The organism is Microbulbifer halophilus (genome assembly GCF_026183675.1).
GTDB classification, from domain to species: Bacteria; Pseudomonadota; Gammaproteobacteria; order Pseudomonadales; family Cellvibrionaceae; genus Microbulbifer; species Microbulbifer halophilus.
Genome location: NZ_JAPIVK010000017.1, coordinates 1 through 57,671, shown reverse-complemented (window position 1 = coordinate 57,671; position 57,671 = coordinate 1). Strand labels below are relative to the sequence as shown.

50 protein-coding genes are annotated in these 57,671 nt (G+C 60.9%); 26 read left to right on the top strand and 24 right to left on the bottom strand.

Going from position 1 to position 57,671, the window contains the following annotated elements:
• Positions 1-96 precede the first annotated feature (96 nt).
• From OQE62_RS10660 to OQE62_RS10635, 6 genes are all read left to right on the top strand, one after another.
• On the top strand, positions 97-1,278 hold the full coding sequence (locus tag OQE62_RS10660; RefSeq protein WP_265722019.1) for an O-succinylhomoserine sulfhydrylase: 1,182 nt from the start codon (positions 97-99) through the stop codon (positions 1,276-1,278).
• A 211-nt stretch (positions 1,279-1,489) separates the two neighbouring features.
• The gene (locus OQE62_RS10655; RefSeq protein ID WP_377535625.1) at positions 1,490-2,401 is read left to right on the top strand and encodes an AAA family ATPase; all 912 of its coding nucleotides are present in this window, start codon (positions 1,490-1,492) and stop codon (positions 2,399-2,401) included.
• A gap of 3 nt (positions 2,402-2,404) precedes the next feature.
• A complete protein-coding gene (locus OQE62_RS10650; RefSeq protein ID WP_265722018.1) occupies positions 2,405-3,400 on the top strand; it encodes a DUF58 domain-containing protein in 996 nt (331 codons plus the stop codon).
• Positions 3,401-5,392: a transglutaminase TgpA family protein gene (locus OQE62_RS10645; protein ID WP_265722017.1), complete on the top strand. Its 1,992-nt coding sequence runs from the start codon at positions 3,401-3,403 to the stop codon at positions 5,390-5,392.
• Positions 5,393-5,433: 41 nt separating this feature from the next.
• Positions 5,434-6,654, top strand: coding sequence for an MFS transporter (locus OQE62_RS10640; protein ID WP_265722016.1), 1,221 nt, complete (start codon positions 5,434-5,436; stop codon positions 6,652-6,654).
• 107 nt (positions 6,655-6,761) lie between these two features.
• A complete protein-coding gene (locus tag OQE62_RS10635) occupies positions 6,762-7,724 on the top strand; it encodes an HPP family protein (RefSeq protein ID WP_265722015.1) in 963 nt (320 codons plus the stop codon).
• A 98-nt stretch (positions 7,725-7,822) separates the two neighbouring features.
• Here OQE62_RS10635 and OQE62_RS10630 read toward each other — a convergent pair whose 3' ends face one another.
• The 3 genes from OQE62_RS10630 to OQE62_RS10620 are packed head-to-tail and all read right to left on the bottom strand — an operon-like array spanning position 7,823 to position 11,697.
• A complete protein-coding gene (locus tag OQE62_RS10630) occupies positions 7,823-9,574 on the bottom strand; it encodes a sugar phosphorylase (RefSeq protein WP_265722014.1) in 1,752 nt (583 codons plus the stop codon).
• A complete protein-coding gene (locus tag OQE62_RS10625) occupies positions 9,571-10,806 on the bottom strand; it encodes a glycosyltransferase family protein (RefSeq protein ID WP_265722013.1) in 1,236 nt (411 codons plus the stop codon). The genes OQE62_RS10630 and OQE62_RS10625 overlap by 4 nt, the downstream gene beginning before the upstream one ends.
• 27 nt (positions 10,807-10,833) lie before the next feature.
• The gene (locus OQE62_RS10620) at positions 10,834-11,697 is read right to left on the bottom strand and encodes an HAD-IIB family hydrolase (RefSeq protein WP_265722012.1); all 864 of its coding nucleotides are present in this window, start codon (positions 11,695-11,697) and stop codon (positions 10,834-10,836) included.
• Positions 11,698-11,938: 241 nt separating this feature from the next.
• On the opposite strand from OQE62_RS10620, the gene OQE62_RS10615 reads away from it, so the two are divergent.
• A complete protein-coding gene (locus OQE62_RS10615; RefSeq protein ID WP_265722011.1) occupies positions 11,939-12,259 on the top strand; it encodes a DUF3175 domain-containing protein in 321 nt (106 codons plus the stop codon).
• A gap of 17 nt (positions 12,260-12,276) precedes the next feature.
• Here the strand turns inward: OQE62_RS10615 and OQE62_RS10610 are convergent, their stop codons facing one another.
• From OQE62_RS10610 to arsC, 6 genes are all read right to left on the bottom strand, one after another.
• Entirely contained in the window at positions 12,277-12,999 is a 723-nt protein-coding gene (locus OQE62_RS10610; protein ID WP_265722010.1) for a glycine zipper 2TM domain-containing protein, read from the bottom strand.
• Positions 13,000-13,245: 246 nt separating this feature from the next.
• Complete coding sequence (locus OQE62_RS10605; protein WP_265722009.1) at positions 13,246-13,791, bottom strand: hypothetical protein; 546 nt, start codon at positions 13,789-13,791, stop codon at positions 13,246-13,248.
• A gap of 37 nt (positions 13,792-13,828) precedes the next feature.
• Positions 13,829-15,694, bottom strand: coding sequence for a signal peptide peptidase SppA (gene sppA / locus OQE62_RS10600; RefSeq protein ID WP_265722008.1), 1,866 nt, complete (start codon positions 15,692-15,694; stop codon positions 13,829-13,831).
• A 70-nt stretch (positions 15,695-15,764) separates the two neighbouring features.
• Positions 15,765-16,139, bottom strand: coding sequence for a DUF2069 domain-containing protein (locus OQE62_RS10595; protein WP_265722007.1), 375 nt, complete (start codon positions 16,137-16,139; stop codon positions 15,765-15,767).
• A complete protein-coding gene (gene wrbA, locus OQE62_RS10590; RefSeq protein ID WP_265722006.1) occupies positions 16,136-16,768 on the bottom strand; it encodes an NAD(P)H:quinone oxidoreductase in 633 nt (210 codons plus the stop codon). The genes OQE62_RS10595 and wrbA overlap by 4 nt, the downstream gene beginning before the upstream one ends.
• Positions 16,768-17,112: an arsenate reductase (glutaredoxin) gene (gene arsC / locus OQE62_RS10585; protein ID WP_265722005.1), complete on the bottom strand. Its 345-nt coding sequence runs from the start codon at positions 17,110-17,112 to the stop codon at positions 16,768-16,770. Before arsC ends, wrbA begins: the two co-directional genes overlap by 1 nt.
• A gap of 279 nt (positions 17,113-17,391) precedes the next feature.
• Between arsC and OQE62_RS10580 the strand changes: the two genes are divergently transcribed.
• The 14 genes from OQE62_RS10580 to OQE62_RS10515 all read left to right on the top strand — a co-directional run bounded on the left by OQE62_RS10580 (position 17,392) and on the right by OQE62_RS10515 (position 38,718).
• Positions 17,392-18,804 carry a YihY family inner membrane protein gene (locus tag OQE62_RS10580; RefSeq protein ID WP_265722004.1) on the top strand — a complete coding sequence of 471 codons (1,413 nt, stop codon included), beginning with the start codon at positions 17,392-17,394 and terminating at the stop codon, positions 18,802-18,804.
• Positions 18,773-19,210 (top strand): TlpA family protein disulfide reductase, encoded by a 438-nt coding sequence (locus tag OQE62_RS10575; RefSeq protein WP_265722003.1) that lies wholly within the window; start codon positions 18,773-18,775, stop codon positions 19,208-19,210. The genes OQE62_RS10580 and OQE62_RS10575 overlap by 32 nt, the downstream gene beginning before the upstream one ends.
• Positions 19,211-19,436: 226 nt before the next feature.
• The gene (locus tag OQE62_RS10570; RefSeq protein WP_265722002.1) at positions 19,437-20,801 is read left to right on the top strand and encodes an L-cystine transporter; all 1,365 of its coding nucleotides are present in this window, start codon (positions 19,437-19,439) and stop codon (positions 20,799-20,801) included.
• Positions 20,802-20,874: 73 nt separating this feature from the next.
• On the top strand, positions 20,875-21,417 hold the full coding sequence (locus OQE62_RS10565; RefSeq protein ID WP_265722001.1) for a glycine zipper 2TM domain-containing protein: 543 nt from the start codon (positions 20,875-20,877) through the stop codon (positions 21,415-21,417).
• Between the two features lie 50 nt (positions 21,418-21,467).
• A complete protein-coding gene (locus OQE62_RS10560) occupies positions 21,468-21,785 on the top strand; it encodes a PepSY domain-containing protein (protein WP_265722000.1) in 318 nt (105 codons plus the stop codon).
• A 42-nt stretch (positions 21,786-21,827) separates the two neighbouring features.
• Positions 21,828-22,502, top strand: a complete 675-nt coding sequence (locus OQE62_RS10555) for a response regulator transcription factor (protein ID WP_265721999.1) — start codon at positions 21,828-21,830, stop codon at positions 22,500-22,502.
• Positions 22,503-22,514: 12 nt separating this feature from the next.
• Positions 22,515-23,858 carry an ATP-binding protein gene (locus OQE62_RS10550; RefSeq protein ID WP_265721998.1) on the top strand — a complete coding sequence of 448 codons (1,344 nt, stop codon included), beginning with the start codon at positions 22,515-22,517 and terminating at the stop codon, positions 23,856-23,858.
• Positions 23,859-24,346: 488 nt separating this feature from the next.
• Positions 24,347-24,745 (top strand): hypothetical protein, encoded by a 399-nt coding sequence (locus tag OQE62_RS10545; RefSeq protein WP_265721997.1) that lies wholly within the window; start codon positions 24,347-24,349, stop codon positions 24,743-24,745.
• Between the two features lie 97 nt (positions 24,746-24,842).
• Positions 24,843-34,379, top strand: coding sequence for an outer membrane protein assembly factor BamB family protein (locus OQE62_RS10540; RefSeq protein ID WP_265721996.1), 9,537 nt, complete (start codon positions 24,843-24,845; stop codon positions 34,377-34,379).
• Positions 34,380-34,879: 500 nt separating this feature from the next.
• Positions 34,880-35,512 carry a hypothetical protein gene (locus OQE62_RS10535; protein ID WP_265721995.1) on the top strand — a complete coding sequence of 211 codons (633 nt, stop codon included), beginning with the start codon at positions 34,880-34,882 and terminating at the stop codon, positions 35,510-35,512.
• A complete protein-coding gene (locus tag OQE62_RS10530; protein ID WP_265721994.1) occupies positions 35,509-36,498 on the top strand; it encodes a dockerin type I repeat-containing protein in 990 nt (329 codons plus the stop codon). The genes OQE62_RS10535 and OQE62_RS10530 overlap by 4 nt, the downstream gene beginning before the upstream one ends.
• A 4-nt stretch (positions 36,499-36,502) precedes the next feature.
• Positions 36,503-37,399, top strand: coding sequence for a hypothetical protein (locus tag OQE62_RS10525; RefSeq protein WP_265721993.1), 897 nt, complete (start codon positions 36,503-36,505; stop codon positions 37,397-37,399).
• Between the two features lie 34 nt (positions 37,400-37,433).
• Positions 37,434-38,339, top strand: coding sequence for an RHS repeat-associated core domain-containing protein (locus OQE62_RS10520; protein WP_265721992.1), 906 nt, complete (start codon positions 37,434-37,436; stop codon positions 38,337-38,339).
• Positions 38,332-38,718 carry a hypothetical protein gene (locus tag OQE62_RS10515; protein ID WP_265721991.1) on the top strand — a complete coding sequence of 129 codons (387 nt, stop codon included), beginning with the start codon at positions 38,332-38,334 and terminating at the stop codon, positions 38,716-38,718. Before OQE62_RS10520 ends, OQE62_RS10515 begins: the two co-directional genes overlap by 8 nt.
• Before the next feature lie 389 nt (positions 38,719-39,107).
• Here the strand turns inward: OQE62_RS10515 and OQE62_RS10510 are convergent, their stop codons facing one another.
• Positions 39,108-40,013: a DMT family transporter gene (locus tag OQE62_RS10510; protein ID WP_265721990.1), complete on the bottom strand. Its 906-nt coding sequence runs from the start codon at positions 40,011-40,013 to the stop codon at positions 39,108-39,110.
• 166 nt (positions 40,014-40,179) lie between these two features.
• On the opposite strand from OQE62_RS10510, the gene OQE62_RS10505 reads away from it, so the two are divergent.
• Positions 40,180-41,052 carry a helix-turn-helix transcriptional regulator gene (locus OQE62_RS10505; protein ID WP_265721989.1) on the top strand — a complete coding sequence of 291 codons (873 nt, stop codon included), beginning with the start codon at positions 40,180-40,182 and terminating at the stop codon, positions 41,050-41,052.
• A gap of 189 nt (positions 41,053-41,241) precedes the next feature.
• On the opposite strand, the gene OQE62_RS10500 is transcribed toward OQE62_RS10505, so the two are convergent.
• From OQE62_RS10500 to OQE62_RS10475, 6 genes are all read right to left on the bottom strand, one after another.
• Positions 41,242-43,044 carry an acyl-CoA dehydrogenase gene (locus tag OQE62_RS10500; protein ID WP_265721988.1) on the bottom strand — a complete coding sequence of 601 codons (1,803 nt, stop codon included), beginning with the start codon at positions 43,042-43,044 and terminating at the stop codon, positions 41,242-41,244.
• 128 nt (positions 43,045-43,172) lie between these two features.
• Entirely contained in the window at positions 43,173-44,246 is a 1,074-nt protein-coding gene (locus OQE62_RS10495; RefSeq protein ID WP_265721987.1) for an MJ1255/VC2487 family glycosyltransferase, read from the bottom strand.
• Entirely contained in the window at positions 44,243-44,773 is a 531-nt protein-coding gene (locus tag OQE62_RS10490; protein ID WP_265721986.1) for a phosphatase PAP2 family protein, read from the bottom strand. Before OQE62_RS10490 ends, OQE62_RS10495 begins: the two co-directional genes overlap by 4 nt.
• A 389-nt stretch (positions 44,774-45,162) precedes the next feature.
• Positions 45,163-46,230 (bottom strand): saccharopine dehydrogenase family protein, encoded by a 1,068-nt coding sequence (locus OQE62_RS10485; protein ID WP_265721985.1) that lies wholly within the window; start codon positions 46,228-46,230, stop codon positions 45,163-45,165.
• Between the two features lie 63 nt (positions 46,231-46,293).
• A complete protein-coding gene (locus OQE62_RS10480; protein ID WP_265721984.1) occupies positions 46,294-46,506 on the bottom strand; it encodes a DUF1653 domain-containing protein in 213 nt (70 codons plus the stop codon).
• A gap of 28 nt (positions 46,507-46,534) precedes the next feature.
• Positions 46,535-46,861: a DUF3301 domain-containing protein gene (locus OQE62_RS10475; RefSeq protein WP_265721983.1), complete on the bottom strand. Its 327-nt coding sequence runs from the start codon at positions 46,859-46,861 to the stop codon at positions 46,535-46,537.
• A gap of 109 nt (positions 46,862-46,970) precedes the next feature.
• On the opposite strand from OQE62_RS10475, the gene OQE62_RS10470 reads away from it, so the two are divergent.
• The gene (locus OQE62_RS10470) at positions 46,971-47,666 is read left to right on the top strand and encodes an SDR family oxidoreductase (RefSeq protein WP_265721982.1); all 696 of its coding nucleotides are present in this window, start codon (positions 46,971-46,973) and stop codon (positions 47,664-47,666) included.
• Positions 47,667-47,732: 66 nt separating this feature from the next.
• Here the strand turns inward: OQE62_RS10470 and OQE62_RS10465 are convergent, their stop codons facing one another.
• Complete coding sequence (locus OQE62_RS10465; RefSeq protein WP_265721981.1) at positions 47,733-48,491, bottom strand: SDR family oxidoreductase; 759 nt, start codon at positions 48,489-48,491, stop codon at positions 47,733-47,735.
• Between the two features lie 130 nt (positions 48,492-48,621).
• Between OQE62_RS10465 and OQE62_RS10460 the strand changes: the two genes are divergently transcribed.
• Complete coding sequence (locus tag OQE62_RS10460) at positions 48,622-49,536, top strand: LysR family transcriptional regulator (protein ID WP_265721980.1); 915 nt, start codon at positions 48,622-48,624, stop codon at positions 49,534-49,536.
• Here OQE62_RS10460 and OQE62_RS10455 read toward each other — a convergent pair.
• The 3 genes from OQE62_RS10455 to OQE62_RS10445 all read right to left on the bottom strand — a co-directional run bounded on the left by OQE62_RS10455 (position 49,524) and on the right by OQE62_RS10445 (position 52,048).
• Positions 49,524-50,297: a TSUP family transporter gene (locus OQE62_RS10455; protein WP_265721979.1), complete on the bottom strand. Its 774-nt coding sequence runs from the start codon at positions 50,295-50,297 to the stop codon at positions 49,524-49,526. The genes OQE62_RS10460 and OQE62_RS10455 overlap by 13 nt on opposite strands.
• Positions 50,298-50,489: 192 nt before the next feature.
• Positions 50,490-50,798 carry a GIY-YIG nuclease family protein gene (locus tag OQE62_RS10450; protein WP_265721978.1) on the bottom strand — a complete coding sequence of 103 codons (309 nt, stop codon included), beginning with the start codon at positions 50,796-50,798 and terminating at the stop codon, positions 50,490-50,492.
• Between the two features lie 161 nt (positions 50,799-50,959).
• Positions 50,960-52,048, bottom strand: a complete 1,089-nt coding sequence (locus OQE62_RS10445) for a PA0069 family radical SAM protein (protein ID WP_265721977.1) — start codon at positions 52,046-52,048, stop codon at positions 50,960-50,962.
• A gap of 120 nt (positions 52,049-52,168) precedes the next feature.
• Here OQE62_RS10445 and OQE62_RS10440 point away from each other — a divergent pair, with 120 nt between their 5' ends.
• Both OQE62_RS10440 and OQE62_RS10435 read left to right on the top strand, forming a co-directional pair.
• Complete coding sequence (locus OQE62_RS10440) at positions 52,169-53,713, top strand: FMN-binding glutamate synthase family protein (protein WP_265721976.1); 1,545 nt, start codon at positions 52,169-52,171, stop codon at positions 53,711-53,713.
• 19 nt (positions 53,714-53,732) lie between these two features.
• Entirely contained in the window at positions 53,733-54,974 is a 1,242-nt protein-coding gene (locus OQE62_RS10435; protein WP_265721975.1) for a cation:proton antiporter, read from the top strand.
• A gap of 193 nt (positions 54,975-55,167) precedes the next feature.
• Here OQE62_RS10435 and OQE62_RS10430 read toward each other — a convergent pair whose 3' ends face one another.
• From OQE62_RS10430 to OQE62_RS10415, 4 genes are all read right to left on the bottom strand, one after another.
• Positions 55,168-55,722 carry a DUF1439 domain-containing protein gene (locus tag OQE62_RS10430; protein WP_265721974.1) on the bottom strand — a complete coding sequence of 185 codons (555 nt, stop codon included), beginning with the start codon at positions 55,720-55,722 and terminating at the stop codon, positions 55,168-55,170.
• Between the two features lie 9 nt (positions 55,723-55,731).
• Entirely contained in the window at positions 55,732-56,268 is a 537-nt protein-coding gene (sodC, locus tag OQE62_RS10425) for a superoxide dismutase [Cu-Zn] SodC (protein WP_265721973.1), read from the bottom strand.
• Positions 56,269-56,455: 187 nt separating this feature from the next.
• Entirely contained in the window at positions 56,456-57,055 is a 600-nt protein-coding gene (locus OQE62_RS10420) for a zeta toxin family protein (protein WP_265721972.1), read from the bottom strand.
• Positions 57,052-57,273, bottom strand: coding sequence for a hypothetical protein (locus OQE62_RS10415; RefSeq protein ID WP_265721971.1), 222 nt, complete (start codon positions 57,271-57,273; stop codon positions 57,052-57,054). The genes OQE62_RS10420 and OQE62_RS10415 overlap by 4 nt, the downstream gene beginning before the upstream one ends.
• Positions 57,274-57,671: the final 398 nt, after the last annotated feature.

The window sequence follows — 57,671 nt, the reverse complement described above, 5'->3', positions numbered from 1 at the left end:
TCTCCGTTCCGACCATCACTTCCCCACCGACGCTTTATTAATTCCCCCCCATCCTTCATCATTCCCACTCCGAATTCATCATTCCGCATTCCGCTTATGTTCGAAGACGAAGGCTATTCCCTGGAAACCCTGGCCGTGCGCGCCGGGCAGACACGCTCGGAAGAGGGGGAGCACTCCGAGGCGATGTTTCTCACGTCCAGCTACGTATTCCCCTCCGCCGCCGAGGCCGCGGCGCGCTTTTCCGGTGAAAGCCCGGGCAATGTCTACTCCCGCTACACCAATCCCACGGTGCGCATGTTCGAGGAGCGCATTGCGGCGATGGAGGGCGGCGAGGCGGCGGTGGCCACGTCCAGCGGTATGGCCGCGATCCTCAGCCTGTGCATGGCGCTGCTGAAAAGCGGCGACAGGGTGATCTGTTCGCGCAGTGTCTTCGGTACCACCACGGCGCTGTTTACCCGCTATATGGAAAAGTTCGGCGTGCGCGTAACTTTCGTCGACCTGACCGACATGCAGCAGTGGCAGGACGCCCTCGACGGCGACACAAAACTGCTGTTTATGGAGACGCCGTCCAACCCGTTGTGTGAAGTGGCGGATATCCGCGCACTGGCGGACCTGGCCCACAGCGCCGGTGCACAGCTGGTGGTGGACAACTGCTTCTGCACGCCGGCCCTGCAGCGCCCGCTGGCCCTGGGCGCGGATATCGTGGTGCATTCGGCGACCAAGTACCTGGACGGCCAGGGCCGCTGTGTCGGCGGTGTCGCTGTGGGCAGGAAAGAGATCATGGACGAGCTGGTGATTTTCCTGCGCACCGCCGGTCCCAGCATGAGCCCTTTCAACGCCTGGGTGTTCCTGAAAGGGCTTGAGACGCTGCGCCTGCGCATGGAGACCCACTGCCGCAACGCGCTGGCGCTGGCCTGGTGGCTGGATGAGCAGGATGCGGTGGAGAAGGTGAATTACGCCGGCCTGCCCAAACACCCCGGTCACCTGCTGGCGGCCGAACAGCAGCATATGTTCGGCGGCGTGTTCAGCTTCAGTGTGCGCGGCGGTCGCGAGGCGGCCTGGAAGGTGATCGACGCCTGCAGGATCTTTTCGGTCACCGCCAACCTCGGCGATGCCAAGAGCACCATCGTGCACCCGGCCACCACTACCCACGGCCGCCTGAGCGAAGAGGACAAGGCGCGCGCCGGTATCACCGAGAACCTGATTCGCGTATCGGTGGGGCTGGAGAATGCCGACGATCTGCAGAGCGACCTGGCCCGCGGCCTGGATCGCCTGTAACTGGCGCAGTTTGTGACGCCGGGGACAGAGCGCCGGTGTCAAACGCCTATCATTAACTCACGTTTCGGAGTTGCAGCTGCCAGTTGATGGCACAAGCCGGAGCGGAGCCCCGTTAACGATTGGCTTTTTTCGCGCCTCTCTCCCTCCGGGAGAGGGGCGGAGAGTGCCCGGCACCGGGCCGCAAGAAAAACCGAGCAGTAATGGATTTGCCGTGCAAAAAATGATTTCCGCCATCGTCGCCGATATCGGCAGGGTGCTCCTGGGCAAGGAGCACCAGGTCAAACTGGCGCTCGCCTGCCTGCTGTCCCGCGGGCACCTGCTGATCGAGGACCTGCCCGGCATGGGCAAGACCACCCTGGCCCACGCGCTGGCGCAGGTGCTGGGGCTGTCCTACAAGCGGGTGCAGTTCACCAGCGATATGCTGCCGGCGGATATTGTCGGGGTATCCATCTTCGAGCGGGATTCCGGCGAGTTCCGCTTTCACGAGGGGCCGGTATTCAGCCAGCTGCTGCTGGCGGACGAGATCAACCGCTCCTCCCCCAAGACCCAGAGCGCGCTGCTGGAGGCGATGGAGGAGCGCCAGGTGAGTGTCGACGGCGAGACCCGTCGGTTGCCGGAGCCATTCTTCGTGATCGCCACCCAGAACCCGCTGTACCAGTCCGGCACCTTCGCGCTGCCGGAATCGCAGCTGGACCGTTTCCTGATGCGCATCAGTCTCGGCTACCCGACCCGCGAGGCGGAGCGGGCGCTGTTCCAGGGGGTGGATCCCCGCGCCCAGCTGCAACAGCTCAAACCGCGCGTGGACACGGCCACGCTGCAGAAACTGCAGGCGCTGGTGGGGCAGGTAAAGGCCTCGGACAGCCTGCTGGACTACCTCGAGCGGCTGGTGTTGCATACCCGCCAGAGCCCCGAGTGCGCCATAGGCCTGTCCCCGCGCGGCGCCCTGGCGTTGTTGCACGCGGCCCGCGCCTGGGCGCTGATTCACGGTCGCGGTCACCTGCTGCCGGAGGATATCCAGGCGGTGCTGCCGTCGGTGGCGGGCCATCGCCTGCAGAGTGACGGCGGCGACGGCAGCCAGCTGGTGGAGCGCCTGATGCACCAGGTCGACGTTATCGCGGCCTGATCCATGGCGTCTTCTATCCGATCTCTTCCCGATCGCTGGCGCCACCTGACCCGGCGCTGGCTGGATCGCCGCGCCCCGGCGGCGCGCCGTGTCACCCTGAACCACGGTAAACTGTTCGTGTTGCCCACCCGCGCGGGCCTCACCTTCCTGCTGGTGGTCCTGCTGCTGTGGCTGCTGGGCACCAACTACGAGAACAACCTGGTCTTCGCCCTGGCTTTCCTGCTGATCAGCCTGTTCGCGCTGCTGCCGGTACACACCTTCGCCAACCTCTCCCGCCTGCAGTTGCAACTGCTGGAGACGCGCCCGGCATTCGCCGGTGACTACGCCGAGGCCCAGCTCAGCGTCGGGCGCGGCGACGGCCGGGCGAGGGAACGGCTGCGGGTATTCTGGCCGCAGGAGGCGGGCGGCGACGGCGAGCAGGGCGCGGAGCTGGACCTGATCGAGCGGCACAGCGCCGACCTGTGCGTGTCGCTGCCGGTGCTGCGCCGCGGCCGCGTGCGCGCACCGCGCCTGCGGGTGGAGAGCCGCTTCCCGATGGGGCTCTTCTACTGCTGGAGCCTGGTGGACCTGGATATCGAATTCCTCGTCTACCCGCAACCGAAATCCGCCGGCTCCCTGCCGATCGGCGCCGTCACCGGCGATGGGGAATCGGAGCAGCGGATTCGCGGCGGCGACGATTTCGACACCCTCAAACCCTACCGCCCCGGCGATTCCCTGCGCCATGTGGCCTGGAAACAGTACGCCGGCGGTCGCGATCTCTACAGCAAGAGCTACGACAGCGGCGCCGACGCGCGCCTGTGGCTCGACTGGGACCTGCTCGCCGGGCGCGATGTGGAGACGCGCCTCGGCAATCTCTGCCACTGGGCGCTGCAGGCGGAGCGCGAGCAGTGCGCCTACGGCCTGCGGCTGCCCGGTACGACCATCGAGCCGTCGCTGGGTCCGGCGCACCAGAAGCGGGTGCTGACGGCGCTGGCGCTGTTTCCGGTGCAGGGGGGCTGAATGGAATCCTCCGAGCGCCTGCCCCGCGAGAGCCTGTTGTGGATCTTCGCCGCCCAGTTCGCCGCGCTGCTGCCGCAGTTCGCGATGCTGCCGCTGTGGATCGTGGGCGCCTGGGGCTTCGCCGTCTACTGGCGCCTGGAGGTATTCCGCGGCCGCCGCGACTTGCCCGGTCGCACCGTCAAGCTGCTCGCGGTGGTCGTGGCGGTGGGCGGACTGGCGCTGTCCTATCGCCAGTGGTTCGCACTGGAACCCATGGTGGCGTTGCTGGCGGTCTCCTTTACGCTGAAGAACCTGGAGCTGGTCAGCCTCCGCGACGCCTTCCTGAGCCTGCTGCTGTCCTATTTCGTTGCCGCCACCCTGTTCGTGTTCGAGCAGACGATTCCCTACGCCGTCTACGGCGTTATCTGCGTGCTGGTGATCACCGCCGCGCTGGCCGCGCAGACGGGCAGTGCCGGCGCGCGGCCGCGACGCGCCCTGGGGCTGTCGCTGCGGCTGCTGGCGCAGGCGGTGCCGCTGATGGTGGTGCTGTTTATCGCCATGCCGCGCCTGGGGCCCCTGTGGGCAGTGCCGCAGAACAGCGACGCCGCCAGCACCGGCATCAGCGATTCCATGACACCCGGCGATTTCTCCGAACTGTCGCAATCCGACGAGCCGGCGCTGCGGATGTCCTTCGAGGGCCCGGTGCCGCCGCCGGAGCAGCGCTACTGGCGCGGCCTGGTCTACTCCGATTTCGACGGCCGCCGCTGGAGCCAGGGTTTTGGCGTGGATCACCGCGAGGGCGGCCGGGTGCACTGGAAGGAGTCGGAACGGCCGCTGCCGGAAGTGGGTCCGCGCTACCGCTACCGCGTGATCCAGGAGGCCACGAACAGCCAGTGGCTCTTCGCCATGGTGCGCCCGGATTCCCCCACCGAGGGCGTGGGCGAGACCGCCGACGGCCGGTTGCTGAAGCGCAAGCCGGTCTACAGCCGCTTTGCCTACGAGGTGCGCTCCTGGCCGCGGGAGACGCTCGGCGAGCCGATGCCGCTCGGTGACTTCGAGCGCCGCCGCAACCTGCAGTTGCCCGCCGATGGCAACCCGCGCACCCGCGCCTGGGCGGGCGAGTTTCGCGACTCGGGGCTGGATGCCGAAGAGATTTCCGCGCGCATCCTGCAGTTCTACAACCGCAGCTTTGTCTATACGCTGAAGCCGCCGGCGCTGGGCGAGGACTCCGTCGACGAATTCCTGTTCGGCAGCCGGCAGGGTTTCTGCGAGCACTTCGCCGGCAGCTATGTGTTCGCCATGCGCGCCGCCGGTGTGCCGGCGCGGGTGGTGGCCGGCTACCAGGGCGGTGAGTGGGTGGAGCAGGAGCAGTACCTGCTGGTGCGCCAGTACGACGCCCACGCCTGGGCCGAGATCTGGACACCGGCGCGCGGCTGGCAACGGGTCGACCCCACCGCGGCGGTATCGCCGGAGCGTATTCGCGACGGTCTGCAGAGCGCCGCCGAAGAGGAATTCATGGGGGATTCGCTGCTACCGCTGCACCGGATCTCTGTCCTCAATCGCCTTCGGCTGCAATGGGACATGATCAACTACCGCTGGTATCGGGCGGTGGTCAGTTTCGATCGTGAGCAGCAGGAGAGCACGCTGCAGCGACTGCTGGGAGAGATTTCGCCGCTGCGGCTGGCGATCTTCCTGTTGCTGCCGGTGGCCGCGGTGCTGCTCGGTGTACTGGCCTGGATATGGTGGAATGGCCGCGGTACCCGCGCCCCGCTTTCCAGCCGCCTCTACCGCAAATTCTGTCGCCGCCTGGCGCGCGCCGGCCTCGAGCGCCACCCGGGCGAAGCGCCGCGGGACTTCGCCTGCCGCGTGGGCGAACAGAGGCCGGAACTGGCGCCCATGGCGGAACGCATCACCGCCGCCTTCGAGAAGGCCGCCTATGCCGGCGACCCGGCGGCGGAAAAGCAGCTGCGCAGGTTGCTGCGCCGCTGGTCGGTGGTCCGCGGTCGCCAATGACAAACCACCTGCCGACCATCACTGATCACCGACGATTCGCCATGCCATCGAGACTCAGAAAATTCCTCTCCGGCTACAGCGGTACCAGCCTTGCCACCGGCCTGCAGGTGATCCTGTTGCCGTGGATTGCGGTGAGTGTGGTGGACCTGCCGGCGCTGCAGCTGGGGTGGGTACAGGCATCGGTGCTGTTGCCGAACCTGCTGTTCCTGCTGTTCGGCGGCGCCCTGGCGGACCGGCGGGACGCCGCGGCGGTGGCGGCGCTGGCCAGCCTGGGGCTGTTGGCTTGCCACGGTGGCTTGCTGCTGTATTTTTCCTATCGTATTCCGGATCTCCCCCTGCTGATGTTCTACGGCGTCAGCCTCGGTGTCTGCACCGCCTTTCTGCAGCCGGCACGGGACAACCTGGTACAGCGCAGCGCGCGCCGCGACGGCGGCCGCACCACCGAAAGCGGTGTGCAGAGGACAGTGACCTGGATGATGATGGCGCAGTACGGAGGCCAGGCGTTGGGCATGCTGCTGGCGAGCCGCTTCGACCACTGGGGGTTGAGGTCGCTGCTGCTGATACAGATGGCGGCGCTGGCGATGGCCGCGGGATTTTTCTATTCGCTGCGGCAGCCGGGCATCCATCACGCCAGGGAGCGGAAATTGCCGCTGGCACTGATCCGCGAGGGGCTGGCGGAAGCCTGGCGCCGCCCGGCACTGCGCGAACTGGTGGCGCTGATGGCTTTCAACGGCTTTGTGCATATCGGTGTTTTCCTGGTGGTACTGCCGTTGCTGGCGGAACAATACGGTCGCGGCGCCGGCTACTACGCGACACTGCAGTTGGGGTTTGTCGGCGGTACCGTGGCGGCCACGGCGGTGATGCTGCACCGCGGCCAGGGGGACAGGCCGGGACGCGGTATCCTGATGTGCCTGCTCTACAGCGCTGCGCTGCTGATCGCCATCAGCTTCGGCCCCACCCCGTTCGGCCTGATCCTGCTCTGCGTCTGCTGGGGCGCCGTGGCGGCGGCCTCGGCGGCGCTGGGGCGGGCGGTGGTGCAACTGTTGGCACCGGACGAATACCGCAGCCGCCTGATCTCCATCTACCAGTTGGCACTGTTCGGCTCTGCCGCCCTGGGGGCCCTGGCCGCCGGCGCCATCAGCGAGTACGCAGCGCCGCTGGCCACGCTGTTGTGGGCGGGGATCGCGAGCCTGGTGAGCTTTGCGCTGCTCGCCTTCTCCGGACCGCTGCGGCATCTGGCGCTCGGCGAGCGCGATCGGTAACACCCGCGCGTTTCCGCACGCCGGCAGTGGCCCGGGCCTGACGGGCGATTGAACTCGGGGGAAATACTCAATACTATCGCCGGCCGATTTTTCCCGACTGCCCCGCAATGAACCTGAAGTATCCCCTCGACGAATTTGCCCGCCTCATCGGTCTCGAACGCAACACCACCAGCCATCGCGAGAAACTGCTTTCCGCACTCGGGGCCGCCATCGCGATCACCTGTGTGGCCTGGGCGACCTACTTCGCGGTTGCATTTCGATTCATCGATATCCAGACCAGTTATTTTGTCGTCGCTTCCATGGGAGCCAGCGCGGTACTCCTGTTTGCCGTACCCCACGGGGCTCTTTCCCAACCGTGGGCCCTGATCGGGGGGCACACTGTCTCCGCGGCGATAGGTATTGCCTGCCAGCATTGGTTGCCCGGCGGGTTCGCGGTGGCCGGCCTGGCCGTGGGGCTGGCAGTTGGCGCGATGTACTATCTCCGCTGTATCCATCCGCCCGGCGGCGCCACGGCGCTGACCTCGGTTATCGGTGCCGATGCGGAAGCGCTCGGTTATCAGTTTCTGCTGGTGCCGATTCTCGTCAATCTCCTGTCGATCCTGTTTGTGGCGCTGCTGTTCAACAACCTGTTCCACTGGCGGCGCTATCCCGCACACCTGGCGCATCGCAGGGCGACACCGGAGGTTACCGATGCGGTCGACAGGGAGCACGAACTCACCCACGAAGATTTTGCCGCGGCCATGCAGGAGCTCGATTCCTACGTCGATGTCACGGCGGAGGGGCTGGCGGACCTGCTGGAACTGGCCAAGCGCCACGCTGAAAAGAATACCGTTCACCCGGAGAAAATTGTCGCCGGGAAATTCTACAGCAACGGCAAGCTGGGCAAGCTCTGGAGTGTTTGCCAGGTACTCGACGATTCCAGTGAAGAGGATGTGGGCCGGGACCTGGTGATCTACAAGACCGTGGCGGGCGCCGGCGCCAACGATACGGGGCTCTGTTCGCGCGGCGAGCTCCGCAGCTGGGCGCGTTTCGAGGTGGAGCCCCGAAACGGCCACTGGGTCAAGGTCTAGTGGGCTGTGCTCCCTTCTTTTTCAACGCAGCACTGGGGCCTGTGGCGAAGAGATAGTGTTACAGAACTTTGCGCACGGCCCACTAGCCCCGGGCTCCATTATTGGTTGGTGATCCAAAGCGTCTGGTAGGGCGCCAGTGTCACCGAGCCCAGCATATCCTCGAAATGCCGGCCGCTGATCAGGTCCTTCCATTTGTCCGTGCCGATCAGGTTGATACTGGACAGCAGCACCGTCTGCGGTGTATCGGAAATATTGTTGAGGCAGAAGATGCTCTGGCGCCGGTCCATGCTCTGTCGCCAGAATGCGAAGATCTGTTCGCCCAGGTGCAGCGTAAACTGGGTGGCGTTGGGGTGGAAAGCCGGCTGGTTTCGGCGCACGCGGATCAGGTGGCGCAGCTGGCGGAACACCTTGCCGTGGTGGCTGTCGGGGTCGGCCAGTTTGCGGTTCAGGTCCCCTTCCTGCCACTGGCGCCGGTTGATGGCGCGGTTGTGGCCGTGCTCGGCCATGCGCCGGCAGTCGTTGGTGCCGGCCACCAGGCTGTGCAGGTAGAAGCCGGGGATGCCCTCCAGCGCCAGCATGACGGCGTGGGCACAGGTGAAGCGCTGCAGTTGCCACTGGTCCTCGCCGGCGGTGGTGCCCTTGAGCGCGTCGAACAGGGAGATATTGATTTCGTAGGGCTTCCTGTTGCCGTCGTCCAGTGCGCGCCAGCTTATCTGGCCGCCGAAGTTTTCCATGGTCTGGATCAGTGCTTCCTGCTCGTCATCGCTCAGCAGTCCCTCCACCGGGCGCAGGCCGATCCCGTCGTGGGAGGCGATAAAGTTGAAATAGGTGGTGCCGTTCTGCGCCGGCGGCATGCTCATCAGCCAGTTCTTCAAGTGGCGACAGTTGCCGCTCACCAGGCTGTTGACCAGCAGTGGCGGCAGGGAGAAATTGTAGATGCAGTGTGCCTCGTTGGCGTTGCCGAAGTAGGAGAGGTTTTCCCGGTTGGGAATATTGGTCTCGGTAATGATGATTGCATTCGGGTCCGCGTGTTCGATCAGCGTGCGCAGCAGCCGTACGATCTCGTGGGTTTCTTCCAGGTTGATACACCTGCTGCCGATTTTCTTCCAGAGAAAGGCCACGGCATCCAGGCGGAAAATACGCACGCCCATATCCAGGTAGAGGCGCACGATATCCACCATTTCCAGCAGCACCTGCGGATTGCGAAAATCCAGGTCCACCTGGTCGTGGCCGAAGGTGCACCAGACGAACCTGGTCTCATCGCCGTCGGAAACCGCGCGCAGCAGCGGCGTGGTGCGCGGGCGCACCACGCCGCTCAGGTTTTCGCTCGGGTCCACGGCCAGGAAATAATCCCGGCCCGGGTCTTTCCCCTCCTGAAAATTGACAAACCAGCGGTGCTGTGAGGAGCAGTGGTTGATCACCAGGTCCGCCATCAGGTGGAAGTCGGTGCTGATACGCAGTATATCGTTCCAGTCCCCGAGCGCCGGGTCCACCTGTTTGTAATCGATTACCGCGAAACCGTCGTCGCTGGAGTAGGGGAAGAACGGCAGTATATGCACGCTGTTGATCAGCATGGTGAAGTGTTCTTTGAGGAAATGGTGCAGTGCCTGCAGGGGCCGCCTGTCGCCGCTTAGGATGGTGTCGGCATAGGTGATGACCACCATGTCCGTCTGGTCCCACAGGTTTCTGTGAGACTGCGGGGTCTGGCAGTCTTCGTCCAGGCGCATGGCCCGCAGCAGTTCCCGGGCTATTTCTTCCCGGTCGCGGTCCGGGTAGATGGCGGCCAGGTGGCCGCAGACTTTCCGCCGGACGATTTCTTCAATGGGCAGTTCGCCGGATGTCTGGGTCATGGGGTGCCTTTCCAGCTGTATTCGCGATAGTCCGCTTCTACGGCGGATTTGAGTTCGGGGAGAAACTCCGGCGCGGCGCTGCTGATGCGGCTCCAACTGGGTATGAACGGGGTTTCCATGGGGTTGTCGAGGAAGGCCTGGCCGGCTTTCATCAGGTTGCGGGCGAAGAGTTCCACCGTCTCTTCCTCGCGGTGGATATCGAAGTCCAGGCCGTTGATGATTGCATCGTTGCGATAGGTCTCGACGAAGTCCAGGGCGATACGGAAGTAGGTGGCCTTGATACTGCGGAAGATTTCCGTGGAAAAAACCGTGCCCTGGGTGGCCAGTTTGCGAAACAGCGACTTGGCGATATCGATGGACATTTTCGACAGGCCGGCTTCAGCGTCGCTGAAGGAGACCGGCTGGTGCTTGTGGTCGTAGCAGTGGGCGATATCCACCTGGCAGAGGCGGTTGGTGGAATAGTTGCGGTACATCTCCGATAGTACGCCGATCTCGAGGCCCCAGTCGCTGGGTATATGCAGGTCGTTGATGACGTCGCGGCGGAAGGAGAACTCGCCGGCCAGCGCGTAGCGGAAGCTGTCCATGTAGGTCAGGTAATCGGTGTGGCCGTAGACCTTTTTCAGGGTGCGGATCAGCGGGGTCACCAGCAGCCGGCAGACCCGGCCATTGATTTTTCCCGAGGCCACCCGCGAGTAGAAACCCTTGCAGAATTCATAACTGAATGCCGGGTTGGCCACCGGGTAGAAGAGGCGCGCCAGCAGCCGGCGGTCGTAGGTGACGATGTCGCAGTCGTGCAGCGCCACGGCCTCGCCGTGGCCGGAGGCCAGGATGTAACCGAGACAGTACCAGACGTTGCGCCCCTTGCCCGGCTCCTGTGGCGCCAGGCCGCGCCCCTGCAGTTTTGCATCCAGTTCCCGCAGCCGCGGGCCGTCGTTCCAGAGTACGCGCACATGCTGCGGCAGCCGATTGAAACGGGCCAGCGCATCCCGGTACTGGGATTCGTCGGCGCGGTCCAGTCCGATCACGATTTCCGACAGATAGGGCACTTTAGAGAGCTCGCCGAGAATTTTCGGCAGTGCTTCCCCCTCCAGCTCCGAGTAGAGGGATGGCAGCAGCAGCGACATGGGTCTCTGCCTGGAAAACCCGAGTAATTCGTTTTCCATCTCCTCCAGGGAACGGTTGCAGAGGTTGTGCAGGGTAGTGATCGAGCCGTTCTGGAAAAAGTCAGTCACGGGCAACTCCTGTCGGGAACCGGGTTCTCACTGGGGTTTCAGGTCGCTGAAAAGGGGGGCAAACAGCGGTTCGATACACTCCCGCCAGCCGGCGGGGCCGCGGTGTCGGCTGTGGATCACGCGGCGGGTGCTGTCGTCTTCCAGGACCGGCGCGGCGCCGTGCTGCGGGCGGACGATCACGGCGACGTCGGCGGCGGCGAGCATGTCCAGGTCGTTGGGGCTGTCGCCGGCGGCAATCAGCCGGTAGTCGCCCGGGCGGCAATGGCGATAGCAGTCGAGCAGTTGCAGCGTGGCTGCGCCCTTGTCGGTGGGACCGAGCAGGTGCAGGAAGCGGCCGCCCTCGAGGGTGCGGAAGCCGGCCGACGCGGCGCGGCGCCGAAACGCCCGCTTTTCCGCTTCGCTGCCGCGCCACAGCAGCGGCTCGGAGTATTCGCGGCGCTGCGCGGCGGCCGCCTGGTCCGGCTGGAGGCCGGTGGCCACGGCGAGTTCATCGGCCGAGGCGGCGGAAAAGTGCAGGTAGGGTGCCCCGTGTTCCCGTGCGTCGCCCTGCAGGTAGGCCAGCAGCTCTTTGTGCGGCGCGCCCGGTTCGATGATCCAGAAGTCCCCGCGATTCCGCGCCGCCGCGGGTTTCTCCGGGAAGTAGTCTGCGGGAATGAAAATCGCCGAGCCGTTCTCGACGATAAACGGGTGGCGGTTGCTGAGCTCGCGGCGTAGGTCGAGCATCTCCGCGCGGGTCTTGCTGCTGTTCAGTAGCACCGGTACACCGTGCCGGTCGAGCTGCTCCAGCAGCCGATCCACCGGCCCGTGCGAGTAGTCGCAGTGATCCAGCAGGGTGCCGTCCAGATCGCTGACGATCAGCCAGTGGCCATGGGAGAAATCGTTTTGCGTCATTATTGCGCTGAATTATTTTCCGCTGTTTGAAGGTAGACAATCCAAAAATAGTGCCATGCCCGGACTGTGGGCCTCAGCGGTGCGCGATTGCGTCAATCCGGCGGCTAAAGCGTCAACTAACGGGAATGGCTGCATCGGTGTGGAGCGGCCGGGAAATGGGGTTTCCGAAAGCTGCCCCATGTTGGTGCTGCAGGGTGGGGGGATATAAGATTGGGGAGCGAACCCCGCGATCGGAGGCTCTATGGCGCGCACATCGGGACAGTCAGGGCGGAAACAGGGCGTCGCCAATTGGTCGCGGAAGGTGACGGAGAAGAGCGATGTGCTGGACCTGGAGCCCGGCGTCTTCACCCTCGGGGATCCGCGGGCCATTGCCGAATCCCTGATGCGCTCCGCCGAGCGCAGTGAGCGCCGCAGGGCCGATCCCTATCGCTCCGCCATGTCGATGCTGACCTTTTATATCAATCGCGCTGGCGGCAACCTGTCGAAAGCCGAGCGGGCGCGATTGGAGAAGGCGAAAGACGAACTGCGGGAACTGTTTGGGCGGACACCGCCGCGGCATTGACGGTGTCCGCCGGCACCTTACCGGGATTTTACCCAGGTGCCGTCCGCGCGGCGGCAGGCAGTGCCGCGGGTGCGCTGGTCGCCGCCCAGTTCCGCGGTAAAGCTGCGACAGTAACTGCCTCCCCGCTGTTCGATGGCGCCCGGGGTCACTGCATACTGTCGGCCACCATCCTGCCAGCTGATCCGCTGTCCCTCCGGGGCGAATTCCAGCGCCTGGGCCACGCAGGCCTGGTTGCGGGCGTCCATCCGGTCGCCGATCTTGCCGCCGATCAGTACGCCGGCAATGGCGCCACCGATGGTGGCCGCTGTCTGGCCGCGGCCATCGCCGACCTGGTGGCCGAGCACGCCGCCGATCAGCCCGCCGAGTACTCTGCCCACCTCTTTGCTATTGCAGCGGGTGGAGGAGGGGCTCGGTGCCGGGCGCCACTCGGGCTCGTATTCGGGTTGCCGCGCGCCACGGTCGAACCAGGGTGGCAGCTCTACCACCACCCGGCCCGCCGGTTCCCGGTGGGCGTACTCGCGGCCGCGGCCGCCCTCGCATTTGCGCTCTTCCTTGTAGTCGCCGTTGCGCGACCATTTGCGCTCGACTTTGCAGTTGCCGTCCCAGAATTCCTCTTTTCGCTCGTAGCGGTCGTGTCTGTGGTGCTTCTTCCAGCCCCGACCCTCCGGCGGCTCGGCAGTGGCGGCGGCCGCGAGGCTGCCGGCGATGGCAATGGCGGCGATGGCTGTCGGCTTTTTCATGTTGACTTCTCTCCTTTGCGTGCCGGGATTCCACCGGAATCCGAACTGGCGGCGATGCTACCAGTCTGTTCGAAAGCTTCAGGTGGATGGGTCACAGTCCGGAGCCAGTTTCACCCCCGACCGCTGAACGGATGCTGAATCCAGTGCTGAGAAGTCGGGGAGGGCAGTGATCGGTGTAGGTTGGGTGAGCTCCGCGAAGCCCAACAGCCGGCCCGGGTGCGCCGGCGCCGACGGAATCTTGCCCCGCTACAGCTGCTCGTCGAGAGAGTGCAGCAGCTTGAGCGCGCAACGCGCGTGCAGGAACAGCACCAGGCAGGCGGTGCCCAGGTAGGCCGGCAGCCAGCCGGCATAGTCCTGCAGATAGAGGATGGCGGAGGGAAAGGCCACCACCAGCAGGTAGAAGATACCCCAGAAAATACGGGCGATCGGGGCGTGGTGGTGGTGGAACCAGGCCGGCCAGCCGCCGGCGAGGTGGAACAGCGGCGTGTCCCCTTCGGCGGTGCGGTTCAGCATCCGTTCCAGTTCGCGCATGCGCTGCAGGTGAAAGAAAAAGATCGACTGCTTGAACAGGTCGAAGAACATCACCAGCGCCATCACCAGCAACAGGACCAGGAAGCCCACCGGCGTGACCGGCTGCTGCAGCCGGGCATCCAGCTCCAGCAGGCGGGATAGCGGATCCCAGGCCAGCAGTGCGGCGATGGCGCCGAACAGGCGGATATCGCCCAGGGCCCGCCGGATATAGTCGTTGCAGGTGGCGCTGAGGCGGGCGTACTCGCGGTAGGCCCGCTCCATCCCGGCGCCATCCCGATCGTCGACCCGGGCTGGCGATTCAGGGGGCACGGCAGACCAGGCAGCGCACGTAGAGCGCGCGTGGATCGCGGTAACTCTGCAGCGCGGTGACGGGCTCCAGCGCCGGCTCGAGGCTGCTCAGCCAGGCGCCCAGTGGCAGGTTGGCCTCGATACTCGCCGCGACCTGCGCGTCGACATTGTCCGCCAGGGCGCGCAGGAACTTTTCCCCCGGTGTCAGTTCGCGCTGGATTTCCATAAGTTCGTAATCTTCCAGCTCTGCCAGCCGGGCGGCGCCGGCGACGGCGTCGTCGAGGTTGCCCAGTTCGTCCACCAGGCCCAGCTTCTGCGCCGCGCGACCGGTCCAGACCTGGCCCTGGGCGATCTTGTGCACTTCGTCCGGCGTACTGCCGCGGGCCTCGGCAACGATACGCAGGAAGCGTGCGTAGGTGTGCTCGACACCCTGTTGCAGGATATTCGCGGCCGCCTCGGGCAGGGGGCGGTCGAGGCGCATGGAGCCGGCCAGTTCGGTGGTGCCGACACCGTCGTTGTAGATACCGATATGTTCGAGGGAATCCTCGAAGGTGGGGAAGGCGCCGAAGACGCCGATGGAACCGGTAATCGTCGAGGGCGAGGCCCAGATGCGGTCGCCACCCGTGGCAATCCAGTAGCCGCCGGAGGCGGCCACGCTGCCCATGGAGATCACCACCGGGATACCCGCTTCGCGGGTGGCGAGCAGCTCCTGGCGGATGGCCTCGGAGGCGAAGGCGGAGCCTCCGCCGCTGTCGATGCGCAGTACCAGCGCGTCGACCTCTTTCTCCCGCGCATCGACGATCAGCTCGCCGAGGGTCTCGCTGCCGATCTGGCCCGCCGGCGCCTCGCCGTCGACGATGGCGCCACTGGCAGAGATCAGGCCGATTTTCGGGGTCTCCTCTCCCGGGCTGGGGATCTGTGTCAGCTTCTGGTTGCGCAGGTAGTCGAGGGCGTCGATGGATTTGTAGTCCCGCTCGTCGTCGGCGGCACCGATTTTCTCCTGCAGTTCGCTGACGGCAACCCGGCGGCTGGCGAGCTTGTCCACCAGCTCGTTGGCCTGCGCGGTCTCGGCCCAGCTGCCGTCGTGAGCCGCCAGCCTCTGTGGCAGATCGGCGATAAACGCATCGATTGCCCCGGGCGGCAGGTTGCGCAGGCCGGTAACCTGTTCCGTGTATTCGCCCCACAGCTGGTGCAGCCAGCGCTGATTGTTTTCCCGCGAGGCGGGGGACATGTCGTCGCGGGTGTAGGGCTCGATAAAGTCCTTGTAGTCGCCCACGCGGAACACGTGGAAGTTCACCTTGAGCTTGTCCAGCGCGCTCTTGAAGTAATTGCGATAGGCGCCGAAACCGGTCAGTAATACCGAGCCCATGGGGTTCAGGTAGACGGTATCGGCGTGGCTGGCGAGGAAGTACTGGGCCTGGGTGTAGTTGTCTCCCACGGCGTAGACAGGCTTGTCGGTGGCCTTGAAACGCTGCACCGCCGCGCCGATTTCCTCGAGCTTGCTCAGGTTGGCGCCCACCATCTGGTCCAGCTCCAGTACCAGCGAGGAGATGCGCTGGTCCCTGGCGGCGTTGTCGATGGCGTCCACCAGGTCCTTTACGCGGGTTTCCACCGGGCCGGAGGGGCCGCCGATAAAACCAGGTAGTCCGCTGGGCGGGGACAGCTCGTCGACCAGTACGCCGGTGGGGGCCACCTTGAGCGCTGCGCCCTGGGGGATGGTGAGGCGCTCGTCCTTGCCGAAAATCAGTGTGCCCACGAACAGCAACAGCAGCAGGAACAGCAGGTTGGTAACGATGCGCCGCAACCAGGTGATGGCGGCGCCGATGCCGTCGAAAATGCGGCGGATGAATCCCTTTCTGTGGGTTGCGTCAGTCAAACCTCAACACTCCTTAGCACCGCTCGGCTTGTGCCTGTCGGTGCGTATTATCTGTTTCTGTAGTTTCCGGTCAGTGCATGCGTTGCCAGCGGCTGGTCATCATGGCGGAGAAGAACAGGGTAAGGCTCAACAGTAACAGAATGCCATCCTGCCAGCCGCGCCCCGGCATCGTTACGTCGACAATGCTGGCGGTAATGTAGAGCAGCAGGATGAAACAGAGCCACAGGTAGCTGCGGAAGCGGCGCTTCAGCAGACCCGGCAAGACCAGCAGCAGTGGCACCGTCTGCAGGATCCACAGCTTGATCGAGCCGCCCGGCAGCGACAGATTCCATACCATAAACAGTAGCAGCAGGCCCAGGTAGCAGATCCAGTTCAGGCGCAGGGCGATGCGGAGTTTGCGCGCGACGCTGTTGTTGTCGGCGTTTTTGTTGTCTGTGTCGCTCACATTCGATCCCCGGGGTTGTGGGAAAGGTCGCGTGCCAGCCGACCGACGCGTGCGCCCTGGGCGCGGCACAGGGTGATCTCGTCTTCGCTCAGCGCGCTGTCGCCGCCGGACCAGTGGGAGGCGCCGTAGGGGGTGCCGCCGCTGCGGGTGTGCATCAGTGCGGCCTCGGAGTAGGGGATACCGGCTATCAGCATGCCGTGGTGCAGCAGGGGCAGCATCATCGAGATCAGGGTGGTCTCCTGGCCGCCGTGCAGGCTGCCGGTGGACGTGAAGACGGCGGCGGGCTTGCCGGCGAGGCTACCGTCGAGCCACATATCGCTGGTCTGGTCGAAGAAATGGCGCAGTGGCGCGGCCATATTGCCAAAACGGGTAGGGCTGCCTAGCAGCAGGCCGGCGCAGTGGCGCAGATCGTCCTGTGTACAGTAGGGCGCGCCTTCGTCCGGTACCGGTGGCAGGCTGGCCTCGGTGTCCGGGGATACGGTGGGCACGGTGCGCAGGCGCGCGGCCAGGCCGGCGGTTTCCACGCCGCGGGCCAGTTCGGAGGCCATGCGGGCGGTGGTGCCGCTGCGGCTATAGTAGAGGATCAGGACGTAGGTTTCCCTGTTCGGCTCCCGGTTCGCGGCCGCCATCAGATCAGCTCCAGCGCGTTTTCCGGCGGCCGGCCGAGCACGGCCCTGTCACCCCTGACCACGATCGGGCGCTGGATCAGTTTCGGATGCTGCACCATGGCGTCGATCAGTTGTTCGTCGCTGAGCGCCCTGTCTTTCAGTTGCAGCTCTTTATAGGCACTTTCGCCGGTGCGCAGCAGTTCCCGGGCGGAGAGGCCGAGTTTATGCAGCAATTCGGCCAGTTGCGCTTTCGAGGGCGGCGTCTCCAGGTAGAGCACCACTTCGGGCTCCACGCCGTTGTCCTGCAGGAGTTGCAGGGTCTGACGGGATTTTGAACAGCGTGGGTTATGGTAAATCGTCCACATTGCGGCAGTATCCTGTTAATGTTTGGCGTATTCTAACCGATTAATGTTTGTGAGTTCTAAGAGCTCCGCCACTCGGGATTTTCGAGGATTCGGTTTTCGGTGCGGGCCGGGTGGGGTACCGCTTTCCGGAACTGTCTGCGAGAGGGACCTCGCAGACAAGCCTACAGGGACGTATATACGGCGTGTCCCGGAAAGCGGTACCCCACCCGGCCCTGCGGAGATTGTGCAAGATTCCAAGCGGGCTCTGATGAACTTCCTCAAAAAATACGGAAACAATCCATGACGGAAATGGTGCATCGCTGGCGTCGCTTTGTTGTCTCCCTGTGGACGCTATTCGGAGAAAAGAACTGTCGCCAGAGTGCGGCGGCGCTTACTTATATGACGCTGTTTGCGATAGTGCCGCTGGTGACGGTCAGTTACGCGATGTTGTCGCTGTTTCCCGATTTCGCCGGGCTGGAGAGCAAGCTGCAGCATCAGATCTTTTCCCACTTCGTGCCCGAGAGCGGGCGCGAGGTGCAGGAATATATCAGCAATTTTTCCAGTCAGGCGCAGCGGCTAACCGGTGTGGGTATCGGCATACTGCTGGTGACCGCCGGGCTGATGCTGCGCAATATCGAGGTGACTTTCAACTCGATCTGGGATATTCCCCGCGGTCGCCGGGGTGTTTCCAGTTTTCTGCTCTATTGGGCCATCCTGAGCCTGGGGCCGATATTGCTCGGCGCCGGTCTGGCGACTACCACCTATCTCTTCTCGCAAAAGATGTTCCTTTCGGAAGGGGACACCCTGGGTCTGTTGCCGATCGTGTTGCGGGTGTTGCCGTGGATCTTTACCGCCATGGCCTTCACGCTGTTGTTTATCGCCGTACCCAACTGTCGCGTACCGCTGCGACACGGTCTGGCGGGCGGTGTCATCACCGCCTTTGCGTTTGAAGCGGCCAAGTACCTGTTCGGGGTGATGGTGGCGCGCAGTTCGGTGCAGGCCATCTACGGGGCCTTCGCCTTTGTGCCGCTGTTCCTGATGTGGATCTACCTGATGTGGATGATCGTGCTGGCGGGTTGCGTTCTGGTTCGAACCCTGTCTGCCTACCACGCGGCGACCCGGGGACGGAAGTATTCCGATGTGATGGCGGCGCTGGTGTTGTTGTGGGAGTTTTACCGTCGGTACCGGCACGGCCAGCCGGTGCGCGACCAGGATATTTCTCACGCGGGAATCAAGCCGGCCCAGTGGCGGCGCGTCCGCAGGGTATTGCAGGAGCAAAAAGTCATCACCCAGACGGAGCGCAACGACTATGTGCTGCTGCGGGACCTGAATGCTGTTTCGCTGGCAGACCTGGTGGAGTGGATGAACCCGGCCCCCATTTCCCGTCGCAGCGACAGCGACCTGCGGGGGCTGCCCTGGTATAAGGATATAGAGGAGCGCTTTGTGGAAACCCGGGAGTTTGCCGGTGACAGGCTGGCGATCAACCTGGCCGAACTCTTCCGCAGTGCCCTGAAGCGGGAAGAGGCAACGGAGGCGGAAAGCGGGGCAGGGGATGGCTCCGCATCCGGGAAAACGACTGATACAAAGAACAAAAGCAGATCCAGACGAGGTGGTGGCAAAGGTGAATCCGGCAGTGACAAGAAGAAGTCCGAAAGCGATTCGGTGGGCAGTCTTTCTGTGGTTGGCCGCCGTAACAATAACAAGCGGTTGTGAGGCCGGCAGAGAGCGTCTGGAAACCGTCGCCGGCCCGCCGGTGGATCCCGCTGGCAAGGTGTTGCTGGTCAACTACTGGGCCGAGTGGTGCAAGCCCTGCCGCGAGGAAATTCCCGAGCTGAACCGGCTGGCGCGCGAGAGCGAGGCGCTGCAGGTGGTGGGAGTCAACTACGACCGCCTGCCGGCGGCGACCATCGCCGAGCAGGCGGAAAAAATGGGCATCCGCTTTCCGGTACTCGCCGCCGATCCCGCCGCCCGCTGGGGCTGGGAGCGCCCGCAGGTATTGCCCACGACTTTTATCGTCGGTGGGGACGGGCGCCTGGTGGAGACGCTGGTGGGGCCGCAGACCGTCGAGAGCCTGCGGGAGGTGTTGCCAGAGGGTAGTGGAAAAAGCGCAAAAAAATAGCCGCGCCAGGTAGGGTAGGGTGCGCCGTGCGCACCGATTGCCCTGGAACCGGCAATCCCTCCAGCCCAATCCGGTGGCGGCCCCGATGCCGGTGGCCATCTGGTAAACAGCCTGTCGGCAATCATTGGGTATAAAGCGATAGCTAAACTGTCTATAGGGGCGGGCGGCGGCGCTGTTAGCATGCCCCGCCATATTTTCACCACCCCCGGATCGGAAAACCCTCGAGATGCAATTCAGTTCCCTCTTGCTGCTGACCCTGTTCGTATTCCTGCTCTGGCCCCTGTACCGCTGGCACCGTTCGGGGAATTCCCTGGCGCCGGCGGTCTTCGCCGGCCTGTTGCTGGGGCTGGTCTTTGGTGGATTGCTGCAGCTGGCGCGGGGCTGGGGGGCCGATCCGGCGGAAGTGCTGCCCTGGATAGACGTGCTGGGCGACGGCTACGTCAACCTGCTGCACCTGCTGGTGATGCCGCTGGTACTGGTGTCGATCCTGGGTGCCGTGGTCAAGGTCAGCAATACCCAGTCCCTGGGCAAGATCAGCGTATCGGTGCTGGCGGTGCTGCTCGGCACCACCGCGGTGGCGGCGCTGGTGGGTGTGATGATGGCCCAGTTGTTCGACCTTTCGGCGGCGGGCCTGGTGGAAGGCGCCCGCGAGTCGGCGCGGGTGCAGGAACTGGACCGGCGCATGGGGGAGGTGACTGGCCTCGGCATCCCCGAAATCCTGGTTTCCTTTATCCCGGAAAATATCTTCTCCGACCTGGCCGGCAGTCGCGATACTTCCGTGATTGCAGTGGTGGTGTTTGCGGTGCTGCTGGGCCTCGCGGCCCTGGGTGTGCGCCGGGAACACCCGGAAGAGGGCCAGAAAATCGTCGACTTCGTCCATGTCGCCCAGGTGTGGGTAATGAAACTGGTGCGGCTGATCATGGCGTTTACCCCCTACGGTGTCATGGCGTTGGTGGCGGCACTGATTGCCAGTTCCAGTTGGGGGGATATCCTCAACCTGTTCAGTTTTGTGGTGGCTTCCTTCGCCGCCATCGGGCTGATGTTCCTGGTGCACGGTCTGCTGTTGCTGGTCAACGGTGTCAGCCCGCTGCACTATTTCGCCAAAGTGTGGCCGGTGCTGGTGTTTGCCTTCAGCTCCCGATCCAGCGCGGCCACCATTCCACTGAATATCGAGACACAGATCGACGAACTGCGCAATTCGCCGGCCATCGCCAACTTCTCCGCCTCCTTCGGTGCCACCATCGGCCAGAACGGTTGCGCCGGCATCTACCCGGCCATGTTGGCGGTGATGGTAGCGGTGCCAATGGGCATCGACGTGATGGATCCCGTGTGGCTGGCGACCCTGGTGGCGGTGGTGGTGATCAGCTCCTTCGGTATCGCCGGTGTCGGCGGCGGTGCCACCTTCGCCGCGCTGGTCGTGCTGCCGGCCATGGGCCTGCCGGTGACCATTGCCGCGCTGCTGATTTCGGTGGAGCCGCTGATCGATATGGCGCGCACGGCACTGAACGTCAACGGTGCCATGACGGCGGGGACCCTGACCCAGCGCTGGCTGGGTGGGGAAGTGCCCGGGCCTCAGCCCGATGAAGTGTGACGCCGGGGATTCAGCTTCGATTCAGTCATCCTTCCCTAGACTGCTCCCGTCGACAATCAACGGGAGATCGATTGTGAGTATCTGGAAACAGCTTCTGCTGGGGGCGCTGGTGGCCGGCCTGGTGGGCTTCAGTGCCTGGGCCAGCGCCGACGGCTATGACTATGCCGCCGTCACCGAGGTGATCCCGGTCTACGAGGAGGTGCAGGTGCGCCGGCCGCGCACCGAGTGCTGGGATGAGCAGATTGCCTACAAGCGGCCCCGATCGGCCGCCGGCGCGGTGATCGGTGGTCTGATCGGCGCCGCCATCGGCAACAAGGCCGGCCGGCACGGCCACCACCACGGGCGGCGCTACCACCATCGCGGCAATCGCGGGGCCGCCACTGTGGCCGGGGCCGCAGTGGGTGCGCTGGTGGGCAACGAGGTCAGCCGGGCCAATGCGCCCACCCGCTACGGTACACAGCAGCGCTGCCAGATGGTGGACGAATACCGCACCCGCCGCGACCTGGTCGGCTACGACGTCCGCTACCGCTATAATGGCCGTGAATACATGACTCGCACAGATCGGCACCCGGGCGATAGAATCAGGGTCCGTGTCGATGTCTCGCCCGCCTGGTGAGACCGCCGGCTCTGCAGGATCGCCATTCGGGTAGTCACAGGAGTTCCACCTTGAACACACGCCGCGCCACACACCGGCTCTTTTCTTTCGCTCTCTCTCTGTTGCTCTGCACCGCGGCCCTGCCGTCGCAGGCCGGCGTCGCGCAGCAGCCGGGCCTGTGGCACTCGGAGTTCCTGCGGGTGCAGCAGGGCGGGGTCTCCCGCGACCAGGCGGCGGCGAAGGTGAAACGGCGCTTCGGCGGCAAGATACTGGCGATTTCCGAAGTGCAGCGAAACGGCCGCAGTATGTACCGGATCAAGGGATTGTCGGATAAAAGCCAGGTTTACGTGGTCTATGTGGACAAGCGCACCGGGCGCATCTCGCGTTAGAAATGGCGGGACGGCGATAGAATTTCAAGTGGGGGGAAAGGTATGCGCGCACTGTTGGTAGAAGACGAGGAACTGTTGCGGCAGCAACTGGCGATTTCGCTGCGGGATGCCGGCTATACCGTGGACGAGGCCCCGGACGGCGAGGAGGCACTCTACTTCGGTCGCGAGTTCCCCTACGACGTGGCGGTGCTGGACCTGGGCCTGCCAAAGATGGACGGCATCGACGTGATCCGCACCCTGCGCCGGGAGGGCAAACACTTTCCCATCCTGATCCTGACCGCCCGCGGTCACTGGCAGGAGCGGGTCAACGGCCTGGAGGCCGGCGGCGACGACTACCTGGTAAAACCCTTCCACACCGAGGAACTGCTGGCGCGCCTGAACGCGCTGGTGCGCCGCTCCGCGGGTTTTTCCTCGCCCACCATCGAGGCCGGCCCCATCGTGCTGGATACCAGTTCCCAACGCGTCAGTGTTTCCGACAGTGAACTGGACCTGACTTCGTTCGAGTACAAGGTACTGGAATACCTGATGCTGCATCCGGACGAGGTGGTCTCGAAGACGACACTGACCGAGCATATCTACGAGCAGGACTGCGACCGCGACAGCAATGTGATCGAGGTGTTTATCGGCCGCCTGCGCAAGAAAATAGATGCGGCCGGGCAGCTGAAACCCATCGAGACACTGCGCGGCCGCGGCTATCGTTTTGTCGCGCCGCAGTAGCAGCCCGCTACCGTGCTGACTTCCCGACTCAAGTCCCTCAAGGGGCGACTGTCCATCGTCACCAGCCTGGTGCTGGTGGTGTTTCTGCTGCTGATTTCCGGCGTGCTGGAACACGCTTTCCGCAGCTCGCTGCACGCCGCCAAGCAACGCGAACTGCAACTGCACATCTACACCCTGCTGGCGATGGCGGAAGCCGATGGCGACAGCCTGCGGTTTCCGCCGGTGCTGCCGGAGCAGCGCTTCAACCAGCCGGATTCCGGCCTGATCGGCGCCGTCACCGATGCGCGCGGCCGGGTGATCTGGCGCTCCGAGTCCGCCCTCGCGGTGCCACAGCTCCCCAGCCACCCGCTGCCCCAGGGGCGCGAGGTCTTCTCCGAAGTGTCGCTGCCGGGGCAGGAAGGGCGCTACAGCAGTTTCCGCCAGGGCATCGCCTGGGGGCTGGACAACGAGCAGCAGTTCACCTTCGTGGTGCTCGAGGACGCGGCGCCGATGGCGGCGCAACTGCGGGAGTTTCGATCCACGCTGTGGCGCTGGCTGGGCCTGGGGGCATTTCTACTGGTACTGACCCAGTGGCTGGTGATGGGCTGGGGCCTGGCGCCGCTGCGCTCGGTGGCCCGTGCCCTGAAAGAGATGCAGAGTGGCGGCAGTGACAAGCTGCAGGGGGATTTCCCCCGGGAGCTGCAGCCCCTCACCGACAACCTCAACCTGCTGATCGAGAACGAACGCCGCCAACGGGAAAAGACCCGCAATACCCTGGCGGATCTCGCCCACAGCCTGAAGACGCCGCTGGCGGTCCTGAAAGGGCTGAATTTTTCCAGCGACCCGAAAACCGCCTACCGCAACCTGATCGAGCAGGTGCAGCGCATGGACAGCATCATCAGCTACCAATTGCAGCGCGCCGTCACCAGCTCGCCCAAATCCATCCTGCGCGGCGTGCCGGTGGCACCGCTGCTGCAGAAAATCCTCGATGCGCTGGAAAAGGTCTACCGGGACAAACCCGCGGAAGTGCAGTGGGAATGCAGCGAGGACACGCTGTTTTACGGCGACGAGGGTGACCTGATGGAGCTGCTCGGCAACCTGCTGGACAACGCCTACAAGTATGGCGACGGGAAAATTTCAGTTGAAATTGGCAACGACGATCACTACAAGCTGTTGATTGCCGTCGCCGACAACGGCCCCGGTATCGACGAGGAAAAGTGGCAGCAGGTGATTCATCGCGGCGTGCGCGCGGATGAACAGCAGTCGGGGCAGGGCATCGGCCTGGCCGTTGTCACGGATATTGTCGAGAGTTACGAGGGCGAAATCTCTGTAACGCCGCGGTCTGGAAGCGGTTCAAAGATCTGTGTCGTTCTGTAAGCTGTCCATTCCGGGAGTGTTCACTCGCTTTTCGGCAGTGCTATCTTAAGATCTTGATTGGCCTGTTCCCTCCGCCTCCATGCCGTTTCTGAATTGCTGATCATGTAGTGGTTGCCCCCCCCCCCCCCCCACCACCAGACCATGCTTCTGAATTCATAACCGCTTTGGGCCATATGGCCAAGAGTGCATACCTTAATCCAGAGACTTGAAGTGCAAGGTCGTGTAATAGCCTGTAATTGACATAAGTTCCATGTTGTTGAAGTATTAAAGGTTTTTTATCTAAAAACGAATAAAAGAAGATAGTGATCGTGGAAAAATTTTAGATGCGAAACAACTGAAATGATAATTGGTTCACGGTTTTGTTGTATCAATGATTTCGCTTGTGGTGTCAAATGAGGAAGCTGCGTCAATAAGTTTATTTTCTTTGAAATATTTTCGTAAAATTCACGTGTAATTATTTAATAGAGCACCTGACTTTGAGAGGGGTAATGATTAAAAATAATCTGCTAACAGTTTCTTCAATATTGATTGCAGGTGTGTTTGCTGCCGTCTTTGTTGTTTATGGTTTAAAGCATGAAAGGGAGAGTGAAGGCAGCGCTGTCTCTGAAGTTGTTTCCCCCGAAAAGAAATCCAGGTACAAAGATAGCTATTTTGTTGAAAATAGTGATGAATTTTCGGAGTTGGAAGAGCTTAGGGAGAAGAGCGAAGCTGTGAATGCGGAAACACTGAAAATTAAAAAGCAGACGATCGTGGATGGAAAGGAAATTTCCAGTGTCGACCAGGCAATTTCTGATAGGGATTCGAGCATCGTAAGGACTGCAACAATGAAAATGGAATCTAACGCAACGGGAAGCTACACAGTTCCGGCTGAGTCTGATCAGGATTAGAAAGACTGATAATTTCCTTTAATCAAGTGAGTTTTTGTATTTCTTAAGGGCGGAAAATGGGATTACAAGCCGGAGGATCTGGTTGGCAGTAGGGTTTATGGCTGCTTCGACGTTTTCATTTGCAGAGGAAATCAGGGATTATTATGCCGAGCCAGGCCTGAACCCGTTCAAGGAAACAATCAACCAGAACTTTAACGAACACATAGACCCGTTTTCCGGAACGCTGCAGCTTAAGTATACCGATATTCATGTCCCCGGGAACGGTGGCATGGATATCAATATCAATAGGGTCTATACCAGCCTGCAGACCAACGAATACCCGAAGCGTACCTCCTACGGGGTAGGTTGGGTTATGCACTTCGGCCGCATAGTGGCGCCGAAAGATGACCAGCAAAAGATTTGTAACCAGGATACCTACCAGGTTAACACAGCCGACAACCCCTCTCTGGAACATCCAGACGGAGCGCGGGAGTTGCTGGTTCTGAATAGCGTTTTGGGGGATGGCAGCCTGATTACAAGAAGCAACTGGAGAGCAGATTGTACCGCAGGCGAGCCAGGTATGGTGGTTTCCTCACCAGACGGCACCAAGTATACAATGGACCATTTCGACTTTTTCGAAGGTGAGCCGAGCTGGTTTACAACCCGAATCGAGGATGTTAATGGAAACTGGATAAGCATTGAATACGAAAGTGCAGACAATGGCGCCAGCTACATAAAAAATATCTATCGTAGTGAGGAAGGGGGAAGCGAGCCGGTAGTTACTTATGAGTATCAAGTAACGGAAGATGGTCTTCGCTTGCTGGATACCATTACGGCGAATGGCCAGGTTTGGACTTACGAGTATGAAGAAATTCCCGGATACATGTTCCCCGCCCATCATCTTGTGCGTGTAACCCGGCCAGATAACAAGTATTGGGAGTATACATACTTCGGTGTAGCGCCCGATCCGGACCCTGACGACGAGCTTCCGGAAGACGGCGTCGGCAGCCATTCGCTTCAGAAGGTCAAGTATCCGGATGGTGCGGAAATAGACTACATCTATCAGTTTGTGAGGTTTGATCATGGCAGCAGTTTGAGAACCACTGCCATTGAAACCAAGCATGTCTCCGGAAGGGATATAGCCAGCGGAGACTGGACCTATGTTTTCGAACCTCATAGTGTCCCAATGGAGGGGGAAACCCTTAGATACGATAAAACCACTATTACATCTCCTGATGATGTCACGGAATATTATCATTATGGCAAGGATTACCGGTGGGTATCGGTGGATCAATACCATTTTATCAAGCCGTCCTGGGTCGGTCTGCTGGCTAAAGAGCTTACTCATGACAAGCGGGGAAACCTGCTATTTAGTAAGTTTCTGAATTGGGATACCAGGAAAATTTCAAATGAGAGTATGATACATGGTAGTCCCTATCGGACTTGGTGGACAGAGTTTGCCACCTTTGCTCCATTCCTCGTGTCCGAAGGACATGGTTACGATAGCGAAGCCGAACGCGAATTTGGGGCTAATGGAGATGGAACAGTTACCGTTTCTAGGATCACGAAATACTCGGGCCATGATGACTTCGGGAATCCGACAGTAGTACGGGAATTTAATAATTACTCAAGAGACGACGAATACAGAACTACGACCTACGAGTACAGCAATGACACGGCCAAATGGATATTGGGAAAGGTTACCAGTGAAGAGTCGACCATGGATGGTGACACATCACTGACTACAAGGGTCTTCGATGAGCTTGGACAACTGAAGCAGGAGACAACAAACGGTGTTGACACTGGCTATGAGTATACTAGCGCCGGGGATGTGCAAAATGTAACAGATGCCAATGGTAATACCACTTACTTTTCCGATTACAAGCGTGGCATAGCGCAACAGGAAAACCGACCAGAGAATGTTTCTATTGGCAGGCACATCAATGATACAGGCACAGTTTCTTCGATAACTGACGGGAGAGGGATTACCACCAGTTTCTCCTATGATGACCTTAACCGCTTGACGGGAATCGATTTTCCGATATATGACGACGTTTCAATCTCTTACTCCAGTTTTTATAGAACCTTGACCCGGGGTGGCTTCAAGCAAGTTGATGAGTTCGATAGCCTCGGAAGGTTGATCAAGACAACGCGGAGTGATACGCAAACCGGAGAGGCTATATCCCAGCGCACTGAACTGGATGCATTGGGCAGGAAAGTCTATGAATCCGACCCCTATGGTGAGGTCGAGTCGGGAGGGATAAGTTACGACTACGATGCCCTGGGAAGGGTGGTAAAGAAATCGAACTCGGATGGGACCTACGTATCGAAATCCTATGACGATGAAATCACAGAAGTTGTTGATGAGCGCGGAAACGTTACGACCTATCGTAACCGTAATATTGGCCTAGACGATTCATCGCTTTTGAGAGTAGATCAACCGGAATCGGTTACGACTAAATTTAAGAGGAATCTTCTCAACCAGCCCTATGAAATATGGCAGTATGGCGATTCGGGGCGGATTCGGAGAGAATACAAGTATAATGAAAAGTACTTTCTTGAGTCGAAGAGTGATCCGGAAATAGGCACAAACCACTATACCTATGATCTTGTCGGCAACCTTAAATCTAGCCAAGTCGAGGAATTCAGGACGACAACCTATGAATATGACGATCTGGACAGGCTGACTTTCGTCGATTATCCGGGAAGCACCCTCGATACAGACTTTTCCTATGACGACAACGGAAATCTGACTGGTTTAATTGCGGGAGAGTCCTCCTGGAGTTACCAGTATGATAATAACAACAACCTTACCGATGAAATCCTCACCATAAACTCGGACATTTCGCGTAGCTATGCCTTTCACTACGACTATAATACCCTGGATTTTCTGGCAGGCATTACCTACCCGAACTCGCTCTATATCGACTATGCGCCCAATAACCTGGGACGTCCCACAAAGGTCGGAAGCTATGCGGAAAACGTCAGCTACTATCCGTCCGGGCAGATAGAGTCCTTTACTTACGGTAATGGAAAGGTCGCTCAGTTTACGCTGAATCAGCGCCTTTTCCCCGAGACGGTATCGGTGGATGGCCTAGTGGATCTTACCTATAGCTACGATGATACCGGAAACGTCACATCGATCATCGACGCCATAAATTCCTCACAGAACGTCTTGATGGATCAGGCCGGTAGTTACGACGGCATCAACAGGCTAAGGCAGGTATCCGGACCGTGGGGTACTCTCGACTACAGCTACAATACCTTCGGTGATATTCAGACCCGGAGCCTGGACGGAACCAGCTCGAACTACTTCTACAGAAACGCCAAGCTGAAGCAACTACGGAACAATGCCGAGCTCAAGTTCATGGATTTCGACCCCCTGGGAAACGTCACCAGGAAGTCACAATACGACCTGAATTCCAGTGGGTATGTGTCGGAGCATGACACGAAGTCATATCGTTATGACCACGCCTCCAGGCTGGTGGCGGCGATCACAGGAGGTTCGACAAAAAATTATTTCTATGACGGCAACGGTCACCGTTACCTTGAACGTATCAAGGGCAGCTACCAGAACAGCTTCAGTGTCTATACCCAGACTGGGACACTGCTTTTCGAGGAAGAGTTCGCCGAGTGTTCGACTAAAAGTTACATCCGTCTGGGAGACCTGCTGGTTGCCCAGTCAGTGGATCAGGAAATGGATTCAGAACTGGATACCGATGCGGATAGTATTTCCGATTGCCTGGAAACCAGACTTGGCCTGGCCCCCAACGATCCCCAGGACGCTACATTGGACAGTGATGGCGATGGCTTGACCAACCTCGAGGAGGTGGCACAGGGAACCCTTCTGTTTTCAGTGGACACGGATGGAGACGGTGTTTCCGACGGAGACGAAGTCGCCCTTCAGGAAACCGATCCCCTGCTGGCGGATACCGATGATGACGGGATCAACGACAGCGACGAAACGGCAGCCGGCTCGAATCTGCTCCTGTACGACTCGGATCACGATGGCGTTAATGATGGCGACGAGCAGGCATTCGGCCTCAATGCACTGGATCCCGATGACGGCAGGTTGGACCTGGATGAAGATGGCTATAGCAACCGGCAGGAAAGCCTCACCAGCTCCGACCTGAGCAGCGTGTCCGGTTTCCCCTCGGATGGCTCTCTGGCCTGGTATGCGAACACGGGTGGGGCTATCGACAAGGCGCTGAGCCTGGATGCCGACGGAAACCTGTATGTCGGCGCCCGGAATGGCTATCTCCATGCCTTCCATCCCGACGGCAGCGAGAAGTGGAGATTCCAGACCGGCGATGAAGTGCTGTCGACCCCGGTCATCGGCCTGGACGGTACCATTTATGTAGGTTCCGATGACGGCAAGCTGTACGCAGTCAACCCGGATGGTACCGAGAAATGGAATTTCCAGACTTATGGAAATATTCAGACATCACCGAGTATCGGTACTGACGGTACCATTTACGTCGCCTCCTACGATGGGGAGCTGTACGCGATCAACGAAGATGGAACTCTGCGTTGGAATTACAGCACCCATCCGCAGAACTACGTTGGTGCCGGGTTTCTATCCTCTCCCGCCGTCGGCGCAGATGGCACGATTTATGTCGGAGGCTGGAGGGTCATCCTGGATCTACCCGCTCCATTTATGATGGCATTCACTCCCGACGGCGACCTCAAGTGGCAATATGGCACCGATGGCCCGGTGGATTCGTCGCCCGCGATCGGACGGAACGGGGATATCTATTTTTATGCGGACGATGGCTTCCTGTATGCCCTGACAAAAGACGGCGAGCTGAAGTGGAAGTACGACACGGGATCCGAGACAAGTTCCTCGAACTGGTGGTCCCCGGTGGTTGGCCAGAACGATACAGTCTATGCCGGTACCGCCCACGGCGAACTGATTGCTCTTGACCGGGCCGGACAGTTGCTGTGGGAATACGATCCCTTGGGAACGCCATTTACGCCCGTGATAGCGGAAGATGGCACCGTCTATTTTGGGACAGCAAACGGCTTCCTGTATGCGTTGAACCCGGATGGAAACCTGAAGTGGGAATATACAGACGCTTATTTGCTATTGAGTCCTCCGGCCATCGATATAGACGGAACTGTCTACATCGGGGACAGGAACGGTAGGGTCCAGGCCTTCGTGAACGACAACGGCGGCCTGGCGTCTACTCCCTGGCCTAAGTTTGCCCGGGACGGTTTCGGCTCGGGCAACCTCTGCCGAAGCGCAAATAGCGTCTACAACCCGCAGGTAGACAGCGATTCCGACGGAATACCGGATTGCTCGGAATATGTATTCGGGTTGGACCCCAACGATGGCGCGGATGCTGTTTTGGACACCGATGGCGATACCATTTCCAACCTGGACGAATATATCGCCGGTACCTCGCTGACCGAGGCCGACACGGATGGAGATGGAATCAACGACAATAACGAAGCGCTCTTTGCTTCCAATGCCAAGCTTCCGGACTCCGATGGTGATGGTATCCTCGACGGAGACGAAGACTACGACTTCGACGGCGTCAGCAACGCCATGGAAGTTATCGCGGGAACTGATCCCTATCAGAGCGAGGCCTTCCTGGCCACCGGCATAAATCTGTTTCACTATCCTTTTGCAATCCCCGATGGGCTCACCGCCTTCCAGCTTCTCGATAATCTGGGTGGGGACGGCGTGATATCGAAGATAGAGAAGTACGACTCTTCCTCCAATAGTTTCGTCTCTGCCGAATACGTTGACGGTGTAGCCGAAGGGCAGGATTTCACCATCCAGTCGGGCGAGGGCTATGTTGTGCATGCCCAGCAGTCGTTGCAGTATGCTTTCGAGGGCGAGGTCGTATGTCCCACTGCAAACCTCGAACAGGGCATCAACCTCATCGGTTTCTCCTGTATCTCCGGTGAATTCAGTGCCTTCGATCTGCTGTCGCACCTGGGCGGCGAGAGCGTCGTCAGCAGCGTACAACGCTACAACAGGGGGACGGGCCGGTACGAATCGGCCACCTGGATGGATGGCGCCCCGGTTGGTGTGGACTTCCCGGTGAACAACAACGAAGCGTATATCGTTCACGCACAGACAGCGGCCTCGATCGCCTCCCCCGCGGAGCACACGGACCTCTCGATTGATTCCCATACCGGTGGCCAGGCAGTCGAGGGGTTTCCCGTGAACGTTGATGGGGAATTTCTGGCACTCGTGACCATTAGCGGTACCGTGGGGACGGATACTGTGAGTGTGGAAGTGAACGGAGAGCCGGCCAATGTGAGCGACGGCACCTTTACCATCGACCTGCCTCTCGAAGGTGGTACTCGTAGCGTAGAAGTAGCGGTGACCAACCTCGATAATCTGGTGACTCGATCCACCATCACACTGGATGTGGAGCAGCCTTGGACACTCGAGGTTGAATCGCACGTCGACGGGCAGATCACCTATCAAAGTAACCCCATGGTGTTCGGGGCTGTGCACGAGAGCATTGACCAGATCCGCGTAAACGGCAGGCCTGCGGTACTGGAGAGCGGAAGCTTCAGGTTTGGTTATCTGTGCGAGAATACTGGCCAGGAGTCCAGTCCACACTGCGACTATGCGAGCTACGATGACAGGCTGGAACTCGATGAGGGGCAGCATGTCCTGACGGTGGAAGCCTTCAGGGATGGAGAATTGCTGGACTCCAGAGAAATCGACCTGGAAGTGCGCCGACTGGCGATAGCCACCGCGAACCCCGGGTTGGTCTCCGAGGCCCTGGATGACGTTGCCTTTCCGCAATCCAGGATCGGGGACGTGGCAGTATACGAAGCCGGGAATAGAGGTACCTTCGGCCACCAGTTGGAGATCCAGGCCACGGCCAGCGATCCCTCGCCCGGTGTCGCTGGAAACAGGCTGCAGACGTCCATCGACGTTGAGGTGCTCAACGGCATGTCTGGCGCCTACGACGCGACCGTCGAACTGGTTTTCCGCGACGGCGACGACGCGGCGCTGTACTCCGCGGACTTCCTCGTCAGCTACGATGTGCCGGTTTCCACGGTGCCGCCGGAGTTTACCGTTGACTCCCCGGTGGAAAATGCGGATATCTACTATTCCACGGGCCTGGTGTCCGGCCATTACTCGGCGTCCGTCGATGAGATCAGGGTCAATGGCGAGGTTCCCGAACACTTCGAGGGCGGAATCTACTCCCACCCCGTCGACCTCACCCCCGGCACTCTTCAGGTCGAAGCGATTGGCGAAAACCCCAGTTTAACAAGGGTAAAATCCGTCAATTTCAATACGCACGCCTACGACGTGATGCTGGCTCCCGGAGAGGTTTTCACGAATGAGCCGATTCATACGGAAAACTTCCCGGCCAGCCGAGTCATCAGTTACCTGACCGCCAGCGACATCGTATTCCAGGGAGCACCGGCATTTGTGCAGCGGCACAATGCCAGTGTCGATCTGGAGGTCGGGGAAACTTCACCCTACAAGACCATGGGCCACCAATTTGGCATCGAGCTGCAGGCCGCCCAGGGCAATCCTATAGTCTCCGGTATATACGATTTCACGGTGGACTGGGCCCCTGAGATCATGGGTGGATTCGATCCCTACATGGAAATCCCGGTCAGACTCACCGTTGTGGAGAGTCGGGACCCGCCGGATATCCAGCTCTATTCGCATACGGATGGGGAGACGGTGCCCAGCACAACCACTGGTGTTGCCGTTCGCGTCAGCAACGACTCCTCCGCGCAGGTCGTCATCAACGGCGTCCAGGCGCAGATGGAGGAGATTCGCAACCTGCCGTACACGGACCATACCTATACGGCGGTTCTCGAGCTGAACGAAGGCCCCAATGACATCCATGTGGAAGTGGAGAGCCTGAATGGGCTGACGGCCAGTGAAACCTACACCTTGAACGTGGTTTCCCAGCCGGTACCCACGCTGGATGTCACCTCTCATGACGAGCAGGAAGTGATCAGCGTCGATCCAGTGGATATTGTTGCGGAATCCGGCTCGGAAACTCCGGGACTGACGATGTACCTGAACGGTGAGGCTCAACCTTCGCCGGTCGGGGAGGGTACTGTTTACACTTGGGAGTCGACCTTGCTGCAGGAGGGGGACAACCTCCTGGAGTTCTACGCGCCGGGATACCTGGATCCCATAGCAACCCGCACCGTCGTCTTGACGCCGCCGCCGGCGCCTGTCATTACGGTAACCTCGCACACCGAGGGAGAGGTGGTCACCCAGAGCCCGATCGTGTTGACGGGCACCGTGGTCAACCCGGTGGAGAGCCTGACGATCGACGGTATTGAAATGCCTCTGGAGGGTTCAGGATTCACAATGGAGCATCTGGACCTGTTCGAAGGCGATAACGTGATCGAGATCACGGCGAAGGGGCCAGGAGCCCATGCCGAAACCACTACCCGGACCCTGAATCTCTTTTACCAGAGCAGCGAGCTGCCGAGGGAGGTCCTGGTGGCAAGCTCTGGAAAAACATACTTCCGGCATGAATTCACCACTACGACGGATTTATTCAATAGCGCCTGGCAAGTGTTTTATTCCTTTGGAGAAGGGAGGCCGGATGAGCAGTATTCGTACTGGTCATCGATTGAAAAGTTACCCGATAATCGAATAGTCGCAACCTTGGAGTTGAATATCAGCGATGACGCTGATCCTGGTATCTATAACTTCCCTGTAATCATGAAATTCATGGATGCAGATTCCAACTTAAGATTCCGTGAAATAGTGATGGTTGATCTCACGGTTACTGATGAAAACCGGCTAATTCCCGGATCCGCAATCCTGAGAAGCGAAAGCATTGCCTTGGAGCCTACCGTGTTTGACGCAGCATCATCGGTTCAATTGGTTCCGGATGCCTTGCCAGATGGGATCGGAATCCAATATTACCGGTCAAGCCAAGACTGGAACGAGGATCTCTGGAATATCCAATTCGAGATTTCAGCAGATACGGATGTGACACCCGGGAATTATACCGTACCGGTTTCCTACAACTTCCTCGATTCGGACTCTACGGTAATACACACCGAGGTGCGGAATATCAATGTAGAGGTTGTGCTTCCCGAAGCTGGGCCTCCCACGGTACAAGTGAACTCTCACAACAATGGAGAAACTGTAACCACACCTATAGTGACGATATCTGGATCGGTTGCGGATGCGAATGCGATGGTGACCGTGAATGGGCAGGCTGCAGTTGTCACCCCGGCTACCGGCAATGAGGGTACCTTTAGTGCCGATATAACGCTGGAGGAAGGCTCCAATCTTGTCACGGTAGTTGCGACAGGAGAAGGACAGCTGACTTCCACGGACCAAGTCACCGTGAACCTCAGTTCGCAATCCTCGGGTGGTGACCTGGTTATTCCGGTAGGAGAGACTACAAGGACCTCGGAATCCTTCCCGATGAGCGAGAGTGACTTCTACGCGGTTGCCGGCTTGGACCTGAATTATTCGGGTAGTGCGGACGCAATCAACAACCTTACTCTCTCGAGCCTGAGTCTGACGCCAGTGGCCAGCGAACTTACCTGGATATTGGAATACGATGTCTCAGTCAATTCGGCGGCCAGCCCCGGTGTCTACGATCTTTCGATAACGTACACCTTTAATGATTCAAACCAGGCTATGGTGGTTGAAGAGACCAGAGAGCTCAGCGTGGAGGTGACAGAGTAATGAACAGGATTTATCGAAGACACAAGGGACTGAAGCAGGTTCTGTATCTGTTCACAGCCTGTTTGGCGCTCCCTGTCTTAGGCCAAGCGGCGACTACTGAGATATCGGATCTGATTGTGTCGGATGTTACCGATAGGTCGCTTGCGGTGATATTTACGATATCGGAACCTGCGATTCCTGATCTCAAGGTCTATATGGATGAGGAGGCTAGTAGTCTGGTCCCCAGTGTAGAGGTAGAGGCCTACCCGGTTCATACGGGAGATCCGACCATAAGTGGACAGTTTCGCAAGCATTCCAAGGAGGGCATAGCCAGCTCCGCCAGGGGGCGCTTGATCGTGAAACTGGAGGCTAGAGGGTTGGATCCTGAGACCACATACTACCTGCGACCATCCGCGACTTCGGAGGCCTCCGAAGAGACAACTATCTGCCCTGGCTCGGGGGCTGGCTTTTGCGATGACCTTGATGCCGCCGCGCTTACTGTTACAACCAGTGCCAGCGCCATGCACACGGCACTGGATAGCGGCAGCGGCAACACACGAATGTACCTCAACGACCAACTGGTGATTGATACAGAAGCCGGTAGCGCGGGGGATCTTGTGATCGTCGCCCTGGAGGGCGCCCGGTACCCGGTCAGTGCCTTCGTCGGGGATGGTATCCAGGCGCCCAGCGCCATGGTCGACCTGAACAACCTCTACGCCGAATCTGCAGGCGGCCTGCTGCGGGTGCATGGCTCGTCGCTGGTAGCGGAAAGAGGGGACTTTGGCGAAGCCGCGTTGGTGCGCCTCTACCGCGGCAGTTCGGGCAGCACCACCGCCTATAAGGGCGTGGCGGCCGCCAGCGGCACCGGGGAAGTGATCGCGCTCAACGAGGCCTCTCTGGGGGATTGCAACCTGAGCGGCACCGTGGGCGGCTACGACCAGCTCCTGTTGCACTGGGTGGTCGACCAGGCCCCGCAACCGGACTTCCAGCAACAGATCGCCTTCCACCCGGTGCTATGTGATTTGTTCAAGGAGGAAGGCCTGAACAGCCTGTCCATGTCGCCGGAGATCGACCAGGAAGACCTCAACAGGCTGAAGGCCCTATTGGTCGGCAGCATCAGCGCAGAGGACCTGCCGGAGGAGCCCACCCCATGAGCCTCATCGCAAGGAAACCGCTTATTCTGGGACTCTGCCTGGGACTGCCGTTCAGCGTCGCGGCACTGGCCCAGCAGTCCCCCATTACCGGCACCGCCGCGGTCCACCTCGGCACCGGCCTGGAGGGCGAACCGCAATCGGTGCTATCCGTGCCGGTCCGGGTCGACCTGTCCGGGGTCAGTTACCAGGACAAGGACGGGAACGCAATCGATGCCGCCCTCGGTGCCCTGCGCCTGGCAATCACCTACGACCCGGCCCAGGTAGCGCCGGTACTCGAGGCCAATAGCACGCCGGGCGGCAGCACCGCCGAATTCGCCGACGATCAGACGGCCCACGTCGAAGCCACGGGCACAGGGCAGGAGAAACTGGTCCTGACTGCCAGCCAAACCGCCGAGGCCTCGCCCACGGGCCTGGTCGACGTGGCCGCCGTGCCCTTCCAACTCCTGGCCGCCTCCGGCGACATCACCCTGGACGTCGAGACCCTCGATCTCCTGAGTCCCCTGGCGGCCCTGCCGGACGGCATTATCGGTGGCGAAAGCATCCCCCATACCGTCACAGACGGCATAATCACCGTTACCGCCCCGACCCAGCCCGCAACGACGCAGCAACTGGCCAGGGCCGCCGAAGACAGCGACGCCGACGGCATGCCGGACACCTACGAACGGGCATTCGGACTGGACCCCTACAATGCCGCCGACGCCCACCAGGACCGCGATGGAGACGGCCTCACTAACCTCGAGGAATCCAGCCGGGGCACCGACCCCAACTACCGGCACGGCGACATCAACAACGATGGTATCGTCGACCTGGCAGACGTCCTCCTGGCCAAACGCATCGCCGTGGGCCTGGAAGAGGCCACCGAAACACAACTGGAGCCCGGGCACGGTGATACCAATACCAACGGCCACATAGACCTGGGCGACGTCGTAGCCATCCAGCGCCGGGCAATGGGCCTTGACCAAGACGAACAACCGAGTGGGGAATAAGGAAATGAAAACTCTCTTTGCGAAAGCCTTGATCCTGACGGCCTTTGTCACCCTGTTGAGCGGCTGCAAGGAAGAAGCCCTGACCGCCACCGTGCGCAGTGGCGACACCGTCATCGTCTCCCTCTCCGCCGACGACCTCGGCGAAGACGCCGGATCGGCCAATACCGCCATCCTCCGCCGGCACCAGATAGGCGCCCAAATCACCGACAGCACCGGTGAGCAATACGACGTCCAGTTGCGGCAGGTATTCAAAATCTACGCGGACCCCACCAGCAAGGTGCGACAGGAAAACCCCAATGCCCTGTGGCTGGCGGCGATTGACCTGGTAGACCCACTTTCCTCCGCCGCGCCGGCCCTGGCCAGCGGCACCGCCTCCCTGACCCTGACCGCGCCGGATTACTTCGCCAGCGACAAAACGGTCAGCCTCGAAGTGGTGCCCGGGTTGGGATCTCCCAAGGAACTCAGCGACCTCAATCTCGATCCGGACACCATCGAACCGGCACCCCAGGCACTGGCATCCGTAACCGGCAACCTGGCAGATCACAAACTGGCGGCAGTGGAGCACCGCTTTGTGATTCCACATACAAGCAATGTAGATGCGACTATCGGCCAACCCCAACAGGCGGCAGTGATAAAAAAGATACCTGGACTCGAGCATATCGACTTCAACACTCAACAGACCACAGCTGACTCCGGCAGCACCGAAGTGCGGGTATACCTGACTGCAATAGAAGGATTGGCCCAGGAACAACTACAGGAACTGGATATTGCCCTGATCTCGGAGCTACCCCAAGCCAATGCACAAACCGATTACTGGCAAAAGCACTATCAGGGCAGCAAATACTATGACATCAATGGAAACCAGATCTCATTGACAACCGAAATCTCTGCGATTCGCTAAAAGGAAAGCGAAAAGAGCAAGGAATAAAAAGACAATGAGCAGCCTAATAAGAAACATCGTTTTCATAGTCCTTCTGCTTGTGATTTCAGCAGTCTCCCAGGCAGAAGTCACCGTTACCTACTTGCATAGCGATGCCGCCGGATCGGTGGTAGCCGCCTCGGATGAAAGTGGCGATTTGGTCTGGCGTAAAAGCTACCTGCCCTATGGCGGCAAGCGCCAGGATGGGCAACCTGAAAACAGGGCGGTAGGGTACACTGGGCATACGCACGACGATGATACGGGCCTTATTTATATGAAGGCCCGTTCCTACGATCCTGACCTGCAGCGATTTCTTCAGATGGATCCTGCTACGGTGTTGGATCACGCTGACAGCAACCCGATGATGTTTAATCGGTATGCTCATGCAAATAATAATCCATATAAATATGTGGACCCGGATGGGAGAACGTCTGTTGCAGCAGGAGCAGGGGTTTTCTTTGGTGGAGCTATAATTGCTTACGGAGCTTGTGGTGGCTCATCGAATCCATGGTGTAACGCCGTTCGTGGTTTGGGTGACAGACTAATTGATGGAACCGGTAGCCTTCTCCATAGCGAAAGTGCAGACGATAGTGAAAAGGCTTCGGGTAGGGACGCGAGGACAGACGGCAACTCTGATTCCTCGGCAGTTGAAAGCTTGCCTGACTTAACGGGAAAAGGTAGAGAAGAAGGGGGTAAAACGCTTGAGGAATCAGGGTTTGAGCATAAAGGGGAAACAGAAGGTGGATATGATAAGTGGTATCATCCTGATGGAAGCCGTGTACAAATTCGCCCTGATGGTGAAATTGTAAGAACTGGTCCAAAAGAAGCGCCCAAGGGTGGTGGCAGAAAGTATCGTCCAAGATATGATAAGAATGGAAAAAGGACTGATAAACATAGTACGGGGGAAAAGTTGAATGATTGATGAAGTTCAAGAATTATTGAGTGAAGCAAGTAATTATAATTTGTCAGATGTAAATGTATCCCCCTTCTTAAGCGAGGTAAGACTGAATTTTTCGGGTGGGCAATCAGTTCAGAATTTTTCTCTTGAATTGTATAGGGTTTCCTTTTATAGGATTTCTAAAACAGCAGAAGATGAAGAGGGTTGTTTTTTGATTGGTGACTTGAGGTTGACAAAATGTAGGGACGGTGGTTTGAATGTTTTGGATGGGTTAGGGTATGGAATTAGGAGAGGAGACAATAGTCCTGTGCATTTTGAGGGGCATGCATATCACCTGGAAATTGATGGGGATATAGTATGCGACTTTGTGTTTGGTGATATAAAAGTTTTGAAGGAAATATAAGCCTAACACTTCAGGATCTTATACTATTTCTCTATGAGGCTTTTCACGAGAGAATATGACCCCCACAGTTAAAGGACAGGATGTAAGTTACTGGGACCCAGCTCGATTGCGTTGTGAATTTGATGGCTGGACAGCCTATACACGCGAATTGTGTGTTAAGGAGCCAAGCCAGGATTTTGAGCGACAGCAACCCCTCGCAGCCAGCCTGCGATGGTGCTCTTAGGAGGAAGAGTCAGGAAGTAAAAGGCGGAGATAAATAGACCGGAAAGAGGCAGAGAAATTCAGGTGTCACTCTACCCACCCTGATCCCGAATGAAGAGTCAGTGCGGGACCGGATACCGGGCTTCGTCGATATGATGGTATCCGGCTAAGCTCACTTGCGTGGCGCCTCACTGCGAAGCCGTTTCCTCTCGCCAGCGCCCGATCACCCGGAATCCTCCCAACGCAATCAGGTTGCCGACCAGTACCAGCAGCAGCCCGCTAAAACTCAGCGCCGTCCAGCGATAGCCCTCGAACCAGGCCGAGAAGCCCAGTGCCACGATCGGAAACAGTACCGTGGCGTAGGCGGCGCGATTGGCGCCGATACGGCCCACCAGGCTCAGGTAGGCGGTAAAGCCGAGAATGGAGCCGGGAATTGCCAGGTACACCAGGCTGCCCAGATAGACCGGGCCGGTCTCCAGTTTCCACTCGGCGCCGGTGACGACGACACAGACGAGTAGCACCAGCGCACCGTAGATCATCGCGTAGGCGTTGCTGGTCCAGGGGCGGATGCCCCGGCGGGAGTGGCGCACCGACACCATATTGCCGAGGGAGAAGAAATAGGTTCCCAGCACCGACAGGCCCAGCCCCAGGGCGGCGTCGCCATCGAAGCTGCCGCTGGCGATACTTTCCCAGAACAGCATCACCAGCCCGGCGATACCCAGCGCTGCGGACGGGTAGACACCGGGCTCGGGGCGCTCGCCCCAGAGCAGGCGGCTGTTCAGCGCGTTGAACAGGGTGGCGGCGGAGAACACGACTGAAATAAGGCCGCTGACCACATACTGGCTGGCGGTATAGAAGCAGACGAAATTGAACGAGAAGAGGCAGCAGCCCTGCAGCAGGAAAAAGCCGTGATCGCGCCAGCCGGTAGCCTGCACCCGACCAAACAGGGCCAGTATCGGCAGAAACAGGGCGCCGGCGAGGGCGAATCGGTAAAAGGCCGATACCAGCACCGGTACCTCACCCAGCTGGAAGTGAATGGCGATCCAGGTGGTGCCCCAGAGCAGTACCGTGCCGGCGTAGAGAAACAGGTTCATGGTTACCTCCGCAATGCGTTGAGGAGGCAGGTTAGCGATGTGCCTGTGTGGAATCGCGCAGGATATTGCGCGACTTAGCAGATTCTTGCGCTTTTTATGGCTGGATGATTGTCCCGCTACGACTTTGGGATTAATTTATGACCCTGGTTGGATTGCCGGAGGGGCTATGGCGAAGGCAGCAGAGGCCACGGTACAACAGGCGCTCGACGGCGCTGGGGCCCGTCGCCTGAACCATTGTGTGTTGAACCGGGACCTGTCCCTGGCGCTGTGGGGCAACCGGGATGTGCGGGTGGAGTACCATCAGGTGGCACATCACACCCTGAGCCTGTACCTGCGCGGTGGCTACCGCACACGGCGGCTCGATGCGCCGCGCGACTGGGGGTTCGGGGCGCCGGACAAGCTCTGCCTGATGCCCGCCAGCGGCGATTCGTCCTGGGAAGTGGGGCAGTATCAGGAATTTGTCCACCTGTATGTTTCCGATGCGGGCCTGCGGCATTTTGCACTGGAATCTTTCGACTGCGATCCGCGCCGGGTGGAATTGCCGGACCTGACCTTTTTCGAGCACCGCCAGATCAACTCGACCTGCCGCTCCATGCTGCAGCTTTCCTGGACCGACGGTACCGACCGGCTGCAACTACAGCAGGGCGCCTACGAACTGATGGGGGAGCTGATCCGCAGCTACGTACTGCCCAGGTGCGCGGGCGGGCCGCTGAAAGGCGGACTCAGCCGCCGGCAGTTCAACACCGTGCGGGAGTTGGTGCAGGCGCAGTTCGGCAATGCACTGAATCTCGATACCCTGGCGCAGGTCGCGGGGCTCAGCCGCTACCATTTTGCGCGCATGTTCAAGGTCAGTACCGGCCTCACGCCGCACCAGTATGTCAACAAGGTGCGGGTGGAGCGCGGGCGGGAAATGCTCGAGCGCGGAGTGGCGCAGGCGGATGTGGCGGGTCTCTGTGGTTTTGCCCACCAGAGCCATTTCGCAGCGCATTTCAAGCGTCGTTTTGGCGTGACGCCGGGGCAGTATCTGCGCAGTCTCTGATTCCTGTGCCGTAGGCTGGAGTGAGCGCAGCGAACTCCAACGCGCCCGCGGCGGGCCGACAAAGATCCCCTCAGTTTCGTAGGATGGGCAAAGCGCAGCGTGCCCATCAAAATGGCGGAAGATGGGCACGTCGCTTCGTTCCTTTGCCCATCCTACTAAAAGGGGTGGCGTAACTTAGTGCCATTTCCGTCAGAACCAGTTTTCATCCATCTCGAACGGCACGCTGTTGCCAGTCTCCAGCAGTGCTATCTGCGCGTCTATTTCCGGCAGTTCCCACTCGATATAGAAGCGCGCCGCCTGCAGTTTGCCGCGGTAGAAGTTTTCGTCTTCCTCCGGGACCGAATCCGCCAGTGCCGCGTCCGCCACCAGTGCCTGGCGCAGCCAGATCCAGGATACCGCCACGCGCCCGAATACGTCCAGGTAGAGGCTGGCGTTGGCTAGGCCGCGGTCGGGGTCACGCTGCAGTTGTCCCATCAGGTCCAGCGTGGTCCGGTCCAGTTTCTGCAGTGCTTTTTCCAGGGCCCCTGCCTGCGAGGCGAGCCTGTGGTTGTCTCGCGCCCGCATTATCGTCGAGCGGATTTCCTCCTGCAGTAAGCGGTAGCCGGCGAGCTCGCCCGCCGGTACCTTGCGGCCCAGCAGGTCGATGGCCTGGATGCCCTCGGTGCCCTCGTGGATGGGGTTCAGGCGGTTGTCGCGGTAGAGCTGTTCCAGCGGGTACTCGCGGATATAGCCGGAGCCGCCCAGCACCTGGATCGCCAGTTCGTTGGCCTTGAGACCGTATTTCGACGGCCAGGATTTCACGATCGGTGTCAGCAGGTCCAGCAGTGTGCCGGCGCGCCGGCGTTGCTCTTCCGTGTCCGCGGTGTGCTGGTCCTCGTGCAGGGAAGAGGCGTAGAGACACAGCGCCAGGCCGCCCTCGACATAGGATTTCTGCATCAGCAGCATGCGGCGCACGTCGGCGTGGCGGATGATCGGCACCTGTTTCGATTCCGGGTCGCGGTTCGACGGCAGGCGGCCCTGGGGCCTTTCCTTTGCGTACTGCAGGGAATGGTTGTAACCCTGGTAGCCGAGCACCGCGGCGCCGACGCCGACACCAATGCGGGCTTCATTCATCATCTGGAACATATAGGACAGGCCCTTGTGCGGCTCGCCCACCAGATAGCCGATAGCGCCTTCCCCTTCGCCAAAACTCAGTACTGTGGAAGTGGTATTGCGGTAGCCCATCTTGTGCAGCAGGCCCGACAGTTTTACATCGTTGCGCGTCGACGGATTGCCGTTTTCATCGAGCAGGAATTTCGGCACCAGAAACAGCGATATGCCCTTCACCCCTGCGGGGGCGCCTTTGATCTTCGCCAGCACCATATGGACGATATTGTCCGTCATGGACTGGTCGCCGCCGGAGATAAACATCTTCTGGCCGTGGATGCGATAGCTGCCGTCTTCCGCCGGCTCTGCGCTGGTGCGGATATCGGCCAGGGCGGAGCCCTGGTCCGGTTCGGTCAGGGCCATAGTGCCGGCAAAGCGGCCGTCCATCATCGGTGGCAGAAACTGTGCTTTGAGTTTTTCGTCGGCAAAGGAGCGCACCAGGTTGGCGGCACCCAGAGTCAGGAAAGGATAGCCCGCGCTCGACACATTGGCGGCACTGATGGTGGCGAGGCTGGCCCGTAGAATTACTTCCGGCAGCTGCATGCCACCCTCGTCGAAATCGTAGCGGGCGGCGAGAAAACCCGCATCGGCGAAGGCATCCCAGGCCTGTTTGGTCTCTTCGATCAGGTGGACTTTTTCGCCGTCGAACGTCGGCTCTTCGGCGTCGCCCCTGGCATTGTGGTTGGCAAAATACTTTTCCGCGACGGTGCGCGCGGTCTGCAGGGTGGCGTTGAAGATCTCGATCGAGTGTTCGCTGTAGCGCGACCGCTGCAGCAACTGGCCGGTATCGAGAAACTCGTACAGCAGGAATTCGATATCGCGTTCGTTAAGCAACTGTTCGGCCATGACCACCCCTCGTTTTACCGTTTACCAGCCCGCGTTCGGGAGTGGCCAAGTAAACGGTGGGGGCGGGGCGGGGTCAATGACCTGCCAGGTAATTGCGGCTCCCGCCGGCGGCGGGGCCGGAGTTGTGGTCAGTCCGCCGTGCTGGCTGCGGTTTCGCCCTTGTTCTCGGCGCGGCCGGGCACAACCTGTTCCCACAGGCTGTCGGCCAGCTCGGTGGGGGACTGGCGGCGGCCGTCGGCGATCCAGCGCACGATATGGCCGGCCACGTCGGGCCATTCGATACGCACGCCGGTCGGCTCCTCGTCCAGCCATTTGCCGATGGTATCCGCATCCACTCGCTCCACCACCCGCGCCAGTTGCAGTTCGCGCAGGGCCCGGGCGTTGGCCACCTGTTCGAACTGGCCGGCCAGTGGCCGCGTCAGTATCGGTTTGCCCAGGGTCAGGGTCTCCGCAATCAGCTCGAAACCGCTGTTGCAGATCACCGCGCGGGCGCTGGCGAGATCGCTCTGGAAGCCTTCGATGGACGGCTCTTTCAGTTCGATATTGTCCGCCGCCGGGAGGTCCACCGGCGCGCCGTAGAGGATGATCCTGTGCGGCAGTTTCGCCAGCTCCCGCAGCAGTGGCTCGTGGTGTTCGAACGGCAGGTAGACGAGAATATGGTCGCCGTCGCCGGCCCGACTGTGCACATGGGGTTGCGCAATGGGCGGCAGAATCGGGTGGCCGAAGTGATACCAGTGCATGCCGAGGCTGCTTTTCGCTGGTGCGAAGCTGCGCAGGATGGTGCGCGCCGTCCAGTTGAAGCGCGGCGCGGGGATGGGGAAGTTGAAGGCGTACTGGTGGCCCAGGCCCAGGCTGGGTTTCCCGCGGCGCTTCGCCGCCCAGGCGGTCACCGGCTCGAAATCGCTGATCACCAGGTCGAAGTCGTTGACCGGCAGTTCGCGGATATCCCGGAGCAGTCCACGCAGGTTGAGCTGGCGCGTGGTCTCGCGGGGGCTGAGCTTGCCTTCCCGGTGCACGAAGGTCAGGCCCTCGCGCCACCAGTAGTTGCCGAAGGCCTCCATGCTGAAGAGCTTTTCCGGGCTGCGGCCGGAGAACAGCCACTGGACTTCCAGTTCCGGGTAGTGCTGTAGTGCCGCGGCTATGGCGCGGGCGCGGGAAATATGGCCGTTGCCGGTCCCCTGTACCCCGTAGAGTATTTTCACAAAAAGGCTCCGCTGATCAGGATTCCCACGCTGGTGCCGAGTGCGGCGCCGGCGCAGACATCGGTGGGAAAATGCACGCCCAGGCCCACGCGGGAGGTGCCCACGCCGGCGGCCCAGAAATAGCCTAGCAGGCAGGCGGGGCCCAGGGACTGGGAGAGAACGGTGACGAACAGGAAGGCGCCGGAGGTGTGTCCGGACGGCAGGCTGAAGCGGTCGTTGGCGACCACGATCGAGCGCAGGCCGGGAATCGCCTGGGGCGGCCGCAGCCGTTTGGTGGTGTTCTTGATGGTCCAGTAGAGCGAGCGCTCCACCGCAAAGGCGGCGCCGCAGACGGTGAAGAACTGCATCGCCGCGGCAGTGGTACCGGCCAGTGCGATGAGCAGCGGCGAGATCAGGTAGACCCAGCCGTCGGCGGATTTCGACAGCCACAGGTAGCGCTGGCGCGATGCGGGTCGGGTGGCCCGCTCCGCCATATGCAGTACCAGGGACACATCGACGCTTTTGAGAGTGACAGGTAAGCTTCGCATGCCGACAAGTTACGAAGCTTATATTGCGCGGAATTGACCGAATTATGTCAGAAGTGTGAAATCTGACGGTTGCGCGATATTTCTAGCGACAGGCTCATACAGTTGTAGGGGTGCGCCGTGGCAGACAACTGCTCCATGCGTTCTTCGCATGACCGCCGTCCTTGGCGGTCTCGCACCATTGACCGGGCCGGTGGCGGTTGCTGGAGCATGGTCCGTAAGCGGACTTCGGGGCGGCCCTGCTGCCGGGAGCTGTTTGCTCAACAGCCTCATCGGCAATCGTTTCCCAAACAGCCCCCGGCAACAGGGCCTTCACGTCCGGCCTGGATATTCTTCTTTGACTTTGACCGGCCGGTGCGCACGGCGCACCCTATCGAGAGTCCCCAGTCCTCTCAGTCGATTCCGACCTTGATGCTACCGGAGCCGGGCAGTTTCTCCACCAGCTCGTAACCGCAGAGTTTCGACGGTGTGAAGTAGCCACCATCGCCGCCGTAGTCGAGCAGGAATTCCGCCACCGCCAGGGAGCCGTGCACGGTGACATCGTAGCCGTTGGCGGTGACCACGCGGCCGATCCTGCGTTCGCCGCGGCGGTCGTTGCGTATCTCGCCCCAGACCCAGGTTTTCTGTTCCGAGCGTTTCTCTTCGGACGGGCCGCGCACCTTCTGGTCCACCTTGCCCTTGAGCCAGTTCTGCACCCAGGGCTTGCCCAGCAGCCAGCGGAATCGGTTCATGCGCTGCATCTTTTTCGCCCGGCGCGGGCTCATGGGGATATACACCTCGATATTGGGAATCTCGGTGGAGTAGTAGGCGGTGGCCACATCGCCCCAGGGGATGGCGACGGCAAACTTGTCGCCGCGGCCGAAATCAATGGTGCGGGTCAGTTCGCCGTGGCCGACAATCTCGATCTTGCCCTGGCGGCGGATAGCGCCGCCGACGCCCAGGCTCTCGATGGAGGTCTTGGCGGTGCCGGGGCTGAGGCCGGAATCGGAGTCGAAACCCAGTGTCAGGTGCGTGGCGGTGGGAATGGCCTTGTGCAGTGCCGCCGCCAGGCAGTCGGTGGGAATTACATCGAAACCGGTGCCGGGGCAGAGCACCACGCCCGCGTCTCTGGCCTCCTTGTGCATCGCATGGGCCGACCGGTAAACCTCCATCTCGCCGGTGATATCCTGGTAGTGGGTACCGGCCTCGATACAGGCGCGCATCATTGGCTCGGCGGTGGTGGAGAAGGGGCCGGCGCAGTGAATCACCACGTCCATATCGCGCAGGGTGCGCTCGAGGGTTTCGCTCGCGCCCAGCTCCACGGCCATCGCAGGCAGCCCCAGTTCCTCGGCCAGCGGTTGCAGTTTCTTCGAGTTGCGCCCCGCCAGGATCGGGCGCAGGCCCCGGGCCACGGCCTCCCGGGCGATCAGTTCGCCGGTGTAACCGTAGGCACCGTAGATCATTATTTTTTTGTTGTTCACCGAATGACCTTGTTCTCTGGATCGGTTGGAAAAGTGACGCAACCTTAGTCGCGAATTATTGCGCTAGTCAAACGTTTGTAACAGAGCGAAGCGCGGGACCAGGGATCCGTCCTTTTCCACATTTTCGGCAAACATTTCCAGCGGTCGCACCCAGACACCGTAGTCGCCGTAAAGTGCGCGATAGACGACCAGTTTTTCGCCGGTCTCGCTGTGAGTGGCCACTTCCATCATTTCGTAAAGCTCGCCCTTATAGTGGCGATAGATTCCGCGTTTCATGCCTGCTCCCTTTGCTGCCTGCTGCGGGCTATGCGAGGTGGTGGGGCGACAGCTGTATCTGTGCGATGCGCCGCCCGTGCAGTACGGCGATACCCGCATAGCGGTGTTCGCCGGTGGAGGTGAATTCGAATTCATAGCTGCGCTGTAGCCGCACCTGGCCGCGGCTGTCGCGCTTCAGGCGGGTGCGCACCAGGACTACGGTATCGTCCAGCAGTTGGACATCCAATTGCCGGCAGTGTTGGGCCGCTGCGCGCCGCACCTGCTCCTTGGCCGCCATACCGGCCCACAGGTGCCAGCCGCCGAGAAGCAGCGCGAAGATCCACAGCAGGTCGCTCAGAGAGTAATACATTGCCATACAGTTGCTGCTTCAGGTTTCGGAGTTGGAGGGGCCCGCTCCGGCCCGGAACCCCGAAACTTGAGTTACCATTTATCCGTCGCGCAAGAATACCACCGAAGGAGAAACTATGCCCGGCACCATATTGATTACCGGGGCCAATCGCGGTATCGGCCTGGAAATGACCCGCCAGTTCGCCGCGGAGGGCTGGCAGGTACTGGCCTGCTGCCGCGATATTCCCGGCGCGGATCAGTTGCGCGTGCTGCGGGAGCAGTACAACAAGGTGCGGCCGTTCCAGCTGGATGTCACCGACTATGCGCAGATGGAGGCGCTGGCCCGGTCGCTGTGGGACCAGCCCATCGATATCCTGCTGAACAACGCCGGCTACTACGGCCCCAAGGGCGTGGCTTTCGGCGCTGTGGATCTGGACGAGTGGCGCCGGGTGCTGGAGTGCAACACCATCGCGCCCTACAAGCTGGCGGAGACCTTCAGCCGCAACGTGGCGGACAGCGGGCACAGGGTGATGGCGGTGATGAGTAGCAAGGTGGGCAGCATCGCCGACAACAGCTCCGGTGGGGGTTATATCTACCGCTCCTCGAAAACCGCGGTCAACCAGGTGGTGAAGAGCCTGTCGGTCGACCTGCGCGAGCGGGGAATCAGTGTGATAGCGCTGCATCCCGGTTGGGTCAAGACCGCGATGGGTGGGCCCAATGCGTTGATTTCGGCGGAGGAGAGTGTCGCCGGGCTTAAAAAAGTGCTGCTGGAAACCGATTTGGAGCGCAGCGGTCGCTTCTACAACTACGACGGCAGCGAGATTCCCTGGTAGACGGCTCCCTGTCGGGGAAGCCGTCCAGGTCCGTATCGTGCCGCAATCCGCCAAAAAGCGGCCGCTTTAAAGGAACATCCCGCCCGACGCCTCGATACGCTGGCCGTTGATCCAGCGGTTGTCGTCCGACAACAGCGAGGCGATGGCGCCGCCGATATCCTCCGGTAGCCCCACGCGGCCCAGTGCCGTCTGCGCGGCGATAAAGTCGTTTACCTCCCGGTTGTCGCGCACGGTGCCGCCGCCGAAATCGGTCTCGATGGCGCCGGGGGCGAAGGTGTTGACGGCGATGCCGCGCGCGCCCAGCTCCTTCGCCAGGTAGCGACTCAGCACCTCTACCGCCCCTTTCATGGCCGCGTAGGCGCCGTAGCCGGGCAGGGTAAAGCGCGTCAGCCCGCTGGACAGGTTGACGATACGCCCGCCGTCGGCAATCAGCGGCAGCAGTGTCTGGGTCAGGAAGAAAACGCCCTTCAGGTGGATATTTATCAGTTGGTCGAACTGCGCCTCGGTAGTTTCCGCGACAGGCACGTTAATCCCGATGCCGGCGTTGTTTACCAGGAAGTCGAAGCTGTCCCGCTGCCAGCGAGACTGCAGCAGCTCGCGCAACCGCTCCTCGAAGCGCGGGAATCCCGTAGTGTCTCCGGTATCCAGTTGCAGCGCCGCGGCGCTGCCGCCTTGTGCCTCTATTCCCGCCACCACGGCATCGGCGGCGTCACTGCGGCTGTGATAGGTGACGATTGTCTCCAGGCCCCGCCCGGCGAGTCGCTGGGCGGTCTCGCGGCCCAGGCCGCGGCTGCCGCCGGTGATCAGTGCAATCTTGCGGTTCATGTTCGGCTCCTTTCTTTCACTGGGTATCGATGGATTGATCGCAATGGGAAGAGCTTATTGGTATGTCGCTGATAGATAAATCGACCTTGGCTGACTAGACTATTCAGAAATTATGAACAATGGAGTGGGCATGCGACTGCTGGAATCCATGGAAATCTTTGCCCGGGTGGCGGAACTGGGCAGCTTCACCGCCGCGGCGGACAGCCTGGGGCTGTCCCGGGCCAGCGCCTCCAGCGCCGTACAGCAACTCGAGGCACTGCTCGGCACCCGCCTGCTGCACCGCACCACCCGCAGCGTGCGCACGACCCAGGATGGCCGGGTTTTCTACGAGCGCGGCCGCGACCTGCTGGCGGACCTGGACGAGCTGCAGAACCTGTTCCGCGAGGACGATGCCCGGCTACAGGGCCGCCTGCGCGTCGATATGCCGCTGCCTGTGGCGCGGGACCTGGTGATCCCGCGGCTGCCGGAATTCCTGCGTCTGCACCCGGGCCTGGAGGTGGAGCTGTCCAGCAGCGACCGTTTTGTCGACGTGGTGCGCGAGGGATTCGACTGTGTGCTGAGGGTCGGGACCCTGGAGGATTCCAGCCTGATTGCGCGGCCCCTGGGACACTACCGGACGGTCAGTTGCGCCAGCACCGAATACCTGGCGGAGCACGGCACGCCGCGCACACTGGAGGATCTCGCCGGCCACCGGCTGGTGCACTATGTGCTGAATCTCGGTGCCCGCCCGCCGGGCTTTGAATACCTGGACCCGCGACAGCCGGGGGTGGAGCGCTCGCTACCGATGGCGGGGGCGGTGACGGTCAACAACACCGGGGCCTACCTGGAGGCCTGTATCGCCGGCCTGGGTATCATCCAGGTGCCGGAGCCGGCGGTGCACCACCTGCTGGAATCCGGGGAACTGGAGGAAGTGCTGCCAGAGTACCCGCCGGCGCCGATGCCGGTGTCGCTGGTCTACGCCAACCGGCGCCACCTGCCGAAAAGGGTGCAGGTGTTTATGGCCTGGATGGCGGAGATCATGAAGCCGCGGCTTCAGGGAAGCTGAATCAGCTCCAGGTGTTGGGCCAACTGCCCCAGGGACATCAGTATGCACATGGCGATCACCAGTGGCCGTATCAGGCGGGTGCCGCCGGTGAGCATGGTGTGGCTGCCGATGGTGGCGCCCACTACCTGGCCCAGCATCATGGTGGCGCCCAGGGTCCAGACCACCTTGCCGCCGGCGGCGAACAGTGCCAGGGAAACCACGTTGGTGGTGAAGTTCAGCAGCTTGGCGCGGATGGTGGCGGCCAGCAGTGTCTGGCCGCGGAAGGCGACGCCGGAGGCGGCGAAAAAGGTACCCGTGCCCGGGCCGAAAGCGCCGTCGTAGAAGCCCACCACCGGTACGCTGGTCAGTGCCCACTGTTTTTCACTCTGCCGGGCGCGGCTCTCCGCGGCGCCCATATTCGGTGTCAGCCAGACGTAGAGCGCCACGCACAACAGCAATAGTGGAATCACCCAGTTGAGCCAGCCGGTATCGACGCGCTGCACCAGCCAGGTTCCCGCCGCTGCACCCAGGCCGGCGGTCACCACCGGCAGAATCAGCGCGCGGCCGCGCAGGTGGCCCCTGGCAAACAGGGTGGCCGAGGCGGTCATGGTGCCGATGACCCCCTGGCTCTTGTTGGTGGCCAGGGCACTGACCGGCGGCACTCCGGCGAGCAGCAGTGCCGGCAGTGTGACCAGCCCGCCGCCTCCAGCCAGGGTATCCACCCAACCTGCGAGCATGGCGACGACAAGGAAAATCAACAGCAGGGAGATGGTCAATTCCATTGGTACAGCTCTGGCGGTGGGAAGGGCGGCTATTCTGCCCGAGTCGCCCTAAAAAAACATCAGCGGACCGGTTGCCGGCAGTATCGGGCAAGGATTCCGAAGTTGTCTGCTACCGGCAGAGTCGGTCGGTATGCAGAATGGGTTGGTGTCGAGGGCTCCCACAGGAATCGGGATTTCTTGGCGCATTGGATTTCAATCCGTCCTACCCCCTTGCGGCCCTGAGTCGTCTGCCGTCAGCTCCACCCCCAAAGTGCCGGCAATCAGGGCCTCCTTTTTATCCCGCGGCCATTTCTTGATTTGCATCTCCAGTTTGAGCGCCTGCGACTTGCCCGCCACCGCCTGCCGGAAGGCCAGTGTCAGTGGCCCGCGCCCGCGCAGCGCCTTGGCCGCCTTGCGGCCGCCGCTGCGGTGTTCTTCCAGGCGGCGTTCCACATCGCGGGTGATACCGGTATAGAGTGATCCGCGCCCGGTGCGGATCAGGTAGACAAACCAATCGCTCACATTCAATTTCCGCTGTTGCTGCAGGGCCATTTTCCGCCAACGGGGGGCCATTGAAAACTATTGCTGCTGCGGAAAGTCGGGTGCCCCAGACTGGATGCCGGATCGAGTCCGGCATGACGGGCCAGGGGGCGGGTAGGGTGTGCCGTGCGCACCACTTCAGGTTAGAACAGGGACTGCTGGTCGCCGGACTGCGGTGGCGGCCGAAAGCGGCTGCAGTCCAGCGACAGCCTGCGCCGGTTCAATCCCAGTTTTTCTATCGCCACCCGGAAGCGCCGCTGCAGCAGTTGCGCAAAGACACCGGTCCCGCTCTGGCGCTGGGAGAAGTCGCTGTCGTAATCGCGCCCGCCGCGGCTCTGCTGCACCAGGCTCATCACGTGGGCGGCGCGCTCCGGGTAGTGTTCGGCCAGCCACTGGCGGAACAGCGGCGCCACCTCGTGGGGCAGGCGCAGCAGGATATAGTTGGCCTGACTGGCTCCCGCGTCTCTCGCCGCTGCGAGAATGGATTCCAGCTCGCTGTCGTTCAGGGCCGGAATCATCGGCGCCGCCAGCGCGGCGGTGGGCACCCCGGCACCGCTCAGTGCCTCCAGCGCCCGCAGCCGCGCCGCCGGCCCGGCGGTGCGCGGTTCCAGTTTCCTCTTCAGGTCGTTGTCCAGCGTGGTCACGCTGATGGCCACCTGTGCCAGGTTGTCCTGTGCCATTTCCGCCAGCAGCGGCAGGTCGCGCAGTATCAACTGGCTCTTGGTGACGATGGTCACCGGCTGGTTGAAGCGCTGCATGGTCTCCAGCAGCGCTCGGGTGATGCGCTTTTCCTTTTCCAGTGGCTGGTAGGGGTCGGTGTTGGTGCCCATGGCGATGGGGCTGCATTGATAGCCGCGTTTGCGCAGCGCCTTTTCCAGCAGCGCCGCGGCGTCCGGCTTGAAAAATATCTTGCTCTCGAAATCCAGTCCGGGGGACAGGTCCACGTAGGCGTGGCTGGGGCGCGAGAAACAATAAATGCACCCATGCTCGCATCCTCGATAGGCATTGATCGACTGGCTGAACGGCAGGTCCGGCGAGCGGTTGCTGGAGATGATGGTCTTGGCCTTTTCGGCGATGGCCTCGGTCAGCAGTCGCTCCAGCGGCTCCTCCTCCGTCTGCCAGCCGTCGCTTTCCCGAGTGCTCACATGCGGCACGAAGCGGCCGGCCAGGTTGCTGGCGGCGCCGCGGCCCTTGTGCAGGCGGGCGGGACTGGCGGGATCTTCGTTGGCCAAGGTTGCTCCACCGGGTGGTTGATAGCTGTATATACATACAGTTTAAGGTTGTGAGGGGCAGCTGTGCAAGCCCGCTTGCCTGTGCATACAATGAAAGTCAATCGACGCGGAGATCACACAATGGATTTGGAGGCAGTGGCCGCGATCCGCAATTTTGCGGTGCATGTCCTGCAGGTGTTTGCGCTGTTGTTCGCCTTTGCACTGGTACTGCTGGTGCTCTATGTGCTCTATCTGTACCTGTCGGACGTGAGCCAGAAGAAGCAGGCGATCCGGCGCAACTTTCCGGTGCTGGGGCGTTTCCGCTACCAGTTCGAGCACCTGGGGGAGTTCTTTCGCCAGTATTTCTTTGCCCTGGATCGCGAGGAGATGCCGTTCAATCGCGCCCAGCGCAGCTGGGTCTACCGGGCGGCCAAGAACGTGGATTCCACCCTCGCCTTCGGCTCCACCCGGCCGCTGAACCAGCCCGGCGACGTGGTTTTCCTGAACTACCCCTTTCCCACCATGGCCGAGGACGCGGTACCGCCGCGGGAAGTCACTATCGGCGAGGGCTACGCCCGAGAGCCCTATACCACCAGTTCCCTGTTCAATATCTCCGGTATGAGTTTCGGCGCCCTGTCGGTACCGGCGGTAACGGCACTCTCAAACGGCGCCCGGAAGGCCGGCATCTGGCTCAATACCGGCGAGGGCGGGCTGTCCTCCCACCACCTGTCCGGCGGCTGCGACATCGTCTTCCAGATCGGTACCGCCAACTACGGGGTGCGGGATGCGGACGGCCGGCTGTCCGACGACAAGTTGCGGCAGCTGGCGGAGCGGCCATCGGTGAAGATGTTCGAGCTGAAGCTCTCCCAGGGGGCCAAGCCGGGTAAAGGCGGCATACTGCCCGGTATCAAGGTCACCGACGAGATCGCCCGGGTGCGCGGCATCCCCGCCGGTGAGGATTCCATCAGCCCCAATGGCCATCCCGAGTTCAATACCGTGGATGGCCTGCTGGAGATGCTACACCATATCCGCACCGTGACCGGCAGGCCCACCGGCTTCAAAACCGTGGTCGGTTCCAGCGGTTGGCTGCACGAGCTGTGTGAAACTGTGCAGGCGAGGGGACTGGAGTACGCGCCGGACTTTATCACCATCGACAGCGCCGATGGTGGCAGCGGCGCGGCGCCGCAGAGCCTGATGGACTATATGGGGCTGCCGATCAACCGCAGCCTGCCGCTGGTGGTGGACCTGCTGAGTCATTACGGCCTGCGCGAGCGGGTGAAGGTGATCTGCGCCGGCAAACTGCTGACGCCGTCGATGGTGGCCTGGGCGCTGGCGATGGGGGCGGATTTCGTCAACTGCGGGCGCGGCTTCATGTTTGCGCTCGGCTGTATCCAGGCGATGCAGTGCAACAGGAATACCTGTCCCACCGGCGTGACCACCCACAACCCGGACCTGCAGCAGGGGCTGGACCCCGTCGACAAGGCGGAGCGGGTCTACAGCTACGCGCACAACCTGGCCTACGAGGTGGGCACCATTGCGCATTCCTGCGGCGTGACCGAACCCCGACAGCTGCGCCGCCACCATGTGGAAGTGATCAACGAGCGGGGCATGGCGGTGCCGCTCAGTGAGCTGGTGCCGGAAGTGAAACCCAAGTCGGTGATCGCCACGGACAGGGGCGCAGAATAGCAGATACGGGAGGCGGGTAATGGAAGCGGTAACCACACTGGTGGGGCAGGGACTCTACATGGCATCGGCGGCGGTGGTGGGGTTGGTCCTGGCGCGGGTACTGCGCACGGACAATACCCTCGGCTGCCTGATCGCCGGCGTGCTGGCCGGGGTACTGTTGCCGGCCGTCGACTACGACACGGCCCTGCGCGCGGACAACCTGCACCAACTGGTATTTTTCGTGATCCTGCCGATCCTGATTTTCCAGGCTGCCTGGCTGATAGAGCCGCGCGCCCTGAAACGCTGGCTGGCCCCGATACTGCTGTTCGCCACCTTTGGTGTTGTGATCTGCGTGCTGATTGTCGCGCTGATTACCTATTACGGCATCGATAATCCCACCGGTTTCCCGTGGATTGCGGCGCTGCTGACCGGGGCGATTCTTGCGGCTACGGATCCCACGGCGATAGTGACGCGCTTGCACCGGGTTTCCCCGGACGACGAGCTGCTGACGCTGGTGGAGGGGGAGAGCCTGTTCAACGACGCTGCCGCCATCGTGTTGTTCACACTGGTGTTGGGGGTGGCCAGTCACACGGTGATGGAAGGGGCGGTCAGCGCCGGTGAGCCGCTGGCAGGCGTTGGCAATATTGCCCTGTATTTTGCCGTGACCCTGTTCGGCGGCGCGGCCGTGGGCCTCTTCTGTGGCCTGGTTACCGCCATCGTGGTGCTCTTCCTGGGCTCGGCCGGTGCCGCGCTGATGACCCTGGTGCTGGCGGTCTTCGGTACCTTCTACCTGGCGGAGCATGTGGTGCATGTATCCGGCATTGTTGCGGTGATGGTCTGCGCGATCGTGGCGCGGGCCTGTCTGCGCGAACAGCGGGAAACTTTCCTGACCCACGCGGCCCCCACGTTTGAGTGGCTGGGCCTGCTGTCCGGCGCGCTGATCTTCGTGATCATGGGCCTGACGATCACACTGGATATGTTCACCCAGCAGTGGCTGGCGATTCTGATTGCCATCGCCGCCGCCATCGGCGCGCGGGCGCTGTCGATTTTCCTGATGGCGCCGCTGGCCCGCTTTGTCGGGCCGCCGATTTCCAAGCCCTGGCGACTGCTGCTGGGCTGGGGCGGTCTGCGCGGTGTGATTGCGGTGGCGCTGGTGCTGTCCCTGCCCTCCGAGCTGCCCTACTGGTTTACCGTGCAGTCGGTGGTATTCGGTGTGGTGCTGTTTTCGTTGCTGGTGCAGGGAACCAGCAGCGCCTGGCTGATCCGGAAGATGGGGCTTTGATTGACCCTGGGGGGGCCTGAAGGGCGCGCCCTCTCCCTAACCCTCTCCCGGAGGGAGAGGGGACCTGCTCAGTGGAAATAGATAGCTCGGTGGAAAAATTAACTCCGGAAGCCAGCAACATAGCTCCCCCCTCCCATTGGGAGAGGGCACTGATCGGTGCCCCGGATCCCATTCACCTGCAGGCAGGCTCCGCTCAGAGCCCCATGGTGACGACCAGGTCGTCGCCATCGACGGAGACATTCTTCAATACCATTTTTGCCGTGGCCTGCTTGATATCGTCGGTGTTGAGCCGATACACCGGATGCTCGGCGTAGTACTCGCCCAGCGCCGTCTCGATGACGGAGCGGATCTGCGCGGTGCGTTTTTCCGGCAGGCCGGAAACGGACAGCTTTTCGATCTCCGGTTCGGCCAGGTAGAACTGCCCCTCGGCCGCCGAATAGCGCAGGCTGCCGGAGGCGTCGACGGTGCCGCGCAGAATCCGGTCCTCCCCGCCGCCCTTGATGCGCACGCGGATATCGAGCCCCGCGGCAATCCGGCCGCTGTCCTTGAGCAGGTCCACGCGCGGGTTTTCCAGCGTCAGCTCGAAAAGGTACAGATAGGTTTTCTGCAATGGCAGTTTTTCCGCCAGCTTCTGCCGGATCTGCTGTTCGGGAATCCTGACCTCAACGGTTTCACTGCGATAGTGCAGATAGCCGGCGACAGCCAGCAGAAGGAGGCAGAAACCCAGTAGGGCGATCAACCGGCTCATACAGTGGCGCTACTTGGGTGCGCTTTTGACAACGCCGCAGGCAACCCGGCTGCCGCCACCACCCAGGGGCTTGGGGTTGTCGGAGTAGTTGTCGCCGCCGGCGTGGATCATCAGTGCGCGCCCCTCCAGGTCGGGCAGTTTCAGGCGCGGCGCAAGTACCGGGCTGTCGGCGGTGCCGCCGTCGTTGACGAACAGCGCCGGCAGGTCGCCCAGGTGGCCATCGCCCCAGGGAAAGCCGTGGCGCCCGGCGGACTCGGGGTCGTAGTGGCCGCCCGCCCCCAGGGCCGGCACCACTTTGCCCTCCTTCTCGGCCGGTTCGCAGCTGGGATTGGTGTGCACATGAAAGCCGTGCAGGCCCGGTGACAGCCCCTTGAGCATGGGAGTGAACACCACGCCGTAGCGGCTCTGGCTGGCCACCACCTTGCCGATGGTTTTGCCCACCCCACTTTTGTCGACGGCGTGCATTTCGATTGCGATATCGGCCTGGGCGAAGCCGGCCAGCGACAGGGCGGCGGCGCCCAGCAACAGTTGGCGGGGCAGTGACACGGTTGGCTCCTCGGCACCCGGTTGGTGCCTCTGGTTCGCGTTTGTAGCCTCTATTCCCTGAGTCTAGAAACAATAGAGCGGAACCGGGTGGTCTTTTTGGGGCCGGCGGGTCGCAGCGTCACCGACAACATGTCCGACAAGGTTTCGAGATGTCAATCGAGAGATAACCACTAATAACTGTCAACAATCAATTGCCCTCAAACTTACTGACAAGATATTTGCGAATCCAAGGGAAGCAGGGGTTCCAATCGATCAATCTGCCGCGTTCAACTTCAGCGGCTTGGGTCAACCCTAAAGATGAGTCGGTGTTATCAAAAATCAGTGCGCGATCAGCGGTGGTTGCTGCCTGATGTAACATGTCCATGGTACGCCTGTAACGCTCGACAATTTTTTCCGTAGGTACGTCGTGGCCACCCTTGGTTACCCGGTCAGCTACCCGTTGCACATTCACCAGAGGGTCATTGATGCCGACAAACAGCAATATTACATCGAACCCCTTGGCTTTGGCGGTAACCAGATATTCTATTTTTGAAGGGTGGGACATAACACTTTCGAAACTGTGTGAGATGCCGCTGTTTAGCAGTTCGGTACGACGTGACTCGGCGAGCCTCTGTGCTTCCCGGACTGCCGTATCGTAATCTTTGCCCAATTCTCCCAGCTCTTTGGCGATTTCATCCGGATTGATATACTCACCGAAGTCCATTCCTTTCTCCATGAACATATTGGTGAGAGTGCTTTTCCCGGATCCGTTTGGTCCGGCGATTAAAATTACTCGAGGTTTAGTCATTTTTTCAGCGCCTCTACCTCTTCCCTGGTTAATTTACGCTTGACGATATTGCCTTCTTTGTCGAGCTTTTCATAAAAAAACTCACCGGTTTCCGGATCTTGGGACAGTACTTCCAGTCCTGCCTCCAGGCTTTCCTTGCGAGCCCTTAAGCCAGCCTCAGAGGCAATTTCAGCTATCTCGCCCGGCGAAAAGTCATCAAAGTTACGCTTTTCTGACATGCTAAAACTCCTTACGCACACTTTCGTTAAATCCAGCAGGTTACAAGTGCTGGATCAATACGGTTGTTCAAAACTGACCCGCATGGCGCGCCAGCCTAGGGAAGGCTTATCCCACATATAAAAACTTTATGCAACTGCTGGTCAGGTGGAAATGCCGGTTATCCCAAATAACTTCGGGTAACTGGTTAATAAATTAAACCCTTGTGGGTGGCCCAGTAGAGATTAAACTCGATTTTATTCAAGTATTCGCTTGTCGAAATTTGTGTGTTCTGACTAATTTTCCTGTCATCAATAGAGGGTTTATTTTTAGTATGAAGGGGTTGTCAGTGTAGCCAGAATCTCCTCGTTTTATATATTATTAACCCGGTACGAATATAGATATGGTATAATGGCCGCAT

Coding starts and splice junctions, on each gene's coding strand:
- OQE62_RS10520 (WP_265721992.1), top strand. CDS start 37,434: ATGAGCAGCCTAATAAGAAACATCGTTTTCATAGTCCTTCTGCTTGTG.
- OQE62_RS10635 (WP_265722015.1), top strand. CDS start 6,762: ATGAACCTGAAGTATCCCCTCGACGAATTTGCCCGCCTCATCGGTCTC.
- OQE62_RS10430 (WP_265721974.1), bottom strand. CDS start 55,722: ATGAGCCGGTTGATCGCCCTACTGGGTTTCTGCCTCCTTCTGCTGGCT.
- OQE62_RS10500 (WP_265721988.1), bottom strand. CDS start 43,044: ATGGCCGAACAGTTGCTTAACGAACGCGATATCGAATTCCTGCTGTAC.
- OQE62_RS10615 (WP_265722011.1), top strand. CDS start 11,939: ATGGCGCGCACATCGGGACAGTCAGGGCGGAAACAGGGCGTCGCCAAT.
- OQE62_RS10640 (WP_265722016.1), top strand. CDS start 5,434: ATGCCATCGAGACTCAGAAAATTCCTCTCCGGCTACAGCGGTACCAGC.
- OQE62_RS10480 (WP_265721984.1), bottom strand. CDS start 46,506: ATGAAACGCGGAATCTATCGCCACTATAAGGGCGAGCTTTACGAAATG.
- OQE62_RS10490 (WP_265721986.1), bottom strand. CDS start 44,773: ATGCGAAGCTTACCTGTCACTCTCAAAAGCGTCGATGTGTCCCTGGTA.
- OQE62_RS10455 (WP_265721979.1), bottom strand. CDS start 50,297: ATGGAATTGACCATCTCCCTGCTGTTGATTTTCCTTGTCGTCGCCATG.
- OQE62_RS10650 (WP_265722018.1), top strand. CDS start 2,405: ATGGCGTCTTCTATCCGATCTCTTCCCGATCGCTGGCGCCACCTGACC.
- OQE62_RS10570 (WP_265722002.1), top strand. CDS start 19,437: ATGCAATTCAGTTCCCTCTTGCTGCTGACCCTGTTCGTATTCCTGCTC.
- OQE62_RS10620 (WP_265722012.1), bottom strand. CDS start 11,697: ATGACGCAAAACGATTTCTCCCATGGCCACTGGCTGATCGTCAGCGAT.
- OQE62_RS10540 (WP_265721996.1), top strand. CDS start 24,843: ATGGCTGCTTCGACGTTTTCATTTGCAGAGGAAATCAGGGATTATTAT.
- OQE62_RS10415 (WP_265721971.1), bottom strand. CDS start 57,273: ATGTCAGAAAAGCGTAACTTTGATGACTTTTCGCCGGGCGAGATAGCT.
- OQE62_RS10435 (WP_265721975.1), top strand. CDS start 53,733: ATGGAAGCGGTAACCACACTGGTGGGGCAGGGACTCTACATGGCATCG.
- OQE62_RS10475 (WP_265721983.1), bottom strand. CDS start 46,861: ATGGCAATGTATTACTCTCTGAGCGACCTGCTGTGGATCTTCGCGCTG.
- OQE62_RS10460 (WP_265721980.1), top strand. CDS start 48,622: ATGCGACTGCTGGAATCCATGGAAATCTTTGCCCGGGTGGCGGAACTG.
- OQE62_RS10470 (WP_265721982.1), top strand. CDS start 46,971: ATGCCCGGCACCATATTGATTACCGGGGCCAATCGCGGTATCGGCCTG.
- OQE62_RS10440 (WP_265721976.1), top strand. CDS start 52,169: ATGGATTTGGAGGCAGTGGCCGCGATCCGCAATTTTGCGGTGCATGTC.
- OQE62_RS10645 (WP_265722017.1), top strand. CDS start 3,401: ATGGAATCCTCCGAGCGCCTGCCCCGCGAGAGCCTGTTGTGGATCTTC.
- OQE62_RS10535 (WP_265721995.1), top strand. CDS start 34,880: ATGCACACGGCACTGGATAGCGGCAGCGGCAACACACGAATGTACCTC.
- OQE62_RS10530 (WP_265721994.1), top strand. CDS start 35,509: ATGAGCCTCATCGCAAGGAAACCGCTTATTCTGGGACTCTGCCTGGGA.
- OQE62_RS10465 (WP_265721981.1), bottom strand. CDS start 48,491: ATGAACCGCAAGATTGCACTGATCACCGGCGGCAGCCGCGGCCTGGGC.
- OQE62_RS10510 (WP_265721990.1), bottom strand. CDS start 40,013: ATGAACCTGTTTCTCTACGCCGGCACGGTACTGCTCTGGGGCACCACC.
- OQE62_RS10505 (WP_265721989.1), top strand. CDS start 40,180: ATGGCGAAGGCAGCAGAGGCCACGGTACAACAGGCGCTCGACGGCGCT.
- OQE62_RS10555 (WP_265721999.1), top strand. CDS start 21,828: ATGCGCGCACTGTTGGTAGAAGACGAGGAACTGTTGCGGCAGCAACTG.
- wrbA (WP_265722006.1), bottom strand. CDS start 16,768: ATGGCGGCCGCGAACCGGGAGCCGAACAGGGAAACCTACGTCCTGATC.
- arsC (WP_265722005.1), bottom strand. CDS start 17,112: ATGTGGACGATTTACCATAACCCACGCTGTTCAAAATCCCGTCAGACC.
- OQE62_RS10660 (WP_265722019.1), top strand. CDS start 97: ATGTTCGAAGACGAAGGCTATTCCCTGGAAACCCTGGCCGTGCGCGCC.
- OQE62_RS10630 (WP_265722014.1), bottom strand. CDS start 9,574: ATGACCCAGACATCCGGCGAACTGCCCATTGAAGAAATCGTCCGGCGG.
- OQE62_RS10515 (WP_265721991.1), top strand. CDS start 38,332: ATGATTGATGAAGTTCAAGAATTATTGAGTGAAGCAAGTAATTATAAT.
- OQE62_RS10545 (WP_265721997.1), top strand. CDS start 24,347: ATGATTAAAAATAATCTGCTAACAGTTTCTTCAATATTGATTGCAGGT.
- OQE62_RS10610 (WP_265722010.1), bottom strand. CDS start 12,999: ATGAAAAAGCCGACAGCCATCGCCGCCATTGCCATCGCCGGCAGCCTC.
- OQE62_RS10420 (WP_265721972.1), bottom strand. CDS start 57,055: ATGACTAAACCTCGAGTAATTTTAATCGCCGGACCAAACGGATCCGGG.
- OQE62_RS10580 (WP_265722004.1), top strand. CDS start 17,392: ATGACGGAAATGGTGCATCGCTGGCGTCGCTTTGTTGTCTCCCTGTGG.
- OQE62_RS10525 (WP_265721993.1), top strand. CDS start 36,503: ATGAAAACTCTCTTTGCGAAAGCCTTGATCCTGACGGCCTTTGTCACC.
- OQE62_RS10605 (WP_265722009.1), bottom strand. CDS start 13,791: ATGGAGCGGGCCTACCGCGAGTACGCCCGCCTCAGCGCCACCTGCAAC.